The 49363-nt window shown below is 65.4% G+C and carries 51 protein-coding genes and 1 pseudogene; 16 read left to right on the forward strand and 36 right to left on the reverse strand.

Going from position 1 to position 49363, the window contains the following annotated elements; translation table 11 throughout:
• Positions 1 to 297 precede the first annotated feature (297 nt).
• Entirely contained in the window at positions 298 to 687 is a 390-nt protein-coding gene (locus ABS761_RS13205; RefSeq protein ID WP_350408801.1) for a type II toxin-antitoxin system HicB family antitoxin, read from the forward strand.
• A gap of 59 nt (positions 688 to 746) precedes the next feature.
• On the opposite strand, the gene ABS761_RS13210 is transcribed toward ABS761_RS13205, so the two are convergent.
• Both ABS761_RS13210 and ABS761_RS13215 read right to left on the reverse strand, forming a co-directional pair.
• Positions 747 to 1082: a type II toxin-antitoxin system HicB family antitoxin gene (locus ABS761_RS13210; protein ID WP_350408802.1), complete on the reverse strand. Its 336-nt coding sequence runs from the start codon at positions 1080 to 1082 to the stop codon at positions 747 to 749.
• On the reverse strand, positions 1079 to 1333 hold the full coding sequence (locus ABS761_RS13215) for a type II toxin-antitoxin system HicA family toxin (RefSeq protein ID WP_350408803.1): 255 nt from the start codon (positions 1331 to 1333) through the stop codon (positions 1079 to 1081). The genes ABS761_RS13210 and ABS761_RS13215 overlap by 4 nt, the downstream gene beginning before the upstream one ends.
• Positions 1334 to 1576: 243 nt before the next feature.
• On the opposite strand from ABS761_RS13215, the gene ABS761_RS13220 reads away from it, so the two are divergent.
• From ABS761_RS13220 to ABS761_RS13240, 5 genes are all read left to right on the forward strand, one after another.
• Positions 1577 to 1867: a hypothetical protein gene (locus ABS761_RS13220; protein WP_350408804.1), complete on the forward strand. Its 291-nt coding sequence runs from the start codon at positions 1577 to 1579 to the stop codon at positions 1865 to 1867.
• 124 nt (positions 1868 to 1991) lie between these two features.
• Positions 1992 to 2180 carry a hypothetical protein gene (locus ABS761_RS13225; protein ID WP_350408805.1) on the forward strand — a complete coding sequence of 63 codons (189 nt, stop codon included), beginning with the start codon at positions 1992 to 1994 and terminating at the stop codon, positions 2178 to 2180.
• Positions 2181 to 2349: 169 nt separating this feature from the next.
• On the forward strand, positions 2350 to 2721 hold the full coding sequence (locus tag ABS761_RS13230) for a pyrimidine dimer DNA glycosylase/endonuclease V (RefSeq protein ID WP_350408806.1): 372 nt from the start codon (positions 2350 to 2352) through the stop codon (positions 2719 to 2721).
• 115 nt (positions 2722 to 2836) lie between these two features.
• Positions 2837 to 3493, forward strand: coding sequence for a DUF2254 family protein (locus tag ABS761_RS13235; RefSeq protein WP_350408807.1), 657 nt, complete (start codon positions 2837 to 2839; stop codon positions 3491 to 3493).
• A gap of 58 nt (positions 3494 to 3551) precedes the next feature.
• Positions 3552 to 3770, forward strand: a complete 219-nt coding sequence (locus ABS761_RS13240; protein WP_350408808.1) for a hypothetical protein — start codon at positions 3552 to 3554, stop codon at positions 3768 to 3770.
• A 42-nt stretch (positions 3771 to 3812) separates the two neighbouring features.
• On the opposite strand, the gene ABS761_RS13245 is transcribed toward ABS761_RS13240, so the two are convergent.
• Positions 3813 to 4010: a hypothetical protein gene (locus ABS761_RS13245; RefSeq protein ID WP_350408809.1), complete on the reverse strand. Its 198-nt coding sequence runs from the start codon at positions 4008 to 4010 to the stop codon at positions 3813 to 3815.
• A 48-nt stretch (positions 4011 to 4058) separates the two neighbouring features.
• Positions 4059 to 4211, reverse strand: coding sequence for a hypothetical protein (locus ABS761_RS13250; RefSeq protein ID WP_350408852.1), 153 nt, complete (start codon positions 4209 to 4211; stop codon positions 4059 to 4061).
• Between the two features lie 158 nt (positions 4212 to 4369).
• Here ABS761_RS13250 and ABS761_RS13255 point away from each other — a divergent pair, with 158 nt between their 5' ends.
• Positions 4370 to 5101 carry a DUF2946 family protein gene (locus ABS761_RS13255; RefSeq protein ID WP_350408810.1) on the forward strand — a complete coding sequence of 244 codons (732 nt, stop codon included), beginning with the start codon at positions 4370 to 4372 and terminating at the stop codon, positions 5099 to 5101.
• A gap of 46 nt (positions 5102 to 5147) precedes the next feature.
• Complete coding sequence (locus ABS761_RS13260) at positions 5148 to 5558, forward strand: VanZ family protein (RefSeq protein WP_350408811.1); 411 nt, start codon at positions 5148 to 5150, stop codon at positions 5556 to 5558.
• Here ABS761_RS13260 and ABS761_RS13265 read toward each other — a convergent pair.
• Complete coding sequence (locus ABS761_RS13265) at positions 5555 to 6265, reverse strand: GntR family transcriptional regulator (RefSeq protein WP_350408812.1); 711 nt, start codon at positions 6263 to 6265, stop codon at positions 5555 to 5557. The genes ABS761_RS13260 and ABS761_RS13265 overlap by 4 nt on opposite strands.
• Positions 6266 to 6571: 306 nt before the next feature.
• Here ABS761_RS13265 and ABS761_RS13270 point away from each other — a divergent pair, with 306 nt between their 5' ends.
• Positions 6572 to 7759, forward strand: coding sequence for an acetyl-CoA C-acyltransferase (locus ABS761_RS13270; RefSeq protein ID WP_350408813.1), 1188 nt, complete (start codon positions 6572 to 6574; stop codon positions 7757 to 7759).
• Positions 7760 to 7776: 17 nt separating this feature from the next.
• On the forward strand, positions 7777 to 9843 hold the full coding sequence (locus ABS761_RS13275) for a 3-hydroxyacyl-CoA dehydrogenase NAD-binding domain-containing protein (RefSeq protein ID WP_350408814.1): 2067 nt from the start codon (positions 7777 to 7779) through the stop codon (positions 9841 to 9843).
• A 29-nt stretch (positions 9844 to 9872) separates the two neighbouring features.
• On the opposite strand, the gene ABS761_RS13280 is transcribed toward ABS761_RS13275, so the two are convergent.
• From ABS761_RS13280 to ABS761_RS13325, 10 genes are all read right to left on the reverse strand, one after another.
• A complete protein-coding gene (locus ABS761_RS13280; protein WP_350408815.1) occupies positions 9873 to 10439 on the reverse strand; it encodes a UbiX family flavin prenyltransferase in 567 nt (188 codons plus the stop codon).
• Positions 10440 to 10525: 86 nt separating this feature from the next.
• Positions 10526 to 11011: a hypothetical protein gene (locus ABS761_RS13285; RefSeq protein WP_350408816.1), complete on the reverse strand. Its 486-nt coding sequence runs from the start codon at positions 11009 to 11011 to the stop codon at positions 10526 to 10528.
• 42 nt (positions 11012 to 11053) lie between these two features.
• On the reverse strand, positions 11054 to 12514 hold the full coding sequence (locus ABS761_RS13290; RefSeq protein WP_350408817.1) for a UbiD family decarboxylase domain-containing protein: 1461 nt from the start codon (positions 12512 to 12514) through the stop codon (positions 11054 to 11056).
• Between the two features lie 81 nt (positions 12515 to 12595).
• Positions 12596 to 14749 (reverse strand): acetate--CoA ligase family protein, encoded by a 2154-nt coding sequence (locus tag ABS761_RS13295; protein ID WP_350408818.1) that lies wholly within the window; start codon positions 14747 to 14749, stop codon positions 12596 to 12598.
• The gene (locus ABS761_RS13300) at positions 14746 to 15864 is read right to left on the reverse strand and encodes an MBL fold metallo-hydrolase (RefSeq protein WP_350408819.1); all 1119 of its coding nucleotides are present in this window, start codon (positions 15862 to 15864) and stop codon (positions 14746 to 14748) included. The genes ABS761_RS13295 and ABS761_RS13300 overlap by 4 nt, the downstream gene beginning before the upstream one ends.
• On the reverse strand, positions 15864 to 17009 hold the full coding sequence (locus tag ABS761_RS13305) for an acyl-CoA dehydrogenase family protein (RefSeq protein ID WP_350408820.1): 1146 nt from the start codon (positions 17007 to 17009) through the stop codon (positions 15864 to 15866). Before ABS761_RS13305 ends, ABS761_RS13300 begins: the two co-directional genes overlap by 1 nt.
• Before the next feature lie 54 nt (positions 17010 to 17063).
• Complete coding sequence (locus ABS761_RS13310) at positions 17064 to 17864, reverse strand: enoyl-CoA hydratase/isomerase family protein (protein WP_350408821.1); 801 nt, start codon at positions 17862 to 17864, stop codon at positions 17064 to 17066.
• A gap of 57 nt (positions 17865 to 17921) precedes the next feature.
• Positions 17922 to 19235: a TRAP transporter large permease gene (locus ABS761_RS13315; RefSeq protein ID WP_350408822.1), complete on the reverse strand. Its 1314-nt coding sequence runs from the start codon at positions 19233 to 19235 to the stop codon at positions 17922 to 17924.
• Positions 19236 to 19296: 61 nt separating this feature from the next.
• Complete coding sequence (locus tag ABS761_RS13320; protein WP_350408823.1) at positions 19297 to 19803, reverse strand: TRAP transporter small permease; 507 nt, start codon at positions 19801 to 19803, stop codon at positions 19297 to 19299.
• Between the two features lie 45 nt (positions 19804 to 19848).
• On the reverse strand, positions 19849 to 20880 hold the full coding sequence (locus ABS761_RS13325; protein ID WP_350408824.1) for a TRAP transporter substrate-binding protein: 1032 nt from the start codon (positions 20878 to 20880) through the stop codon (positions 19849 to 19851).
• 130 nt (positions 20881 to 21010) lie between these two features.
• On the opposite strand from ABS761_RS13325, the gene ABS761_RS13330 reads away from it, so the two are divergent.
• The 4 genes from ABS761_RS13330 to ABS761_RS13345 are packed head-to-tail and all read left to right on the forward strand — an operon-like array spanning position 21011 to position 25369.
• A complete protein-coding gene (locus ABS761_RS13330) occupies positions 21011 to 21823 on the forward strand; it encodes a DUF169 domain-containing protein (protein WP_502881437.1) in 813 nt (270 codons plus the stop codon).
• Between the two features lie 56 nt (positions 21824 to 21879).
• Positions 21880 to 23070 (forward strand): acyl-CoA dehydrogenase family protein, encoded by a 1191-nt coding sequence (locus ABS761_RS13335; protein ID WP_350408825.1) that lies wholly within the window; start codon positions 21880 to 21882, stop codon positions 23068 to 23070.
• A gap of 38 nt (positions 23071 to 23108) precedes the next feature.
• The gene (locus tag ABS761_RS13340) at positions 23109 to 23876 is read left to right on the forward strand and encodes an SDR family NAD(P)-dependent oxidoreductase (RefSeq protein ID WP_350408826.1); all 768 of its coding nucleotides are present in this window, start codon (positions 23109 to 23111) and stop codon (positions 23874 to 23876) included.
• Positions 23876 to 25369 carry a phosphotransferase gene (locus ABS761_RS13345; protein WP_350408827.1) on the forward strand — a complete coding sequence of 498 codons (1494 nt, stop codon included), beginning with the start codon at positions 23876 to 23878 and terminating at the stop codon, positions 25367 to 25369. The genes ABS761_RS13340 and ABS761_RS13345 overlap by 1 nt, the downstream gene beginning before the upstream one ends.
• Before the next feature lie 70 nt (positions 25370 to 25439).
• On the opposite strand, the gene ABS761_RS13350 is transcribed toward ABS761_RS13345, so the two are convergent.
• From ABS761_RS13350 to ABS761_RS13400, 11 genes are all read right to left on the reverse strand, one after another.
• Complete coding sequence (locus tag ABS761_RS13350; protein ID WP_350408828.1) at positions 25440 to 26177, reverse strand: aspartate/glutamate racemase family protein; 738 nt, start codon at positions 26175 to 26177, stop codon at positions 25440 to 25442.
• Between the two features lies 1 nt (position 26178).
• A complete protein-coding gene (locus ABS761_RS13355) occupies positions 26179 to 26952 on the reverse strand; it encodes a GntR family transcriptional regulator (RefSeq protein WP_350408829.1) in 774 nt (257 codons plus the stop codon).
• A gap of 12 nt (positions 26953 to 26964) precedes the next feature.
• Complete coding sequence (locus ABS761_RS13360; protein ID WP_350408830.1) at positions 26965 to 27840, reverse strand: polysaccharide deacetylase family protein; 876 nt, start codon at positions 27838 to 27840, stop codon at positions 26965 to 26967.
• An 11-nt stretch (positions 27841 to 27851) separates the two neighbouring features.
• On the reverse strand, positions 27852 to 29144 hold the full coding sequence (locus ABS761_RS13365) for a TRAP transporter large permease (protein WP_350408831.1): 1293 nt from the start codon (positions 29142 to 29144) through the stop codon (positions 27852 to 27854).
• The gene (locus tag ABS761_RS13370) at positions 29141 to 29671 is read right to left on the reverse strand and encodes a TRAP transporter small permease (protein ID WP_350408832.1); all 531 of its coding nucleotides are present in this window, start codon (positions 29669 to 29671) and stop codon (positions 29141 to 29143) included. The genes ABS761_RS13365 and ABS761_RS13370 overlap by 4 nt, the downstream gene beginning before the upstream one ends.
• 10 nt (positions 29672 to 29681) lie before the next feature.
• Positions 29682 to 30689, reverse strand: coding sequence for a TRAP transporter substrate-binding protein (locus ABS761_RS13375; protein ID WP_350408833.1), 1008 nt, complete (start codon positions 30687 to 30689; stop codon positions 29682 to 29684).
• A gap of 217 nt (positions 30690 to 30906) precedes the next feature.
• The gene (locus ABS761_RS13380; protein ID WP_350408834.1) at positions 30907 to 32262 is read right to left on the reverse strand and encodes an MmgE/PrpD family protein; all 1356 of its coding nucleotides are present in this window, start codon (positions 32260 to 32262) and stop codon (positions 30907 to 30909) included.
• Positions 32241 to 33602, reverse strand: coding sequence for an allantoinase AllB (gene allB / locus ABS761_RS13385; protein WP_350408835.1), 1362 nt, complete (start codon positions 33600 to 33602; stop codon positions 32241 to 32243). Before allB ends, ABS761_RS13380 begins: the two co-directional genes overlap by 22 nt.
• 19 nt (positions 33603 to 33621) lie before the next feature.
• Positions 33622 to 34932 carry a TRAP transporter large permease gene (locus ABS761_RS13390; RefSeq protein ID WP_350408836.1) on the reverse strand — a complete coding sequence of 437 codons (1311 nt, stop codon included), beginning with the start codon at positions 34930 to 34932 and terminating at the stop codon, positions 33622 to 33624.
• A gap of 12 nt (positions 34933 to 34944) precedes the next feature.
• The gene (locus ABS761_RS13395) at positions 34945 to 35532 is read right to left on the reverse strand and encodes a TRAP transporter small permease (RefSeq protein WP_350408837.1); all 588 of its coding nucleotides are present in this window, start codon (positions 35530 to 35532) and stop codon (positions 34945 to 34947) included.
• 13 nt (positions 35533 to 35545) lie between these two features.
• Positions 35546 to 36610 carry a TRAP transporter substrate-binding protein gene (locus tag ABS761_RS13400; RefSeq protein ID WP_350408838.1) on the reverse strand — a complete coding sequence of 355 codons (1065 nt, stop codon included), beginning with the start codon at positions 36608 to 36610 and terminating at the stop codon, positions 35546 to 35548.
• Between the two features lie 224 nt (positions 36611 to 36834).
• Here ABS761_RS13400 and ABS761_RS13405 point away from each other — a divergent pair, with 224 nt between their 5' ends.
• The gene (locus ABS761_RS13405) at positions 36835 to 37707 is read left to right on the forward strand and encodes a helix-turn-helix domain-containing protein (protein WP_350408839.1); all 873 of its coding nucleotides are present in this window, start codon (positions 36835 to 36837) and stop codon (positions 37705 to 37707) included.
• Between the two features lie 11 nt (positions 37708 to 37718).
• Here ABS761_RS13405 and ABS761_RS13410 read toward each other — a convergent pair whose 3' ends face one another.
• The 6 genes from ABS761_RS13410 to ABS761_RS13435 all read right to left on the reverse strand — a co-directional run bounded on the left by ABS761_RS13410 (position 37719) and on the right by ABS761_RS13435 (position 45091).
• Positions 37719 to 39965, reverse strand: a complete 2247-nt coding sequence (locus ABS761_RS13410; protein ID WP_350408840.1) for a polysaccharide biosynthesis tyrosine autokinase — start codon at positions 39963 to 39965, stop codon at positions 37719 to 37721.
• A 33-nt stretch (positions 39966 to 39998) separates the two neighbouring features.
• Complete coding sequence (locus ABS761_RS13415) at positions 39999 to 41153, reverse strand: polysaccharide biosynthesis/export family protein (RefSeq protein WP_350408841.1); 1155 nt, start codon at positions 41151 to 41153, stop codon at positions 39999 to 40001.
• 59 nt (positions 41154 to 41212) lie between these two features.
• Complete coding sequence (locus ABS761_RS13420) at positions 41213 to 41695, reverse strand: arsenate reductase/protein-tyrosine-phosphatase family protein (RefSeq protein WP_350408842.1); 483 nt, start codon at positions 41693 to 41695, stop codon at positions 41213 to 41215.
• Complete coding sequence (locus ABS761_RS13425) at positions 41686 to 42444, reverse strand: MORN repeat-containing protein (protein WP_350408843.1); 759 nt, start codon at positions 42442 to 42444, stop codon at positions 41686 to 41688. Before ABS761_RS13425 ends, ABS761_RS13420 begins: the two co-directional genes overlap by 10 nt.
• A complete protein-coding gene (locus tag ABS761_RS13430) occupies positions 42441 to 44645 on the reverse strand; it encodes a YjbH domain-containing protein (RefSeq protein ID WP_350408844.1) in 2205 nt (734 codons plus the stop codon). The genes ABS761_RS13425 and ABS761_RS13430 overlap by 4 nt, the downstream gene beginning before the upstream one ends.
• Before the next feature lie 83 nt (positions 44646 to 44728).
• The gene (locus ABS761_RS13435) at positions 44729 to 45091 is read right to left on the reverse strand and encodes a hypothetical protein (protein WP_350408845.1); all 363 of its coding nucleotides are present in this window, start codon (positions 45089 to 45091) and stop codon (positions 44729 to 44731) included.
• Between the two features lie 309 nt (positions 45092 to 45400).
• Between ABS761_RS13435 and ABS761_RS13440 the strand changes: the two genes are divergently transcribed.
• Complete coding sequence (locus tag ABS761_RS13440) at positions 45401 to 46813, forward strand: undecaprenyl-phosphate glucose phosphotransferase (protein ID WP_350408846.1); 1413 nt, start codon at positions 45401 to 45403, stop codon at positions 46811 to 46813.
• Between the two features lie 100 nt (positions 46814 to 46913).
• On the opposite strand, the gene ABS761_RS13445 is transcribed toward ABS761_RS13440, so the two are convergent.
• The 4 genes and pseudogenes from ABS761_RS13445 to istB form a co-directional block, all read right to left on the reverse strand.
• The gene (locus ABS761_RS13445) at positions 46914 to 47483 is read right to left on the reverse strand and encodes a HipA domain-containing protein (protein ID WP_502881438.1); all 570 of its coding nucleotides are present in this window, start codon (positions 47481 to 47483) and stop codon (positions 46914 to 46916) included.
• Between the two features lie 42 nt (positions 47484 to 47525).
• Positions 47526 to 47783, reverse strand: a complete 258-nt coding sequence (locus ABS761_RS13450) for a helix-turn-helix domain-containing protein (RefSeq protein WP_269499587.1) — start codon at positions 47781 to 47783, stop codon at positions 47526 to 47528.
• A gap of 92 nt (positions 47784 to 47875) precedes the next feature.
• Positions 47876 to 48772: pseudogene (locus ABS761_RS13455) on the reverse strand (mannose-1-phosphate guanylyltransferase/mannose-6-phosphate isomerase); the annotation flags it as partial.
• Positions 48773 to 48838: 66 nt separating this feature from the next.
• A partial coding sequence (gene istB, locus ABS761_RS13460; protein ID WP_350408847.1) for an IS21-like element helper ATPase IstB occupies positions 48839 to 49363 on the reverse strand: 525 nt, incomplete at its 5' end.

Consider the following 49363-nt stretch of genomic DNA (forward strand, 5'->3'; position numbering starts at 1 on the left):
CGCGAAAAGCAGCGGTGGCTGCGGAGGAGACAACTGGTTGCGGCAACCTGGCGCCACCAGATCAAAGGCTTTTTGTTTACAGGCCCCAGGATCTAATCTGACCAGCCTGCCAGTACTGCGTAATCTATCGCCCGGCGATCAATCCGGTCGCCTGCCGTAGCAGGACGTCAGCCGCACCATCAAGGGGCCGGAATAAATATGTTGTGTATTATTGTGTAGTGCGTATAGTTACACACATGGACAGCGCAGTATCCTCAAACAAGCCGGCCTGCGGTGAGCAGGCCAGGAGAGAACCAAATGCTCTATCCCATCCACGTACACAAGGACCGCGACAGCGCCTATGGCGCATCCTTTCCAGACTTTCCCGGCTGCTTTGCCGGTGCCGATGAGCTGCAAGACCTTCCCCGCGCTGCCCAGGAGGCAGTAGAGGCGCACTTTCACGGTGAAACCGAAGCGATCCCCGGCCCCAGCGCACCTGAGGCTTGGGAAGGTCATGATGACTTCGAGGGTGGCTTCTGGATGATGGTGGATATTGACCTGTCCAAGGTCAGCACTAAAGCCGTACGTCTGAACATCAGCCTGCCGGAAAACCTCGTGCATCGCATTGATGCAGTGGCCAAGGCTCAACGCCTATCACGCTCTGCGTTCCTGGCAAAAGCCGCAGAAAGGGAAATGGCCGAGGCCTAAAATCAACGGACCTTCACCCAGCCAACGAGAGAGGAAGCGCCGCCTACGGGCGGCTGTTTTTAAGCGTGCGCGGCTTCCCGAATGACATCGGCAACCCATTGGTTTAGGCTCTCGCCGCTCGCAGCGGCAGCAATAGCGGCAGCCTCGTGAACTTCAGGGGCGACTCGTAAAACGAACTTTCCTGAGAAGTTCTTGCGGGGCTCAACCCCGCGCTTCGCACACTCGTCAAAAAATACGCTGAGCGAGATTCCCCCTTCACGGCGTAGCCCCGCAACGTCTGCAGCATAGAAGTCTGCGCCGCCGTTCAGCCCAACAAACTCACCCCGGAACATTTCAATATCCGGGTCGTAGGTAATGACGGCCTGCTGACCGCCGATCGTCATAGTGTTCTTCATGGTTTCACTCCGTTTTCTTCAAGCCATTTCCGAACGGAAGCTACAGCGCCTTTGTCCATATCAGGGGATGGGTGAGGGCGGTGCATAACTTTCACTTGTCCAAAAAGGAACACAGCAACGCGGGAGCCTTCTCGTTCGGAAATCTCAGCGCCAAGCTCGGCGAATAGCGATGCGGCATCGCTGCATTTCACCCCTGCCGGGGTTGGCCGGGAAAAGATCAGCTCCAGGGCTCTACGCTGTTTAGCTTCCATGAATTAAATGATACTGAAAAATAGTATCAAACACGAGATAATTTTCTACTTCTGGGGTGCAGTTCATTCAGCGGACTTTTTCTTGAGCACTCGAAATGAGCGAATCCCGCCTCTCAACCGTCATCGACTCGCGCAGTGCCGAGCAGAAGGCGAAGGGCCTCGAAAAGGCCCTGGACGCGATGGATACTCCCATTCGCGCTTGATGCGCTCTACACGCGCTAATTGGCCGCCTTGATCGTGCGCATGATGCAGATCGGGCCGCAGCGGAAAGCACAGGGAGTCACAGACTTTCATGCCCATGCCTTTGCCGAAATTGACGTGGCAGGCCTAGGCCCGCTGACCCATAATCAAACAGCGGAGCCAGCCGCCTTTGCAGCGGTATCTATCGGATGTTTCATGGGTGAAGCACAGATTTTCTGTACCAAAAAATCAAGTATTTCTTTACCTTTGTGGTCAAGATACTCTTTACCAAGTTTTAACTATCGCGGAAGTGGCTGGATGGAAGCTTCTTCCTCCAGGCCTGCCGCCAGATAGTCGACGGCCAACTGCATGTCATCTGGTGTGGCTTCGGCCTATAGCCCACTGGTGTGGGGGTAGGATTAGCGTGTCGGCTGGTTGCGGCCAAAGCTTGGCCGGACATTAAGAGGAAGTGGCAGATATGATGCATGGCTCAGGGATGTTCTTTCCACTCATCGGATCTCTCGTGCTGATCGGGATCCCGGCAGCGATAATTCTCGGAAAAGCTGGATACAGCAAGCTCTGGGTGATTGTGGCGTTCATCCCAATGGTGAACCTGATCGCGCTCTGGATATTTGCGTTCGCCAAGTGGCCGGCGCTGCGTAGATAGCGGCTAGGCGCAGTTCGGTCATTCCCACCCCCGCATACTTCCTCTTCCAGGCATAGAACGTGGCCTGCGCATCCTCAATGGCTCTGCAGGCATCTCAGCGGATATGGCCCTACGGCTTGGCGACGCCCTGGGAGCTGGTATAAAACGGTTTTGCTTTCGGATCAATCACATGACCCGCATCAACTGCGTCCCCGTCGAAGAACTCAGCGGCCCTCACCTCGTGGCTGAGTACCGCGAGCTACCCCGGGTATTTGCGCTGGCTCAGAAGGCCTCGACGCGCGGGACGTTTTCACAGCCCGAGGCCTACACGCTGGGCAAGGGTCATGTGCTGTTTTTCTACACGCGGCTGGGCTATCTTGCCAGGCGCCACGCCGAGCTGATCACCGAAATGAAGAAGCGTGAGTACAAACCCATGTTCCCAGGTGTTTGCAGGGAGGATTTCCCGAAGATCCCGGACGCGTACTGGAACGATTGGGAGCCAACCATCGAAGCGTTGGCGCTGAACCGGGCCCGAATCAAAGCGCGCCGCGAGAGAAAGTAAAGGCCCAGCGCCTGTCGCGCTCCGCATTCCCGGCAAAAGCTGTAGGCCGGGAAATGGCGGAAGCCTCACCTCACTCGCGATAAAATTCCATCACCATAGAACAGGAATGCCGACCATGCCACGCTGGCGCTGGATATTCACCCAACTAACCCGCCGCCTTTGGGTGCGGGCATCCATCATCGGCCTCATGGGCATTGCGGCCGCGGCGCTCGCCGCAGTGATCGAACGCTTCATTCCCTGGCCGCTACCAACGACGATAGGCGCGGACTCCGTCGATGGCATTCTCAACATCATTGCTTCCAGTATGTTGGCAGTGACCACCTTCTCCCTCAGCGTCATGACGGCGGCCTACGGGTCTGCCACCAGCAACGTGACCCCCCGTGCGACCACGCTATTAATCGAGGATCAGCTGACGCAAACGGTACTGTCCACCTTCATCGGCTCATTTCTTTTCAGCATTGTTGGTATCGTGGTGCTCAAGACGGGCGCCTATGGAGACCGGGGCCGCTTTGTGCTTTTCGTCGTCACCATCGCCGTCATCGCCCTGGTTGTCATATCACTCTTGCGCTGGATAGACCATCTGACGCGCCTGGGCCGCGTCGGCGAAACAACCGAGCGTGTCGAGCGTGCTGCTCGACAAGCGATCAACGACCGCATGAGCAAGCCCTTTTTGGGTGGAAAGCCTCTGACCGACATGAAAGGGCAAATTCCCGAAGACGCCATCGCGGTCCGAGGGCAGGAAATAGGCTACATCCTGCATATCGACGGTTGATTACCCTCGTGTATTCGTCACTCCCCTCGATACTGAAGACTTGTTTGAGGATGCCTATATGCTGCTGGCCCGCGATGGTGCGGGGATGATAGAAATACAGCTGCGGCTCCAAAAATCGCTGCTGGCATTGGCGAGAGTGGGCGACAACGCGTATCGCCGTGCGGCGCTGCGCCAAGCGCAAAGCGCGCAGGAGCGCGCTGAAGCAGCATTGACTCACCCCGCTGACCTAGAGCGCCTGCAATCCGCCATCGCCCGCAACCAGCCCCCTATCGGATGAGCCCACCCAGACCGCGCCAGCTCAAGCCTATCCTGCTGGACCCTATGGCCTCTTGGTGAGCGATTCCTGCCAGTTTCCGGTATATCCGAAATCCGGGGCATCAAAGTCTTCCTGAACCCACGAGAGCGTGAAATCATCGACTCTCGGCTCACAGTACCAAGATGCGTAGCCTTCACCATCAACGGCCCACCAGCGGGCACTCTCCGGCGCCTCAGACCAATCCACCTTGTCATAGCTCATAAGCATTTCCTTGTCATTGCGCTAACCCGGCGCATCACTCACCCACGCTCAGCAATTGCCCTTCTTGGCTTGCCCAGGGGGGCAGAATCCGCCGTGGCCGTATCCGGGATCTGGATCAACGACCACCGCCCCATGCGGCGTATAGACCGCACATGCGGAGAGCACAGCCAGCATCGCAAATACCAACAGCAGATTTTTCACATCACCCCCTTATCCATGGCGTAACGATTTTGCCCCAACGGTCCGGCGAGAACGCTACGGAGCGTAACCAAACCTTAACCACGCCCCGCGCCTGATCATGGGACCAATATCGTGCGGGGCAAGACGCGATCCACGGCGCAACGGTAGAATCCAGAATTATGGATCCGCAAGTCATCGCTGCCATGGCCCGCTGGCCGGATGTGCCGGACGTCTACGGCTGGTTGTCGCTGTCGCGCCACGGCGCATGGCGCCTGCATCCGCAGGGGCGCGGATGGGGGTCGGACGGCGCCGATGCCCAGAGCGTCGAGGCTGAGGTCCCTCTCCACGCCGGCGAGGCGATTACCAATCGGCAGATCATCGACTTCATCGGTCGCAACTATGCGGCCGACGAGCAGGGGCGCTGGTATTTCCAGAACGGGCCGCAGCGCGTCTATGTGCGGCTGGACGGGGCACCGTGGATTCTGCGCACGGACCGCGATGCGCAAGGCGAGCCGCTGCTGAGGACTCATACGGGCCTGCACTATGGCCCAGTCACGCACTGGTGGCTGGACCAGGACGGCCATCTATACGCCCAGGCCGACGCGGGCGCCGGCCTGGTGTCGGGCCGGGACATGGCCGAGGTGATCGATGCGCTGCGCACGCCCGAGGGCCGCCCACTGGCCGAGCTGCTGCAAACCGGCGCCACGGCCTTTCCCGCCTTGCGGCTCGGAGCCGCCGGCCCGGCGGAGCCCGGCGCACCGCCGGCGGATGCGGCCGGCCCCTCCGCCACGACATCCGCGCCATTGGGAACGATACCGCCCCAGCGGCTGGAGGCGACACTGGGTTTCATCCGCCAGCCGATCTCGAATCGACGGGCTTCCGGTATCATCGGGAAAGCGGCCCACGCGTAGCCCGCGCGCCCAAAGACACGCATCGAATCCGGACCATCACCAGGCCATGCAACACGCTCCCTCCCGCAGCATTCTCTGCAACACCTTGCCGTCGCTGGTCTGGCGCTACCGGCTGGCGTTGTTTTTCGCCTGCCTGGCGGTGTTCTGCTATGGGGTGTTTCGGCCCGAGTCGCCGCCCGAGCTATTCCAAGAATCCGACAAGGCAATGCATGTACTGGCCTTCCTGGGTCTGGGCCTGTGCGGCGCGCTGGCCGTCCACGGACGCCGGGGCGCCTGGGCGGTGTGGCCCGCGCTGGTGGCCGCCGCGCCGCTGGTGGAATGGCTGCAACACGTGCTGCAGCCCGCGACGCGGGACTTCAGCCTGGGCGACATTCTGGGCAATCTGGCCGGGGCCATGCTGGCGGCCATGGTCTGGCGGCTGGCACTCGGATGGTACCGGGCGCGCCCGAAACCTTAATCCGGCATGGGCCAGAGGTCGCCGCGATCCACGCTTGCCTCGAGTTCCTGCAAGGCCTTGCGGACATTCTGAACGTGCAGCCTGCCGGCCTCGTCGGCGGCCTCTTCGTCCCCGGACAACACGGCGGCGACGATCCGCTGATAGTCTGCGAGGCGAATCTGCTGCAAGGCGGGAATCCGCTGCTGGGCATACAGGATCGGCAGATGGATCGTCGTGAACAGCCGGTTCAGATCGCGGTTGCCGCCCATGTTCAGCAGAATGCGGTAGAACGTGCGTCGGGCCGCCGCGAACGCCTTCGAGTCGCGCTGGTCGTAGGCCTCGCTCAGCACCCCGAGCACGGATTCGAGTTCCTCGGCGTGACCCGGGTCCTGGCAGGCTCGCGTCGCGGTGCGGGTCAGCAAGCCCAGGATGCGCTCCACGATATCGAGCAGATCGAAAGCCTCGCGGCGCGACAGTATGCGCACGGACACGCTTTTATGCCGCGACAGATCGACCAGGCCTTCGGCGGCCAGGCGCTGCATGGCCTCGCGCACGACGTTCCGGCCCACATGGAAACGCGCGGCCAGGTCCGCCTCGACCAGGCGCTGTCCAGGCACGAACTGCTGGGTTTCGAGCCCTCGCACGATGCCCCAGAACACCTTGTCCGAGGCGCTGAGCTGGGTCTGCGGTCGGGACGTGCTGCTGGCAATCTCTGTCGTTGCGGTCATGGCGGGTCGTTCTCCGGAGCATTGATGAGTGAAGACGGGGCGGCCTCCTGACCCATCGGTCGAGGCCCCTAATTTTCTCAGACTATTCTCTTATGTACGACAAGCCCCTTGCATCAGGCAAGGCGCTCCACCGCATCTGGCAACAGCGGCGCCCGGCGCATACCGCAACAGCGGCACACCCAAAGCCCCCATCCCCTGTCCTTGATCGATTCGATCTCATTTTGTATGATCTTATCATCCTACAATTATATAGCGTCAAATACGAGCCGCGCCAGGGATAGGCTCGCCTTCCGGACAAAAATACCCATGAAAGAAGCAGTTATCGTATCGACGGCCCGCACGCCCATCGGCAGGGCCTTTCGCGGCACGCTGAGCCGCACGAAATCCCCGACCCTGGCCGCCCACGCGATCCGCCATGCCGTGGCGCGCGCCGGCCTCGATCCCGCCGAGATCGACGACGTGGTGATGGGCACGGTGCTGTCGGCCGGGACGGCGGGCGGAAACCTCGCCCGGCATGCGGCGCTGGCCGCCGGCCTGCCGGTCGCCGTGGCGGGCCAGACACTGGATCGTCAATGCGCCTCGGGCCTGATGGCCATCACACACGCGGCGCACGAAATCATGACCGAGAGCATGCGCATAGTCGTGGCCGGCGGTCAGGACAGCGTGTCCCTGGTGCAAAACGACTATCTGCCCTGGATCGCCCGCGAGGCCGATCCCGCCGTCACGGCGAGGGTGCCGCACGCCTATATGCCCATGCTGCAGACCGCGGAGTTCGTGGCGACGAAATACGGCATCGGCAGGGACGAGCAGGACGCCTACGCCGTCGTGTCCCAGCAAAGAACCGATGCCGCGCAGCGCGATGGGCGCTTCGAGGCCGAAATCGTCCCGATCCAGGCCACGCCCATGGACACCGGCGCGGACGGCGGGCACGCCGCGCCGCACGAGCCGCCGCTGTCGCGGGACGAGGGCAACCGGCCCGGCACCACGCTCCAGAGCCTCGCCGCGCTCAAGCCCGTGGTCGAAGGCGGCACTATCACCGCCGGCAACGCCAGCCAATTGTCGGACGGCGCATCGGCCTGCGTCGTCATGGACGGCGCCTTGGCCCAGAGCCGGGGCCTGAACCCGCTGGGCGCCTACCGCGGCTCGGTCGTGGTGGGCTGCGCGCCCGAGGAGATGGGCCTCGGGCCGATCTACGCAATCCCCAAGCTGCTGCAGCGCCATGGCCTGACGGTCGATGACATCGATCTCTGGGAAATCAACGAAGCCTTTGCCTGCCAGGTCCTGTACTGCCGCAACGTCCTGGGCATCGACCCGGACCTCTGCAACGTGGACGGCGGGGCGATCTCGATCGGACACCCCTACGGCATGACGGGCGCCCGGCTGGTGGGCCATCTCCTCATCGAGGGGCGCCGGCGCGGCGCGAAGCACGTCGTCGCCAGCATGTGCGTCGGCGGCGGCATGGGGGCCGCGGCACTTTTTGAGGTGTACCCATGACCACCGGAAACACAAGCATGCCCACCGTCGTTCACCACACGCTCGTCGAGGGCGTCGCCGTGGTCGCCATCGACCATCCCCCCGTCAACGCGTCGTCGCAGGCGGTGCGCCGGGGCCTCATGGACGCCTTGGCCGAGCTCGTGCGGAATCCCGCGGTGACGGCCGTTCTGCTGACCTGCAAGGGACGCACTTTCATGGCGGGCGCGGACATCCGCGAATTCACCAACGAGACGATTCCCGAGCCCGACCCGAACACGGTGCACGCCCTGCTGGAATCTTTCCAGGTGCCGGTCGTGGCGGCGCTCTTTGGGACCGTCCTCGGGGGCGGGCTCGAGCTCGCCCTGGCCTGCCACTACCGCGTCGCCCTGCGCTCGACCTCGCTGGGGCTGCCCGAGGTGACCCTGGGGTTGGTTCCAGGATCGGGGGGCACGCAGCGCCTGCCGCGCCTGATCGGCGTGGCGCCGGCCCTGCGGATGATCGTCACCGGCAAACCGATCTCCGCGCCGGCCGCGCTCGACATGGGCCTGGTGGATGCCGTGTTCGACGAGGATCTCGACCGGCACGCCCTGGCATACGCCGCGGCGCTCGGGCGCGCCGGGCTCGAGGCGCGCGTCCTCGCACAACGCGCGCGGCGCCTCGATGCGCAGGACCAGCAGGCGATCCAGGCCTGCCTGGACGGGCTGCCACCAGCCGATCGGGGCGGATACGCCGCGCGCGCCTGCGCCCAACTGCTGCGCCTCGTCGACCAGCCCTTCGCACAAGGCTTGCGCGAGGAACGCGAGGCGTTCATGAGGTGCCGCGACACGACCGAATCCCAGGCGCTGAGGCACGCCTTCTTCGCGGAACGCGAGGCTGGGCGCATCCCCGGCCCGGCCAAGGATGCCACGCCGCGGACAATCGCCTGCGTGGGCGTCGTGGGCGCGGGCACGATGGGCGTGGGCATCGCGATGAGCTTCGCCAATGCCGGCATCCCCGTCATCCTGCACGACCTGGACGCCGGCAGCCTGTCCCGGGCCAGCGCCACGATCACCGCCTCATACCGGCGCCTGGTCGACAAGCATCGCCTCGCGGCGAGCGAGGCGGAGCGGCGCGGCGGCCTGATCCGGGTGGCGCTGGACGATGCGGCGCTCGCGCAGGCCGACCTGATCGTCGAGGCCGCCTTCGAGCAGATCGACATCAAGGAAACGATCTTCCGCCGCCTGGGGGAAATCGCCAAGCCGACCGCCATCCTGGCGAGCAACACCTCATCGCTGGACATCGACCACCTGGCCCGATGCTCCGGGCGCCCCGCCGATGTCCTGGGCATGCATTTCTTCAGCCCCGCCCACATCATGCGCCTGGTCGAAGTCGTGCGCGGAGCGCGCACGGCGCCGGACGCCCTGGCAACGGCGATGATCCTGGCCAAGCGGATGGGCAAGGTTCCGGTCGTCTCGGGGGTGTGCTACGGCTTTATCGGCAATCGCATGCTCGAGGGCTATTTGCGCGAAACCGAGAGCCTGCTGCTCGAGGGCGCGACCCCCGCGCGCATCGACGGCGCCCTGGAGGCCTTCGGTCTTGCCATGGGGCCTTGCCGGATGCTGGACCTGGCCGGCGTCGACGTGGCCGCCAAGGTCGTGCTCGCGCGCCAGGCCTCCGGCCACCTGCCCCCCGATCCCGCTTATCGGGTCGTGGTCCAGACACTGCACGACCTGGGGCGCCATGGCCAAAAGACGGGGACGGGATTCTATCGCTATGAGGACGGACGGCGCACAGACGCCCCCGAGCTGCCCGCGATCATGGCCCAGCTGGCGCACGCGCACGGCATCCGGCAACGCCCCGACATCGGCGCCGAGGAAATCGTGGACCGCTGCCTGCTGCCGCTCATGATGGAGGGCTACCGCATCCTGGAGGAAGGCATCGCCGCCCGTTCGGGCGACATCGACACGGTCTGGCTCAATGGCTACGGCTTTCCCGCCTGGCGCGGCGGGCCGATGTTCTACGCCCGCACGCTGGGCCGCGACGAACTGATCAGGCGCATGGAGACCTATGCCCGCACCCTGGGCAATGCCTTTGCTTACTGGGACGTCCCCCGGATCCCCGAGTGAGCGGCCGGGCCGGCGGCCCGGCGCGCGCCTCATTCCTTCCAGCGATCGACCAGCTCGTTTTCCAGGCCCATGACGTCGAACGCCCGACCCACGGTGTGATCGACCAGATCGTCGATCGAGGCGGGGCGATTGTAGAAAGCGGGCACGGGCGGCGCGATGATCGCGCCATAGCTGGCGACCTTGGCCATGGTTTCCAGGTGTCCGAGGTGCAGCGGCGTCTCGCGCACCAGCAAGACGAGCGGCCGCCGTTCCTTGAGGCAGACATCGGCGGCGCGGGTGATCAGGTTCGCGTCGTAGCCGTTCGCGATGGCCGACAGCGATCGGATCGAACACGGCGCAACCAGCATGCCGGCGGTGCGAAACGAGCCGCTGGACAGGGGCGCGCCAATATCCTGGGGATTATGGACGACGTGCGCAAGCGCCTCGACGTCCTTGACGCTGTAATCGGTTTCCTCCAGCAGGGTGCGTTTTCCCGCCGCGGTAAAAATCAAATGAACCTCGATGTCGGGCTGTTTTGATAATACACTGATGGCGCGCACGCCATATATTACGCCCGACGCCCCGGTAATACCGACGATAATACGCTTTCGCCCCACTGGATGAATTCCTGTAAATCAATAAATAAAATCAGATAATCAATTTCATCGATCGAATATACCCGCGAAAGCCGCGGATATATTCGTCAGACGACCTCGATCTTGAACGACACCTGGCCCCAGCCGCCCGCACAGAATCCGCTGTCCTGGCAACTGAAGGCATTCCACCACATTTCGCCGGGGTCGCGGCCATCGGCGATCCGGTCGTGGGCCATCACGGCATGCAAGGTCATGGGCGCCACAGCGTATATACAATTGTGCGGCCGCGAACCGCCCTTGATGAGCCCGGCCGCACTGACCTCTATGGTGTCGCCGATCTGGTAGCCGGCCGCACAGCCGTGGCTTGCCACGACCCGCGCCACGACCGTGCGGCGGTTGGCCTCGCCCAGGACCTCGGCGGCCTTGCGGCGATGCGGGTCCGCCCTGAACTCGGCCATTTCCGCGTCCGTATAGCCCATGTTCTTTTGGAACTTGTCCCAAGGGAAGGGTTTCTTTGCAGGCTGCTGCGCCGGCGCGGGCGCCCCATCGGCCGAATCATTATCCGGCGATTTTGCCTCGATATCCTTTTCCATTATGGTCTCCTTGACAAAAAGGACACATCAAAAAACTATAGATCAGAAGCCTCTGGAAAGCAACGACTTGATATAATCACTTTGTTGCGCGCGAACGCGCTCGGCCTGATCCGCGGAAACCCAATCATTCAAATCGACGGATTCGAAAACACCACGAACATATCGGTCCCGATCACTAAAGGGCGCGGTGGCATCGATATATATTTTATGCCCCAGCCCGGCGGCGCTGCCCTCGGCCAACATGCCGCTGACCTTGGCGAACGGGGATATCATCATGCGGTCGGTCAGGCTGCCGCGTGAAATCATCGCCCACAACACATCGTCGGCATTCCCAATATCGATATCCTTGTCGACCGCGACCACCCAGCCCAAATCAGAGTGCGCCGACAAGGCGCCGAACGCCAGGTTGTTCTGCAGGCCCTCGTCCCGATAGCTTTTCCGATTGATGCGGATGACGGCGCCCAGGCAGCCGCGCATCCCCTGCAGCACTTGGCAGGTATCGAACACGCGCGGGCTGATGCGCCGGCAGGCGTCGTAGATCGACGCCTCGGCGGGCAGCCCCATCAAATCAGTGGTTTCGGCGTTGATCGCCAGGGGGTACCAGTAATGGTAGCCGGTGCGATGGGTGATGGCCGTCACCGTGAACGTCCAGACCTTCCAGGCCCGGCCCATATAGCCGCCGGCCTCGGGCATCATGCCCTTGACGCCGTCCAGGCCCGAGTCCTCTTCCGAGACCAGTTGGCTGGTGTCGATATAGCCCTCGAGCACGAGCTCGGCGTCGGCGATCGACCACGCGCCGTCTTGGGTCTTGCTCGGGACCACGCCGACCGCCTCGCCCTGCAGCGCGCCCGCGAAGGCGAGCTCGTCGTAGCCCATCGGCGTCAGTGTCTGCTGCGTGCTGCCCGAGGTCGCCAGCAGCACCGCGGGGCTTGCGCCGACGTTCACCGTGATGGGCACGTGGGCGAGTCCCTTTTGCTTGTACTTCCGCGCAATCTCCAGCAGATGGCGTCCCGCCTGAATCGTCAGGCAGGTGGAATTCTTTGAGAGCACGCGCATCCGGTGATACGAGCCGTTGAACGCGCCGGTGTCGGGGTCCTTGGCCAGGGCGATACCGCCGGTGATGACATAGCCCGCGTCATCGTGCGTCTGCTGGCCAACAGGAATCGCCTGGAAGATATCTACGTCCGTCAGCACGTTTTCCTGGCAGCGCGCCGTCCGGGTCTCGACCGACGGGATCGGCCGCAGCGCCGCATCCGCCAGAAACCGCGGGAGATAATCCGGCTCGACGCCGAACATCCGGGCGGTGCGTTTCCGGTTGCCAAAGACATTGGCGACGATGGACCTCCCGGGATGGCCCTTGACATTCTTGAACAGGACCGCCGGCCCGCCGTCGGTCGCCCGGATGATCGACGCCGCCTCGAGATAGGGATTCACCTCGCGGTCGATCTCAAGCAGATCCCCGGCCTCGCGGGCGAAATCCACATAAGCGCTCAGATCAGTCATGCCTTTCATACTCTTCACCCTCGCATTGGTCCGGGAGCCGATCACGGCCCCCAAAAAATAAACAGGAACGTCGGCACGCCATCAGCCCTGGGCCGGCGTCGCGACATCCCGCAGGATCATGGCATCGAGGGCGATGACGCCCTCGCCCTTGGGCAACACCAACAGCGGATTGATGTCCATCTCGCGGATCTCGGACGCATGTCCGGCCGCGAAGCGCGACACCCGGACCATCGCGTCCACCAAGGCGTCCTCATCGGCCACGGGCTCTCCGCGAAACCCTCGCAGACGAATCGCGGCCTTGGTCTTGTCGATCAAGGCGCGCGCGCGCTGCGGGCTCATCGGGCAGGCGCCGAAGGCCACATCCTTGAAAATCTCGACGAATATACCCCCCAAGCCGAACATGAGAATCGGGCCGAACGACTCGTCGCGCTTGATGCCCAGAACGACCTCGAGACCCTTTGGCGCCATGCGCTCGACCAGGAACCCGCTGAAGCGCGTCTCGGGATTGCGCGCCTGCATGGCCTGCGCGGCCGCCACCACGGCGTCGGCCGAGCCGAGGTTCAAGGCGACCAGGCCCAGCTCGCTCTTGTGCATGACCCCCTCCACCAGGCCCTTGAGCACCAGGGGATAGCCCAGCGTATCGGCGTGCCGCGCCAGCTCGTCGAGCGTGCTCGCGATCCTGGATTCGGGCACCCGGATGCCCAGCGCCTCCAGCAGGCGCTTGGACTGGACCTCGTCGATGAAGCCGCCGTCCGTGGCCGCCGGCAGTGCCGGCAGATCGAACCCCTCCAGGCTGCCTTGCGGCAGCGGCGCCTCATTCGCCTGGCGCGCGCGCGCCACGAGGGCGACCGCCGAGCGGATGCTGCGCGCCACCGGCACGCCCATCTCGCGGGCGCGCTCAAAGCCCGGCTCCTGCAGGTATCCCGAGACCGGCACCAGAATCCCCGGCTTGTCGCTATCGGACAGGACGTCCAGGGCCTGGGCGAGCCAGAGCCTGGAACGATCATCGCGCGGCGCGCCCACGCCCACCCACAGGATCGAATCGACGTTCTCGTCAGCCAACGCGATCGCCATCGCCGCGCGCGGCAGCTCGGGGTCGCTGAAGACCGCGCCGCCCACGTCGAAAGGATTGCCGACCTTGACATAGAACGGCAGCAGGGCCTCGAGCTTGGCATGCGTTTCCGGCGAGAACTCGGCCAGGGGCAGGCCCGCGGCTGCGCAGTCGTCGGCCACGATGGAGGCCGCGCCCCCGGACAACGTGAACACCACGAGTCCCTTGCGCCCCACGGGCTGCTTGTCCCGCCAGCGGGCCAGCAGAGCGGCGCTGCTCAGCAAATCCTCGGCCTCGTCGACCCGGATGATGGAGGTTTCCTCACAGATCGCGGAAAACACCTCGTCCGAGCCCGCGAGCGCGCCCGTATGCGACATGACCGCCTCGCGGCCGAGTTCGGAGCGGCCGGCCTTGAAGGCCACGATCGGCTTGCCGATACTCTGCGCCCGGCGGGCGACCGCCAGAAAACGCGCGGGATCCCTGAGGCCCTCGATCATCAGGGCGACCGCGCCGATGCCGGGCTGGTCCAGCAGGTAATCAGCGATTTCCTCCATGCCGATGTCCATGCCGTTGCCGATGTGCGCATAGAGCGCGACATCGGCGCCCGCATCCTCGGCATTGAGCAAGAGCCCGCCCAGCATGGCGCCGCTTTGCGTCACCAGCCCGATCCGTCCCCGCCGCTCGTGCCGCAGGGACTCGAACGAGCTGTTGTACCCGAGGGACATCCCGATGGCGGGATGGCCGGCGCCCAGGCAATTGGGTCCGAGCACGCGCAGGCGGCCGCGCTGGATGACTTTTTCCAGCTCGCGCGCCCGGGCGCGACCCTCCTCGCCCTGCTCTTCCCAGCCCGCGCTGCAGATGATGACCGTCCCGACGCCCATCGCCTCGCAATCCGCCACGGCATCGAGCGTCTTTTCAGCGCCCAGGCCGATCATCACGAGCTCGGGGACCTCGGGCAGATCCGCCAGAGCCCCATGGCAGGGCACGCCGAACAGCGTCTCGTACTTGGGGTTCACCGGATACAGGGCGCCCTTGAAGCCCAGGCGCAGGCAATTGCGCAGGCCCCGCGAGGCCGGCGTATTGGGACGATCCGACGCGCCGAGAAACGCGATCGAGGACGGATTGAAAAGCGCATCGATGCCGTGCACCTGCGCGGCCGCGCGCTGCGAGACAGCAGACTTCATGAGGGACTTCCTTGATCGATCGTAGATATCGCGCAGCGCCTGAAGACGCGCACGCCGTTCCCATCCAGGTCCGAGACCAGGCAGCCCCGGCCCTCGAGGTAATTCAAATGGGCGATGGCCTCGCCCAGCCCGAAGCCCATCTCGGCATCGCGCAAGGGGCGCCCGAACAGGGCCGGCAGCAGCTCGCAGGCATTCGTCCAGTCCGCGCACGCCTCCCAGAGGGCGCGCAGACGGTCGTCGTGATGCGCGAGGATCTGCCGCGCGCGGGCCGCCACGCCGTACAGCGGCTGGCGGTGCGATGGCAGCAGCAGCGTATCCGCCGGCATTCCGAGAAACCGGTCCAGAGAGCGGAAATAGGATTCCAGCGGATTCTGGTCGCCGCCGGGCCACACCGCGATATTCGGGGTGATTGTCGGCAGCACCTGGTCGCCGCCGATCAACAGCGCGCCGGACTCGTCCAGCAGGCTGAGATGGTCGGGCGCATGGCCCTGCCCGATGATCGGCTGCCAGAGCCGCTGCCCGATGCGCACCGGCTGCTGTGGGTCGATGAACCCGACCCTGTCGGCGGACAGATGCGAGACCTGCTCGTCATAGCGCGGCATGTGCGCGAGCAGCGCAGTGGACCTTTCCTTGGACAGGCCGTGCTCCAGCCACAAGGGAAACCGCTCGGCGATGATATCGCGGTCCGGGTCGGAATAGCGGCCCGCCACGGCGTATTCGCCCGCCGTCATCGAGACCGGGGCATCGAAGCGCTCGGCCAGCCAGCCCGCCAGCCCGATGTGGTCCGGATGGTGGTGCGTGACGATGATGCGATTCAAGGGCGATATCCGCGAGGCGATCCGCTCCCAGATTGCACGCGACTCGGCCGTATCGACCCCGCAATCGACGAGCACCCAGCCCTCGTCCTCGCGGATCAGATAGACGTTGATGTGGTTCAAGGCGAACGGCAGGGGCAGGCGCAGCAGGAACACGTCCTCGGCCATTTCGACCGGGACACCGACCTCGATGCGCACCGGGCTGTCGCGGGTATCCCCCAGCGCGCGAGGCCACGGCCAGAACTGCGCGGGAATGAAGCTGCGGCCCTGCGCGGCCACCGGCGGCTGCACGGCCCCCATCACAGGCCCATCTGCTTGGCGATGATCGTCTTCTGGATCTCGGAGGCGCCGGCGCCGATCATCCCGATGCGCGAGTCCCTGAAGTACATTTCCATATCGTAATCCTTGAGCACGCCATAGCCGCCCATGATCTGGACGCCGTTGTTGGCGATGTCAAAGAGCGCCTCCGACGCCCAGAGCTTGGCCATGGACATTTCCTTGAAGCACGGCTTGTCCTCGGCCAGATGCCAGGCGACGTGATAGCCCATCAAGCGCGCGATGTGGGCCTGCATCTGCATGTCGGCGAACTTGTGCTGCACCGCCTGGAACTTGGAGATCGACTGGCCGAACTGCCGGCGCTCTTTGGCATACTGCATGACATAGTCGATGATGGCCTGGGAGGTCCCCGCGTACATCATCGCCACGCTCAGGCGCTCGACCCCCAGGCCCTGCGTCAGGGTGTTCCAGCCATCGTGCAAGGTCCCCATCATCTGTTCGCGCGGCACCACGACATCGCGAAAGAAGACCTCATTGGTGTGGGTGGCGGTGCGTCCAAGCTGCTTCAGCGGGCGGATCTCGATCCCCGGGCTGCGCGCATCCACCAGGAACAGCGTGATGCCGTGGTGTTTTTTCTCGGGCCTGCGGATCGTGCGGGTGACCGTCACGATGTAATCGGCCACGTGGGCGTTGGTCGTGAACATCTTTTGGCCGTTCAGGACGAAATGATCGCCGTGGTCCTCGGCAAAGAGCTCGACCGAGGCCGCGTCCGAGCCCACGTTCGGCTCGCTGAGTCCGAAGGCGACCTTCAGCTCGCCGGCCGCAATCCCCGGGATGTATTTTTTCTTTTGATCCTCGGTGCCCGACAGCAGGATGTTGTAGCCGCCCAGGACCACGCTGGTGAAATAAGAGCTGCCCGCGCCATACCAGCCATAGCCGGCCTCCTCGAGAAAGATCGCCAGCTCGATCGGACCCAGGCCCAGGCCGCCGTATTCCTCCGGAAAGGGGATCGCCATCCAGCCTTGCCGGGCCATCTTTTGGTAGAGCTCCTCGGGAAAGCGGTCATGATCGCTGCACTGCCGCACATACTCTCGCGTGCATTCGGCCTTCATGAACCGGCGCACCGATTCCCTGAGCAAATCCTGTTCCGTCGTAAAACTGAAATCCATGACATCGACACCTTAAAAGAAGAATGGCCCGCAAAGCCGGGCCCACGCCCAGCCTTATTTCCCGGCGGGGCCGCGCTCGCGCGACAGGAAAGCTTGCACCGCCTGGCGGTGATCGGGACTGACGAATGCATCGCCCAGCGCCAGCGCCTCGCGCTCGAGCGCCGAGGCCATGTCCGACGACATGGCGTGATAGAGCAACTGCTTGATCGCGCGCAAGGCCGCGGGCGGCCGTTGCGCCAGCCGCGCGGCGAGGGCTTCGGCCTCGTCGTCGAGCCGCTCGCGCGGCACCACCCGATGCACCAGGCCCAGCCGATGCGCCTCGCGCGCGTCGATGAAATCGCCCAGCAGCAACAGTTCGAGCGACGCGCCAAGCCCCACCACCCGGGGCAGCAGATACGAACAGCCGAATTCCGGCGTCAGGCCGATCTTTGAAAACGGAAACGCGAACCGCGCCGACTCGGACGCAATCCGCAGATCGCACGCCAGGGCGATGGTCGCCCCGCCGCCCACCGCCACCCCATCGATGGCGGCGACGACCGGCTTGGACAGGGACCGCAACTGCTCGGCCAGGCGATTCGGACCCTGGCGGATGCGCTCGGCCCATTGTGGCGCCGAGCGCTCTTCGCCACGCGCGAACGTATCCTTGAAATCCCCGCCAGCCGAAAAATCCCCACCCTTGCCGGCCAGGATCACGACCTTGGCCTCGGGATCGGCCTCGATGGCCGCCAGGACCTCGATCAGGTGCCGCGTCGTCCGATCGCCCAGGGCGTTCTTGCGCTCGGGCCGCGCGATCCAGACGCGGGCGATACCGTCCCGCAGCGCGAACTCGAGGTCATCATACTCATCAACCCGCATATCGCCGTGCCCCCCGCGCACCCGCGACGCCGCGAACGGCCCGGGCGGCGCATGCCCTCAATACGCCATCTTGCTGGGCAGCCACGTCACCACCTCCGGATAGAAAATCAAAATCAGCAGCAGGATCCAGATGACACCGATGAAGGGCGCCGCCCCACGGGCCACGGTCATCAGCGAGGTGCCGCGCGGGGCGATCCCCTGGATCACGAACAGATTGACCCCCACCGGCGGCGTGCACAGCGCCATTTCAGAGGCGATCACCATCATCACGCCGAACCACACGCCGTCATAGCCCGCGTGGATGGCGATCGGCAGGAAAATCGGCACGGCGATCATGATCAGCGCGATGACGTCCAGGAACATGCCCAGCACCGTCAGGATGAGCAGGATCATGATCATCGTCGCCCAGCCGGGCAGTTCCAGCCCGGTGATGAGGCCCGCGACGAAATCGCTGAACCCGGTGAGGAAGAACACGTGGCTGAGGACCGAGGCGCCGATGATGATCATATAGATCATCCCCGCGACCTTGATGGTCGAGCGAGCGGCCTCCGCGACCCGGGGGATGCTCAGGCGGCGATAGAAAACCAGCAGCAGCAGCGTCGCGAACACGCTGGCCGCGCTCGCCTCGATGGCGGTGAACAACCCGACGAACATGCCGCCGATGATCACGATGAACAGCACGGCCGCCGGGGCGAGCTCCTTGAGGCCGATGATCTTTTCATACAGGGAGCTCTTGGTGCCCCTGGGCGCCAAGGTCGGATTGAGGCGCGCGTAGATCAGGATGTAGATCGACATCAGCACGGTCAGGAGCAGGCCGGGCACGATGCCGCCCACGAAGACCTTGCCGATGGAGACGTTCGAGGCGGCGCCGCCGTAGATCAGCATGATCGTGCTGGGCGGAATCAGCGCGGCCAGCGTTCCGGCCACCGCCAGGGTTCCCAGGCTGAGGGTCCTGGCGTACTTGCGCTGCTCCATCGCGGGGATGGCGACCGAGCCGATCGTGGCCGCGGCCGCCGTGTTCGAGCCGCTCATGAAGCCGAAGATCGCGCAGACCACCGTCGACGCGATGGCCAGGCCCCCGGGCAGCGCCCCGAACCATTTATATAAACCGTTGAACAGCTCGTCGCCCATCTTATGGGTCGTCAGCAAATTCCCCATAAAGATGAACATCGGCACCGCCAGGAGCGGATAGCCCAAAAGCTGGTTGAAGGCGAGCTTGCCGACGATATTGGCCATACCGTCGAAACCGATCAGGTATTGCATCCCGCCGATGCCCGCCAGCAGCAAGGCCATGAAAATCGGCATGCCGATGATCAGGAAGGAAATCATCAAACCCAGGCAGATCATCAGCCCAATCGAGTCGGGTGTCATGGGGTTTCCTCTGGAATTCTAGAGCGATACACGAAAGCGCAGGCGGGTCCAGGCGCGCCGATCAGGCGCTCCTGGCCCTTACATTGCCGACGAAGGATCTGAAGAACTGCAACGCCAGAAGGAAAAAGCTCAGCACGATGAACAATTTCCACGGAGACAAGGGAATCGCCACCGCATAGGCGAGCTCGGACATCTCGTAGCTGCGCACGAACGTCCGCCAGGAGATGACCACCATGTACAGACAGCCCAAGGTGCAGATGCCGTTGCTGAGCATATCGAGCCCGTGCCGGGTGTGTGCGCTGAGCAAGGCCGGCAGGGCTTCCATATTGATGTGCCCGCCGATCCGCAGGACCGGAGCGGCGGCGGCGAACGCCAGTGTCACCTGGACGAGCTGGACCACATCGAGCGACCAATCCGACGAACGATCAAGGACATAGCGCAGGATGATGTCGTACATCAACAAGCACGCCATTGCCCACAGCGCCAGCAAAGCCAGGGTTTCGAACAAGGAAACGACCTTGTCGATCCACCTGAAGAAAACGTGCTCTTTCGAAGGTTCCGATTGCATGGTCGTCTCCATGTGCCGTGCCCCGCCGGCGCCATCCGTCTTGTCTTATGGGTTGTACTTGTGAACGTACGACAGGCCTTCCTTGATCAGGGGATCTTTGTCCGCCTGGGCCTCGAACTCGAGACGGGTCTTGTCCGCCGCGTGGAGCCACAGCTTGCGCTCGGCCTCGTTCGGCTGATAGACGGTGACCTTGTATTTGCCCGGGGCCTCGGCCACGGACTTGTCGGAACGCGCCTGCAAGCCGTTACGCACATGCTCGGCGACCTTTTTCATGCCGGCCTCGACGATCCCGCGATCCTTGGAGTCGAGCTTTTCCAGCATTTTCTGATTGTAGATCACGTGCATCAGCACCCAGGTCAGGTCCGTATTGGTGACGTACTTGATCATCTCGAGGTCGCGGCGCTCGTCCATGACGTTGAACGCATTCGTCATGCCGTCGACGATGCCGCGCGACAATGCCTCGTAGACCTGGTCATTGGTCATGTTCACGGGATTGGCGCCGATGCTGCTGAACATCTCGGCCTCGGCGGCCACGCTGCGGATGCGCATGCCCTTGACGTCGTCGGGCACCTTGACCTGCTTGTTCGTCATCCCCAGGACCCGGGGCAGGCACATCGAAACGCCCGCGACCCTGATGTTGGGCATTTTCTGACGCTCGAGCGCCTTGCTGTACAGATCGTTCAAACCATTTTCATAGGTATTGACGATGGCCTCGCAGGTGCCCGCCGTCCAGACGGGGACGGTCTCGATGTTGAACAGCGGGATGGTCTTGGACATGTAGGGCATGTACCAGATCGCCATGAAGGCGGTCCCCTCGTCCACCGCGGTCCCCATTTCCTTGGTCGGCACGAGCGTGGAGCTGGGGAACACCTTGAAGGACACGCGGCCTTCGGTTTCCTTTTCGATGTTGTTCAAGGCGTCGCGGGCCAGCTCGACGATCGGGTTGCCGGCGGGCTGATAGAAGGCGGCATTGAATACGGTCTTACTGTGCGCGGGCATGGTGACCAGCGAGGACGCCGCCACCAGCGCCAAGCCCGACCAGAACGTCCGCGGAACCACTTTACCTAGAGTAATCATGTCTGTCTCCTGGGTACTTTGTTTATGACAACAGAACAATCGTGGCGATGGCACTTCACATCTGCCAGAATTATCCGTAAACTTTATACTACAAAATTGTAGTACAAATCAAGACATTGAGGCCTAGACCATGACAGACAAAAAACCCGGCGTCGTCCCCGTCGAAACCCGGACGCTGGCCGAGCTTGCCAGCGAGCTGGAAGGGATGCTCAAGCTCAAAGTGCCCCCCATCGGCATGAAACTGCTCGAGTCCGTCGAGGACATGGAGGCCATCCCGCGCGTGCGGCGACCCAAGAGCATCCACACCATGGACCAGATCGTGGCGCAGGCCACCCGCCTGGGATGGACGGTCGGCATCACGGCCGACGACCTCATCGGCGATCAATGCCGCTTCGTGGTCGGCCTGGGCAAGGATGACCCGGCCTGGCACACCGGCGAGCACATGAAGGGCGTGTGGTTCGAAACCGTCGAGGACGCCACCCGCCACCAGTCGGCGATGCACCGCGTCCCGCTCGGGACCTACCGGGCGCTGGTCGCCGCCCCCTTGCGCAAGTGGTCGGGCAAGCCCGAGGACACGCTGGGCACGCCGGACATCGCCCTGTTCTACGCGACCCCGGGCGCGATGATCTATTTCATCAACGGACTGCAATGGCGCAACTACCGCAACTTTGAATGGGGCGTCGTGGGCGAATCGTCGTGCGCGGATTCCTGGGGCCGGGCGCTCAAGACCCGCGAGCCCAGCCTGTCCATCCCCTGTTTCGCGGAACGGCGCTACGGCGGGGTGCTCGATGAGGAAATGCTGATGGCGCTCACGACCGAGGATATCGCCAAGGCCCTGAATGGAATGCATGCGCTGTCCATGAACGGCCTGCGCTATCCGTTCGCCAACTACGGTATCCAGATGGACGTCCGGGCGGGCATGGCGGCCAGCTACAAAAGCTGAGAGACCGCCGGCCCCGCCGCCCGCGCCCCGCGCGGGCTTTTTATAAGGAAGCAAGCATGTTTACTCCCTACCCCTCCGAACGCAGCCGAGACCTGGGCGAGCGCGTCGAGGCCTTTGTCCGCGAGATCGTGATTCCCTACGAGAAGGACGAGCGCCGCACCAGCCACGGCCCCGACCACAGCCTCACCACCGAGCTCAGGGGCAAGGCCCGCGCGGCGGGACTGATGACGCCGCACATCCTGCCGGACGGCTCGCACATGACCCAGCTCGAGACCGCCGCCATCCTCAAGCGCTCGGGCCTGTCGCCCCTGGGGCCCGTGGCCCTGAACACCATGGCGCCGGACGAGGGCAATATGTACCTGCTGGGCAAGGTGGCCAATGCCGGGCAGAAACGGCGCTTCCTCGAAAAGCTCGTATCCGGCGAGGCCCGCTCCGCGTTCTTCATGACCGAGCCGGCCGCCGAAGGCGGCGCCGGCTCGGACCCGTCGATGCTGCAAACCACGGCGCATCGAGAGGGCGGCGAATGGGTGATCAACGGCCGCAAAGCCTTCATCACCGGGGCGCAGGGCGCCGAGGTCGGCATCGTCATGGCCCGCACCGGCACGGGCGACACCGTGCAGGCCACCATGTTCCTGGTGGACCTGCCCCACCCCGCGATCCGCATCGAATGCCTGATCGACACCATCGACAACTCGATGCCGGGCGGCCACGCATCGGTTACGATCGACAACCTGCGGGTGCCCGACGACAGCGTGCTGGGCGAGGTCGATCAGGGCTTTCGCTATGCACAGGTGCGGCTTTCGCCGGCGCGGCTGTCGCACTGCATGCGGTGGTTCGGATCGGCCGTCAGGGCCCATGAAATCGCCTGCCGCTATGCGGTGACGCGCCAGGCTTTCGGCAAGGCGCTGATCGACCACGAAGGGGTCGGCTTCATGCTGGCGGACAACCAGATCGACCTGCAGCAGGCGGCCCTGATGATTGACTGGTGCGCACGGGAGCTGGATACGGGCAGCATGGCCACCACCGAGAGCTCGATGACCAAGGCGTCCGTCGCCGATGCGCTGTTCCGGGTGGCCGACCGCTGCGTCCAGACCATGGGCGGCATGGGCTTATCCCGAGATTCCATCGTCGAACAGGTTTTTCGCGAAACCCGGGCCTTCCGCATCTACGACGGCCCGACCGAGGTCCACAAATGGTCCTTGGCGAAAAAGATCAAGCGCGCCGTCCAGGCGGCCGCACAGCATTGAATACGCCCGCGGATTCGAAGGCGGGCATCGGAGGCGCCATGCAAAGCACATACGACTTAAACGGTAAAACCGCCCTGGTGACGGGCGCCTCGGGCGGCCTGGGCGCCGAGTTCGCCCGCATGCTGGCCGACAGCGGCGCATCCGTCATCCTCGCGGGCCGGCGCCGCGAGGCCCTGGACGCCGTCGTCCGCGGCATCCAGGACGCGGGCGGCACCGCACACGCCGTGACCATGGACGTGACCGACGAGGACGGCGTGCGCGCCGGCTTCGAGGCCATCGAGCGCCTGGGCGCCGTGGCCGACGTGATCGTCTGCAACGCCGGGGTGGCGATCACCCGCGCGGCCCTGGACGTGTCGCCCGAGGACTGGCGCCAGATCATCGGCACCAACCTCACCGGCTGCTGGTTCGTTGCGCGCGAGGCCGCCCGGCGCCTGATCGAGGCGAGCAAGCCCGGCGCCATCATCAACATCACCTCGATCCTCGGGCATCGGGTGTCGGGCGCGGTCATGCCCTACGCCGTGGCCAAGGCGGGGCTCGAGCAGATGACGCGCTGCCTGGCGCTCGAGTGGGCGCGGCACGGCATCCGCGTGAACGCGCTCGCCCCCGGGTACGTCAATACGCCGCTGAATGCCGCATTCTTCGAGACGGATCCCGGCAAGGCCCTCCTGCGCAGGGTCCCCATGCGCAGGCTCGGCCTGGTGCAGGACCTGCGCGCGCCGCTGCTGCTGCTCGCGAGCGACGACAGCGCCTTCATGACAGGCAGCTCTATCGTCGTCGATGGCGGCCATTTGCAATCGGCGCTGTGATGCAGACCGGAACGGAGGGGACGGTGCCGGATTCGCCGAAACTCGCATACCTGCTGGAATTCATCCAGGCCCAGACCGGCGCCGACGCCATCGAGGCGCTGGACTTCCAGCAGCTCTCGGGCGGCGCGGTACAGGAAAACCATGGCCTGCACGTGCGCATGGCCGGCGGCTCGATGCCTGGCGAGCACCACTGGGTGGTGCGCTGCAATGCGCCCGCCGCGCTGTCCACGAGCCTCGGCCGCTCGCAGGAATTCGAGGTGTTGCAAACGGCGCACCGCGCCGGCGTCCGCGCCCCCCGCCCCCTGTGGCTGTGCGCCGGCCCCAACCCGCTGGGCGGCGAGTTCTACATCATGGAACGCGCCGCCGGCGACGCCGGGGCGCGCGGGCTGGTCAAGGACCAGGCGCTCACCGCCGCGCAGCGCCAATCCCTGATGTTCGAACTGGGCCGCAACCTCGCCTTGCTGCACCGCATCGAGTGGTCGACTGAAACGCTGCCCTTTCTGGCCCGGCCAGAGCCCAACGCCGCCCAACGGCGCCTCGACGAATGCCGGCGGACCTTGCGGCGGCTCGGCGAGTGCCACCCGGCCATCGAGCTGGGCCTGTGGCACCTCGGCCGACACATCCCCGAGGACCAGGCGTGCGTCCTGAGCCACGGCGATTTCCGCTCGGGCAACTATCTGGTGAGCCAGGGCGAGCTGACCGCCATCCTGGACTGGGAGTTCGCCTCGTGGAGCGACCCCTATGAGGACCTGGGCTGGATGTGCGCGGCCTGCTGGCGCTTCGGCCGTCCCGAGCGCGAGGCGGGCGGCGTGGGCGACAAGGCGGACCTGTTCGCCGGCTACGAGAGCGTCTCGGTCCGGCGCATCGATCCACAACGGGTCGTCTACTGGGAACTGATGGCCTGCGTGCGCTGGGCCGCCGTGGCGCTGGAGCAATCGCACCGCCACCGCTCGGGCCAGCAGGAATCGCTGGAACTTGCCTTGACGGGACGCATCCTGCCGGAAATCCAGCAAGACCTCATGGGCCACCTGCGACTGTTCCTCGCGTCGATCGGCACCACGATTCCCGAGACGGCCCCGGAATCCATCCCCACGCCCGCCGCGCGCCCGGCCGGCCCGCCGGCCGATCAGCCCGACGGGGCCGCCCTGCTGCGCACGGCCCGACAGGTGCTGCTGCGCGAGATCCTGCCGCTCCTGCCATCCAACCGGACGTACGACACCCGCATGATCGCCCATGCCATGGACATCGCCGCGCGTGAACTGGACATCGGCAGCCCCACCCTCGAGGCGCAGCAACAGGCGATCGACGCGTTCTACCGGGCCTTGGGGTTGACCCCCCCCGACTCCGGCCTGCCCGGCCTCGTCCGCGACATCCGGCAAGGGATCTTTTCCGATGCGCAACAATCCGCATTGTGCGCCCTCGTCGACACCCTGCTGGGCCTGAAACTCAGGCTGAGCAACCCAAAACGCCTGGGGCGCGCGACGACGCCATGACGAACCCGCCTGAGGGCGGGGCCGCCCCGGACCACGGGCCGGCCCCGCGCACAGCCGTCGAGCCCACCGATCAGGCGGTCGCGGGCGGCCGCAGCAGCTCGGCCAGCTCCGGGCCCAGGCCCTCGTAGGCGATCGGCGGTGCCTCGGGCCTCGCCGCCACCGCGCCAGCCAGCCGCCGCGCCTCGGCCATCGCCGCCTCGAGCGGGTCGATCAGGCGGGCGGGCGTGGACAGGCGCGGCCCGAATCCCGCCAGGGCGGATCCGCCCAGGATCACGGCGCCGGCCCCCGCCGCCACCGCCGCATCGACAGCCTCTTGCAAGACACCGGCAAAGCGGCCGGGATCGCGGGTGACATCCAGGCCCGTCGTCTGGATGGCGAACACACCCCGCAGCAGCCCCGCATGCGGCGTCGCGCGCACGCGCTCCTCGAGCATCGGCACCCAGGCGGGTCCGGCGGTGACGATCCCGAAGGGGCCCGCAACGCGGGCCGCCTCGGCGACGGCCGACTCCAACAGGCCGATCACCGGGACCGCGGCAAGCTCGCGCAGCGCCTCCAGCCCGGGATCGCCGAAGCAGGCGATCACGACGGCGTCGGCGCGCCCGGCATGGGCGGCGATGTGGCGCGCGTAGGTATCCAGGACCGCATGGGCGGCGATCGCATAGGAGGCGCGCGACGCCACGACCGCGCCGCCGAATCGGGCGGTGGCGGGCACCAGCGCGATACCGTCCCCGCTGTGCCGGCCGGCCTCGCGGACGATGTGCGCGGTCATGTCGGCCGAGGTGTTCGGGTTCAGCAGCAGGACGTCCATGTCAGGCGGGCTCCCGCGCGCCCAGGCTCGAGGGCTCATGGCCGCCGCGCGCAGCGGCATCCGCGCCCCGCCCTCCCGTCCGGGCGACATAGGCGTCGATGGCCGCCTTCAGCGCGGGCAACAAGTCGGCCTTGCCGTGCGGCACGGCGCGCGGATGCAGCCGCGTCTCGATCAAGGCGAGGTGCACCATCATGGCATGCGCCGCCGCCGCCGGATTGCGGCCCTCCAGGGCGACGAGAATTTCCTCGTGCTCCTCGACCGCGCACTCCGACGCATTGCTGTCCTCAAAGAGCGCGACCAGCATGGAGGTGCGGGCGACGAGCTCCTGCATGGTGCGCATCACGAATTCGTTCCCCGCCATGCGCGCCAGCAGGGTGTGGAACTCGCCGGACAGGCGCACCGAATCGGCGCGGCTATTGTGCTGGTGCGCCTGCCGCTCGCTGGTGAAATGAGCGCGCAGCAGGGTTTTCTGCTCGTCGTTCAGGCATTCGGCCAGCCGCCAGGCGATGCCGCCCTCGACGATCCGCCGCGCCTCGTAGATCTCGCGCGCATCCTCGATGCTGGGATTGACGACATAGGCCCCGCGATTGGGAAAAGTCTCGATCAGGCGCTCGTGGCCCAGGCGCAGCAGCACCTTGCGGATCCGCTCGCGCGTCACGCCGAACACCGCCGCCAGCCGCTGCTCGCCGAGCTTGGCGCCGGCCATCAGCCGCCCGGACAGCAGGGCCTCGGAAAGAATGGCGTAGATTTCCTGATCGTCGAACCGTCCCATCATCGGCCTGTCACCCTAGGAGGCGTTGTCGATCCAGTGCCGCGCGATCTGCTCGCGCGTCGCGATCCATGCGCCCTTGTGCCCCGCAAGGTGCTGGAATATGCGTTCGAGGGCGCCCATGCGCGCCGGCCTGCCGATCATCCGCAGGTGCAGCCCGATCGACAGCATGCGGGGAAAGCGATCGCCCTCGCGCGCCAGCCAGTCGAATCCGTCGCAGACGTACGTCGCGAATGAGGCGCCTGTATCGAAACGATTGGTGTGCTGGAACTGCATGTCGTTGGTGTCGAATGAATACGGCAAGACCAGATGTCGCGCGCCATCCACGTCCACGAAGTACGGCGTGTCGTCATTATAGGCATCGCTATCGTAGAGGAAACCCTGCTCGCGCAACAGCGAGCGGGTGTTCTCGGTGCGCACCGAGCGTGTGTGCCAGCCCACCGGCGCCTTGCCGACCGCCGCGCGGATGGCCTCGACGGTGGCGGCGATCGCCCGGCGTTCTGCATCGAGGGGCATGCCGGCGTGCGTTTCCCAGCGAAAACCGTGGGCCGAGATCTCATGCCCGCGGCGGGCCGCATCCCGCACCAGCCAGGGCGAGCGCTCGACCGCGCGACCACAGGCGCTGACGGTCATGGGCACGCCGTACTGCTCGGCCAGGTCCACGATCCGCCAGTACGCGACCCGCGTGCCATACTCGAAATGCGTGTCGATACAAGGGTCCAGCACCGTTTGCTGGTCGATGACCTCGTAGACGGACTCATTGAACGCATCCCCGTCGGCGATGCTGAATTCCGCCCCCTCTTCGAAGTTCAGCACGAACGAGACAGCAACCCGCGCGCCCCCCGGCCAAGCCACCGCCGGCGGCTGGTTTCCATAACCCACCAAATCACGCATATTGTTTATCCTCAACGGCCAATCATGGTCCTGGGTAGATACAACACGATCTCGGGAAACGCCGCGAGCAGGATGATCGCGACGATCAGCAGCAAAAAGAACGGGATGGAGGCGCGCGCCACGGTGAGCAGGCTGCGCCCGGTCAGGGCCTGGAGGATGAATAGATTGAAGCCGACTGGCGGTGTGATCTGCGCCAGCTCCACCATCACCACCAGATAAATGCCCAGCCAGACCGGATCGATGCCCACCGCCTGCGTCATCGGCAGCACGATCGAGGCGGTCAGCACGATCATCGACACCCCTTCCAGAAAGCAGCCCAGGACGAGGTAGAGGACGGTCAAGGCGGCAAGCAGCTCGTACTGCCCGAGGTTCATGGCCAGCACGGCCTGGGCGGCGTACTTGGGAATGCCGGAATAGTCCAGGGCCGTCGTCAGCACCGAGGCGCCGGCGATGATCAACAGGATCAGGGTCGAGGTCTTGACCGTGCCGGTGAGCGCGTTTCCAAGCATGGCGCGGGACAGCGAGCCGCCCATTCCGGCCAGTACAATCGCGCCCGCCACGCCGATGACGGCCGATTCGGTGGGCGTCGCCCAGCCGCCGTAGATGCTGCCGATCACAAAAAACACCAACACGATCGGCGGCACAATGCGCCCCACGTCGCGCCAACGCACCTGGTCATCGCTGGCCTGTGTGGGCACGCCCTCGCGATTGAGCATCGCCCAGACGGCGATATAACCCATGAACAGCGCCATCAGCAACAGGCCGGGCAGCACCCCCGCCAGAAATAGGCGCGCGATGGAGGTCTGGCTGACGATGCCATAGACGATCATCATGATGGACGGCGGGATCAGCAGCCCGAGCGTGCCCGATCCGGTCAGGGTGCCGATGATCATGCTCTCGCGGTAGCCGCGCCGCGTCAGCTCGGGCACCGACATCCGGCCGATCGTCGCGCAGCACACGCCGCTGGAGCCGACAATGGCCGCCAGCACGCCGCAGCCCAGCACATTCACGTGCAGCAGGCGGCCCGGCAACCAGCGCACCAGCGGCGCAAACCCCTTGAACATGTTCTCCGAGAGCTTGGAATGAAACAACAGCTCGCCCATCAACAGGAACAGCGGCAACGCCGTCAGGGGCCAACTGTCCAGAGACGAGAACACCGAGGACGCGACCAGTCCGCCGGCATTGCTCGCGTCCAGCATCACCAAGCCGGCAATGCCCACCACCAGCAGCGCCAGCCCGACCCAGAACCCGAGCGCGAGCAGCACGGCCAGGAGGCCGACAAGAATGAGAAAGGTCCCGGTCATGATCCATCCTCCCGCGCCGAGGACGCCATCGCGACCGCGCCATCCATTTCACTGACCCCGAAACGCACCTCGCGACCGCGCACGAGCCGCCAGCCATCGCGCAGCAGCGCAAGCCCTAGCAGCCCAAAGCCCAGCGGAATCGTGCTCAGCGGAATCCACATCGGAATGGCGACCAGGCCATCGCTCAGGTCATTGAAACGGAACGCCATCCACGCCAGCGCGCCCGCGTGAAAGGTCAGGGCCGCGCACAGCAGCGCGCCGCCGACATGGTTGAGGATGCCCACCCCGCGGCGCACGGACGCCGGCATCCGCTGGTACAGCGCATCCACCCGGACGTGCACGCCCTCGGCATAGGCATAGACAAAGCCGAACAGGGCCATGCCCACCATCAGGAAGGTGACGATGATTTCCGACGAGGGCACGAGAATTCCGACCGGACGCAAGGCCAGGGTCGCGGCCAGGATCAGGACCATGCCGCACAGACACAGCACGGACAAGGCCCCGGCCCACCGGATCAAGCGGTCCATGGGCGCCACCCTACTTCATGCCCAGGTATGCGTCGAGAACCGCCCGCTGCCCGGCCGATGCCTTGGCCTTCCAGTCGTCCTCCATTTGCACGCCCACGGCCTTGAGCTGCCCGATAAAGGCCGGCGAGGCCTGCGCAACCTCCACCCCCTTGCGGGTCATGAGGGCGAGCTGCTCGGTCGTCAGCGCCTTCATGCGCTCGAAGCCGGCCTGCTCGGCCGCCTTGCCCGCCTCGACCAGCGCGTCCTGCTCGGCCTTGGAGAGCTTGCCGAACACCTCGCTATTGATGACCACGACCTGCTTGGTGAACAGCGCGCCCACCATGGTGAGATGCTTGACGAAATCCCACGCCTGCGTGTCGATGCCGGTCTGCGGCGAGGTGAACATGGCATTGATCAGGCCCGTGGAAAACGCCTGCGGAATCTCGCCGAACTGGACGATCAAGGGCTCGGCCTTCAGCAAGTCGCCCATGCGGCGCGTCTCGGTGCTGTAGACCCGCATCTTCAGGCCCGCCAGATCCTCGGCCTTGGACACGGGCTTGAGGGTATAGAAACCCTGCGGCGGGTTCCACATGGCGAACAGCACCTTCATCCCGCGCTGGGCAAAGGAATCCGTGAGGTACTGCCTGGAGGCCTGCCACAGCTTCTGGGCGCCGTCATAGTCGCCCGCCAGGAATGGGATGGCGTCCAGGATGTACACCGGATCCTGGTTGCCGTAATTGCCCAGCCGCACATCGCTCAGGGCCACCTGGTTGGTCTGGACCGCCCGCATCATGTCGGGCAGCTTGACCAGCGTCTGGTTGTTGTGCAGCTCGATGCTCAGGGAGCCGCCGCTGCGCTTGCCGGCGTCGGCGATGAAGTCCCTGACGGTCACCGTCAGGTAATTGGCGTCCGGATAGCCGGACGCCATCTTGAGATCCGCGGCCGACGCGGGGGCGGCGGCGGTGAACAACAAGGTACTCACAAACGCAACGATGCCCAGCGGTGCCCTGAAAGCAAGGCTTGTCTTGAAAGTCTGCATGATCGGTCTCGCAAAGTCGTGGAGGTTCGGGTGAAATTTGTTCTCAATCCATATTGGATTGTGCACAAATTACATCCGATCGACGACAAGGAGCAAGCACTAATCGTGCTCGATCTCGAAAATCAGGGTAAACGTGGAGACTGTGGGTTCAGTGCGAAAAACACATCCCGCCACAGCAGGACGCCGCGCCGGCACAGGAGGCCGGCGCGGCGACGCGCTAGAGCGGGATCGGCGCCAGGGGATCGTCGTCGCCATTGGATTCCAACAGCGCAGCGAACAAGGGCGCCAGGGCGCCCCCTGACAGGGTCTTGCATTTGAGCATGAGGTCGGCCGTGGTGAAAGGCAGCTCCGGACCGCCGGAAACCCGGTCGCAGCGTTGGGAAAAGGACGTTCCGTCCTCGAAGACAAGTTCTGCCAAGGCGCCATGAGCGCCTCGCGAACCGTCCTCCTCCGCGCATTCCAATGAGACGTTCGCCCGCAGCGCGGCCACCGCGGGGTCGCACAGCGAGGCGGCGCTGAACGCCGACACCCCGGCATCGCCCTGGATCCAGGTCACCGCCGCGACATGGGGCAGAGAGAACCGCGCGCCCAGCACGGTCGATGGCTCGGGGTCGTTCAACAGCAGCGCCAAGGGCGACACTTCGAGCCGTATCGAGCGGACACTCCCGGGCCGAATGCCGGCCTCCAGAACCCGCGCCCGCAGCGCCAGCAGAGCCTCGACCGCCGCATGGGCCTGACGTGCGCAGGCGTGCTGCTTGTGGTATCCGCGCTCGATCAACCAAGAGCGCCCGAGGCCATCGAGCAAGGGCGCGGCATGGAACCTCGCGCCGAGAATCCCGCGGTAGGTCGCGAGCATGCCCGCCGCATCGGCGCCGAACCCCTGGGCCGCGGCATCGGCGCAATCGAAACCCGCCGCCACCCCGACCCCGGCCGACAAATCAATCACCTCATGGCCCTTGCGCGCCAGGTCGAACGGCGCGGCCATGGCCATGGCCGCCGCCGCTCCGAGGCAGCGTTCCCATTCGTCCGGCCCGTACTTGCGCAAGGCCGCGAGCGTCGCGGCGGAGCCATAGGCGCTCCAGGCGGCATGCGGATGCGGGACGCCGGAATCGAACCGCAAGGCCAGGGCTGTCCGGCACGTGATCTCGTACCCCAGCGCAATCGCGGTCAAGGCCGCGTGCAAGCCGAGCCCTTCGGCCTGCGCCTCGGCCAGCGCCGGGGACACGGTATAGAGCCCCGCATGGCACATGACGTCGCTGTGCCCCTCATCGAGCTGCGCCCAGTTCGAGCGAATGGCGTTGATGCGCGCCGCATTCCTGCGATCCGCGCAGAGCGGCTCGGCCGTCCACAGGCGCGATTCGCCCCCGACCGCCGCCACACGCCGGTGCAGCGAATCGGCGACAGGATCAAAGGAGGCGGCAATGGCGCATGCCACATTGTCGGCCGATATCCGAGCCGCCTTGGCCAGTATGCGCGCCGGCAGGTCGGCATCCCTCGCCGCCCGGGACGCCCAGGCGCACAGCGCGCGGATCGCCGAGGCGTCGCCCACGCTCATGCCGGACGGGAGGGGCACACCTCGCGGCCCCAGCCCGGCTCACCCACGAGGCGGCGGTTCTCGACGACGAGGCGGCCGCCCACAATCGTATGCACAGGCCTCGCAGTGATCAGCCGTCCATGCCAGGGGGAGATGCGGTTCAGGGAATGCAGCGTCTCCTGGTCGATGCGCTCCTCGACGCCCAGGTCCACGATCGCGATGTCCGCATCGGCGCCTGCCGTGATCGAGCCTTTGGCGGGATGAAGATTCCAGCGCAGGGCCGGATTGAGGGCGCTCAGGCGCACGTAGGTCTCGATGCTCATCCGGCCGCGCTGCACTTCGGTGAGCATGACCGCCATCTGCGTCTCGATGCCGATGACACCCCGGCAGCAGTCCCAGATGCTGGGCTGCGTTTTTTCCTCCATGGTGTGTGGCGCGTGATCGGTGGCGATCATGTCGATGGTGCCATCGAGCAGGGCCTCCCAGAGGCCCGCATGGTGGGCTTCGCCGCGCACCGGCGGATTGACGCGCAGCATCCCGCCGAAACGCTGGATGTCCTGGCGGTCGAAAAACAGGTAATGCGGACACGTCTCGGCTGACAAATCGACGCCGCGGGCCTTGGCGTCCCGGATGAGCTGAGCGCCCTGCGCCGAGCTCGTATGCGCCATGTGCAGGGGCGCGCCGGCGGACGAGGCCATGGCGATCGCCCGGCTCAGAGCCTCGACCTCGCAAACCTCGGGACGTGACTCGGCGTGCGCCAGGCCATCCGTCCGCCCGGCGCGTATCAACGCGTCACGGCGGCGGATCAGGATGGCCGCGTTTTCCGCATGGACGGCTGTCCTGATCCCGTGCCTGGCGATCACGGACAGCCCCTCGTAGATCAGGCCATCGTCCGGATTCGGCAGGTCACCGGTCGTCTCGCTCATGAAGCACTTGAAGCCAATCACCCCCGCTTGCGCCAAATCATCGAGATGCTCGAAGCTGCTGTCGTCCAGCACGCCGTACAGGCCGTAGTTCACATGCGATAGCGACGCCGCGCGCGCGCGCTTGATCGCCAGATTGTCCACCGAGGACGTGGCCGGATCGGTGTTGGGCATGTCGAACACCGTCGTCACGCCGCCGACCGCCGCCGCCGCCGAGCCGCTTTGCCACGTTTCCTTGTACAGCATCCCCGGGTCGCGGAAATGCACGTGCACGTCGATGGCGCCGGGCAGGACATGCAGTCCCCTGGCGTCCAGCGTGCGGGAGGCCGCACGCATGTAGCGGGGATCGCCGATGGCAACGATCTTTCCATCCTTGACAGCAACACTCGCCTGCACGGTTTCTTCGGGCAGGACGACCGTGCCATGGGCGATCAAGAGATCGGGAACAGGTGTCATGAGGGGACCCTTCAAAGATTCATTGATAAAGCCGATCCGGCAGCCACAGGGCGAGTTGTGGCCAAGCGATCAACAGGCCGGTCAGCAGGAGCATGGTCGCGACAAACGGCGCCGCCCCGACCATGACCTCGGTGATGTCCCGGCCCGGACCCCGGATTCCGTGCACGACATACAGATTCATGCCCACGGGTGGAGTGATCAGCGACAACTCGGCCATCACCACCAGGAACACGCCAAACCACACGGGGTCGAAACCGAGGCTCACCACCAAGGGCGTGACCACGGGAATCGTCGTCACCATCATCGACAAGGTTTCCAGGAAGCAGCCCAGCACCAGATACAGCAGGACCAGGACCAGAATCGTCTGCAAAGGACTGATGCCCATGTCCCGGATCCAGGATGCGATGGCCTGGGGCACACCCAGCAGGCTGATCACGAAATTGAGGAAGAACGCGGCGACCACGATCAGGAGAACGACTCCCGTGGTGCGGATGGTCGAGCGAAACGCAGCGTTGAGCATCCGGATCGACAGCCGCCCGTAGAGCGCCACGATGACCAGCGCGGCCACGACCCCCAGGCCGGCCGCCTCGGTGGCGGTGGCCCATCCGGCATAGATGCTGCCCATCACGATGAGGCCGACGATGATCAACGGCACCAGGTCGACGAGCATGATCAGCCGGGTCGCCCAGTCCACCGGCTTTTCCCCTTTGCCGGCGATCGCCGGCCTCCAGAGCGCAAGCCCGGCAATCGTGAGCATGAACAGCGCGATCAGGACCAGGCCGGGAATCGCGCCCGCGGCGAACAGGCGGCCGATCGAGGTGTCGGTCATCGCGCCGTAGACGATCATATTGATGCTCGGCGGTATCAGGATACCCAGCGTGCCGCCGGCGGCCAGGGAGCCGAGCACGATGCGCTCGTCGTACTCGCGTTCCCTGAACGCTGGCAGGGCGACCGTGCCGATCGTCGCGGCCGTTGCGATGCTGGAGCCCGACGTCGCCGCGAACAGGCCGCAACTGACGATGTTCGTATGCAGCAGGCCCCCGGGGACCTTGCTGGTCCAGGCGGCCAGGGCCGCGTACATCCGCTCGCTCAGGCCGGCGCGCAGCAGCAGCTCGCCCAGCAGGATGAACAGGGGCACGGACACCAGGATGAAATCATTCTGCGTGGCCCAGGCCAGATTGCCGATATTCATCACGATCGCCGGGCCCAGCGTGATCAGTGCGGTCACCCCCGCGATCACGAACATGATGACCGCCACATGAATGCCCGCCGCCCCCAGGATGATCAAGGCGCCCAGGAAACAGATGACGAAGGTCATTGGATCCACCATTTTCCGCTCCTGTCAGCGTCCGTCTTCTTCGACCTGGATGGAGGCCGCCAAGGCCTGGGAGGATGGGCCGAACGCGCCCCTCAGCAGCCGCACGGCGAGCCAGGCGGCAAAGATCGTGAAGATCGCCAGGGCGAGACACCAGATCGACTGCGGGATCACCAGCGGGGTCTTGAGAGGCGTCGGGGCGATGGCCTTGAGATCCCAGGAGTCTCGCAAGACCAGCGCGGCGCGCCACGTCAGCGTGCCCGCAAACACCGCCAGCAGCAGGTGTGCCAGACCCGCCGACAACAACAACCCACGGGCCGGCAGCCGCTTGACCAGAAGGTCGACACAGATATGCCGGTGCATGATCATCGCGTAAGTGAAACCGACCGTCGATGCCGCCGTCAGCACATAGCCGCCCATCTCATCGACGCCCTGCAAAGAGGTGTTGAGGAATTTCCTGAGCAGAATCTCGAGTGCGATGGCCAGCGACAAGGCCAGCAGCGCCCACCCCGCCAACAGCACGATGCTGTCGATGAGCCGGCCGCCGATCACCTCATCCCGGCCGGGCGGCATCCCGGAAGACGCGCCATCCACTGGTGGGGTCCGCGTATCCATCTGGGCCCCGCAATCAATCCACAACCACGGAAAGCCCGACCGCCTTGCCGACGCTGCCGTTCCAGGCCGCCGCGCAACCGGGATGGGTCGCCGCACAGTCCTTGCTCCAGTCCGGCAGGATGACCGTTCGGGCCGCCTCGCGCAGCGCTGCCTTGTCCTCGGGCAGCACCGGCACCCGCGTCATTGCCGCCTTGGTGCCGTATTTGCAATCGGCGGCACCAATATTGCAATTGACGCCGTCGTCGAAGGTCTTGAAGGCCAGGTCCCACATGGCGGCCTCCAGGCCGCGAAACTGCTCGACCAAGACCGCCTGCGCCTTGGGCGACAGTTTGTCGAAATACGCCTTGCTCACCACGTGCGCCTGGATGCCCCAGCCGATGGACAGCGGATAGATGTGATCGGTGACCTCGTACCATTTCGACGTGTTGCCCGACAGGGTGGCCGTGATCCCGCAATCGATGACACCACGCTGCAGGCTCTGGTAGACCTCCGAGAACGCCAGCGATACGGGGGTCCCGCCCAGGTGCTCGATGAGCTTGCCCATCTCGGGCGTGAAGCTGCGAATCTTTTTACCCTTGAGGCCGGCGAGCCCCTTTACGTCGCCCTTGCAAAAGAACACCTGGCCGGGGAAAGGCCAGAGCGCCAGCGTGAGCGCACCGTGCTTGTCCAGCATGCGGCGCGAAAAATCATCCCGGAACGCGTCCACGACCTTGCGCTCGGTCTCGAGATCGGGTGCCACGCCCGGCAGATCCAGCCCCAGGAGGAATGGGTCATCGCCGCTGACATAGCCCACCTGGATCTCCATCACATCGAACACACCGAGCTTGAGCAGCCGCAAGGCATCGAATCCCTTGAGCGCGACCTCGTCGGCGGTCTTGAACTGTGGCTGAAAGAGCCCATCCGTGGCCTTGGACAGCCCCTCGAAGAACGGCCTCTCGACCTCTGAACTCTGCAATTGCCCCTGGAACGTACCCACCGCCCTCAGGGGGTAGGACTCTTGCGCCGCGACGCCGGCGCTGCCCGCGGACCACAGAACCATTGAAACAAGCGCTGCGGCAAAACCCCTATCGATCTTCATCTCCAGCCTCCTTTGTCAGCCCCGGTCTACTGCCGTCTCAATTTCTGAGCATGTTGTCATGTGCCCTGGGGTATCGTTTCGAGCTACTATATGAGCCGATGTGTGACAAGGCAATTTGAATCTGCAAGACTTGTCTCAAAATACGAGACAAGCCGTCCGGGAAGAACCCAAAGGCCTCCGGGGGCGCACCGCCCGCTCGGCGGCCGTCATGAAAGGGCCGATCCATGGCATCGAAACTCGCGGAAATCGGACAGCGCCTGCACGCCTACCGCATCGGCGCGGGGCTCAGCGCCAATGACGTCGCCGACAGGCTCAGCGTATCGCGGGCCACAGTCTACCGGCTCGAGAGCCACGGCATCGACCGGATCGGGCTGCTCGAAAGGGTCGCCTCACTGCTGGGCGTCTCGCTCGAGACCCTCCTCGGCGTCGGCGTGGAATACATCGCATCCGCGGTGACCTACTTCGAGCGCCTGCGCCAGCTCGAGAGCGGATGCGCCCGCATCTTCGTCGCCTTCGCCCCCGTGTTCTCCTTGCTGACATCCGCAGAGTACGACGAGGCGCTGCGCGCATCGCTGATGGAGCAATGCACCGGAGAGATCGCCGGCCGCCCAGGCCCGCAGATCGTGGGCGAGTTGATGGACATCCTGATGCGCCGCAAAGCGGCTTTCCAGCAGGCGGCGCCAAACGTGACCGTCGTGCTCTCAGCGGCCGACATCATGCAATATGCGCGCTTCGGAATGGCGGCCGCCGATTCCTCACAAACGGACCAGCGCGCCAAGCGCAGCGTCGCCGCCCGCGAACTCGAAGTCCTGGCCCGGCACATCGCCCACCCGCCGATCGGCATCCAGATCGGCATTCTGTTCGAGCCCCTGCCCAGCACGGGCTTCGCGCTGATCCGCAGGGACGGCCGGCAAGTCGTGGTGACCAGCCCCTTTCGCCTCGCGCCCCCTCTGAATATCCAGCGCGGCATCGCCATGATTTCCGAGGCGCCCGAGGCCGTCAAACTCTACTCGCGCCTGGCCTCCGACCTGTGGTCCGGCGCCACGACGGGCGCCGATGCCCGGGACTTCGTGCTGAGCCAGGCGCATCGGGCGTGAACTAGCGGATTTTATTTGTACGAGTAATAGTACTTGTACGAGGCCCCGTAGCCGATGCGGCCGCCGCGCACGCCGTTGAAGATCGCGCCCTTGACGGGGTCGCCGACGCCCGAGTGGCGCAGCTTGGCCAGGGCGTCGCGGACCTCGCCGACGGTGCTGTATTCGGCGCGCGCGACGATGAAGGCGGCCGAGGCGTGGCGCATGACGGCCAGCACGTCCGCCACGGGCAGGATGGGCGGGGTATCCAGCACGATGAGGTCGTGCGTGCGGCCCAGGGCGTCCAGCAGTTCCGCGAAACGGGGGCTCAGCAGCAATTCGCCCGGATTGGGCGGCACGACGCCGGCGGGCAGGACGGACAGGCCCTCGACCGGCCCCTTGCGCAGCAGGTCCTCGAGGGGCGCGGTGCCCGCCAGCACCGAGGACAGGCCCGGGGCCTTGCGGTCATAGCCAAAGGACTCGTGCAGGCGCGGGCGGCGCATGTCGGTGTCCAGCAGGGCGACGCGCTGGCCGGCGCCGGCCAGCAGCACGGCAAAGTTCGAGGCGACGAAGCTCTTGCCCACGCCGCTGGTGGCGCCGGTGATGGCCACGACCTTGCCCGGCGCACCCATCATGGCAAAGGTCAGGCCGGTGCGCAGCGACCGCAGGGCCTCGACGGCGGGGTCCTCGGGGTGGGTGACGGCCAGCAGGACGCGCAAGGCGCGGCGGCGGCGCCCGGGGCGACCGCCGCGCTTGACGCCGCCGCGGCCGTCGGATTCCGGCACGGTGACGTAGGTGGACAGGCCGGTGGCCTGCTCGATCTGCTCGGAACGCTGGATTGCCGGCCGCATGAAGTGCGCGAGGAACGCCATCAGCAGGCCCAGCATGGCGCCCAGGGCGGCGGCGATGGCGACCACCAGCATCCGGCGCGGCTCGACCGGCTTGTCGTTGCGCACGGCGTAGTCGATGATGCGCACATTGCCGATGGTGCCGGCCTCGGCCACGCGCAGTTCCTGCGCATTGTTCAGCAGGGAAATGTACAGCGCGGTGTTCACGCGCGCATCGCGCTCGAAGGGCAGCAGCTCGCGCTGGGCCTTGGGCAGGCGATTGATGGTCTTGTCCAGGTCGGCGATGGCCTTGTCGACGGCGGCCAATTGGTTGCCCAGGGCCTTGACCTCGGGATGCTCGGGCTTGAAGCGCTGCAGCAGCTCGTCGCGCTTGAGGCGCAGCTCCAGGCGGCTGTTTTCCAGTTTGATCGCCTGTTCCAGCAGGCCCTCGGCCTCTTTGTCCACGGCGATGGTGCTGCTGCGCGAGCGGTATTGCGACAGGGCGTCCTCGGCCGCATCCACGTTGCGCTTCAGTTCTGGCAGCTGCTGTTCCAGGAATTTCAGGCTGCTGCGCGCCTCGGCGCTGCGCCGCTCTACATTCTGGGCCAGATAGGCGCGCGCAATGGCGTTGACCATCTCCGTGGCAAAGGCCACGTCGCGGTCCTTGAAACTCATGCGGATGATGTTGCTCTGCTTGCCCGCCTCGGACACGCTCAGCGCCTTGCGCAAGTCCTCGACCGCCTGGATGGGGGACTTCTCGATCACCTCAAAGCGCGTGCCGGGGCGCCCGGCCAGGTCCTTGACCGCCACCGAGGCATCCTCGCCGGCGATCTGGAACTGGACGCGCTCGCCGACCACACCGGCAGCCAGTTCCTGACCATCGCCATCCAGCAGCACATAGCCGGCGTCGGTGGCCTCCAGCACGAATGCCTCGCCCCATTGGCGGCGCGGCAGGTCGAGTTCGGCGAACACCAGCCGTTCGCCGCCCCAGGCGTAACCGTCCAGGCCCCACAGGGGCTCGGCCAGACCCTTGGACTCGCGTTCGTGGCGGCGCGCGAACCAGCCGCCGATCAGGGGAAAGCGGCTGTCGACCTCGACCTCGACATTGCCCTGGGTGGCGCGGATGGCCTTCATCAGGACCTCGCGCGAGCGCAGGATTTCCAGTTCGCCGGCGACGGAGCTTTGCTGCATGCCGATGAATTCGGACAACTGCGACAGGCCGCTGAGGGCGGATCCCTTTTGATCCTCGACCTGGATCAGGGCGTCGGCCTGATAGACCGGCCGCGCCAGCAACGCGTAGGCCACCCCGGCGACCAGGACCACGACGAACACGCCCAGGATCAGCCAGACGCGCTGCGCCAGCACATTCAGCAATTCACCGAGGCTGATCTCGTCCTCGTCCGCCAGGCCGCCCGCCTGGATGGCCTGGTTCCCTTGTCCTGATTGTTCCATCATTGTTCGATTGTCTTTTCTGGTTTGAAGCACCGATCAATCGGCGATGGTGCGCACGTTGGCCGCACCGCCCACCGTGGGCAGCAGCTGGTTGATCACCCGCGACCAGCGGGTCACCGAGGCCGCATCCACGAACACCACGTCGCGCGCCTGCAGGTCAAATCGATCGGCCAGGACCAGGGCGTCCGGGGCGTTGGCGTTCAGGTGCCAGACCTGCGGCCGACCGCTGTCGGCGGCGCGCATTACATAGACCTGGCCGCCGTTGGCCGTCACCGGATTCAGGCCGCCCGCGTCGCTCAAGGCCTCGGACAGCGTGTATTCACCATACGGCAATAATACAGACTGCGGCTTGGCGACCTCGCCCAGAACAAAGACCTTGTTGTACCGCTGTTCCGGCACATTGAGGACGTCGCCATCACGCAGCAAGAGGTTTTGCGACAGGTCGCCGTCGTGATACAGGGCGTACAGATCAATGCGGCGCGCCACGCCGTCGCGCGTCAGGATGGCCTCGCGCTGGTCGGCCTTTTCCGTCAGGCCGCCGGCCTTGGTCACCAGGTCGGTCACGCGCAGAGGCACATCGCTGATCGCCTGCGGGCCGGGCTTGTCGAATTCGCCCACGGCAAAGGCCTTGCGGCCGCGATACTGCAGCACCGACACGTCCACCTGGGGCTCGGTCAGGTATTCCGTCAGCCGCGAGGCCAGCTCGCGGCGGATCTCGTCGACCGAACGTCCCGCCGCGCGCACGCGGCCGGCGTAGGGATAAAAGAAATAGCCGTCGTCCTTGACCGTGCGGCCCGCCAGGTCGGTGGACAGCTGGCCCGCCGGATTATTCAATTCCGGGTGGTTCCACACGGTGATGTTCAGCACGTCCTGCGGCGCCACCAGATAACGGTAATGGCCGGTTTGCGGCGCCTGGGCGCGGCGCGCATCGCGGCGGGCGTCCTCCAGTTCGCGCGCGGCGTCGCGCTCGGCCCGCAGGCGGTGCACGGTTTCAGGCGTGATGGTGTGGATGTCGACCCGAGCGGTGACGCTTTCGTCCAGCGCGCCGCTGCTGGTCGGGCGCTCCCCCTGGACCCCCATGTACATGCCCGTGCAGGCCCCCAGCGCCAGCAACACGGGCGCCAGCAGCGCCAGGCGCGCGCCGCGGCGCAATGCGTCCCCGATCCAGGTCTCAGCAAGAACAGCTTTCATATCGGCCTTCGCCTCTTTTTATGGATTTGCAAGCGGGTTTGCAAACATTACGCGCGCCATCAGGCCGGCCTCGCCGCCAGCATGCCGGCACGCAACAAGTGATCGATCCAGTCCTCGCAGGCCTCGGCCATCACCGGCCACTGGGCCAGGAAGACCTCCTCGGGTTCGTGCAGGGGATCGGGGATCTGAAGCTGGTCCCGCCAATGCCCCAGCAGGAAGGTCTTGCCGCCCGCGGCGGGATAGCGCTGCTGGACCTGGTGACGATGGCCCGTGTCCATCACCAACACCACCGACGCCAGGCGCAAGTCTACCTGATTCACCTGGGCGGCGCGCTTGGCCGGGTCGATCGGCACCCCGAAATGCCGCGCCGTCGCCACCGCAAACGCATGCGGTTCGCGCCCCACCGGCGCGGCCAGGCCGCGCGACAGCACCTCGGCCGCCAGGCCGCGCGCCGCCAGGCGATCACGCATCAAGGCCTCGGCCATGGGGCTGCGGCACATATTGCCGGTGCACAGGATGAGGATCACGGGATCTACGGACATGGCAGCCATTCCGTCAGGATCTCCCAGCGCGGATTCAGGCCGGGATCGGGCGAACGCGCCAGAACGTCCGGGGAGTCGATGCGCACCAGCAGGCGGTCCGACACGGCATCCAGCACCTCGCCGCGGGCGATGCGGTCCGGCCCGGCGCCCTGCGTCGTCACGGAGCACACCCGCGCGCCCACGCGGCCGATGACCGGCGCCAGGACCTCCAGGGCCTGCTTGCGCCGCGTCACCGTGGTCGTGCCCACGGTGTCGGTCGCCCCGTCGACCCAATCCGCCTCGAAGCGATCCCCGGAGGGATAAAAAATGTACACGCCGTGGCCGTGCTGCTGATCGGCGCGCCAGCCGCCCTGGTACACGTCGCCGCGCCAGGGGGAGTGCGGGCCGTACTCATAGCGGCCCTCGCCCTCGCGGCGGTCGGCGCGCCAGCCGCCGGCATAGGCATCGCCATTGGGATAGATCTTGACCCCATGGCCGGTTTTCATGCCGGCCTGGAAATCGCCGCGATACCAGGCCCCGTGGGCGCCGCGCGCCACGCCCTGCCCTTGCGCCAGGCCCTCGGCACAGCCGCCGGTGTAGGACAGCTGCAGCTCCGGATCCAGGACCCGGCAGGCCGCATGCTGGTGGCCGGCCCCGCCCCCCGTATGCGCGGCCGCCACGGTGTCCGACGCCACGGCTGCGGACCCCACCGCCGCGCCGGCCAGCAGGCCCGCGGCCAGCGCCGCACGCACCGCGATCATGCACCTCATGGCCCGTCCTCGGTGGGAATGTCGCCGAACCCGCGCAGGCCATCGCCATCCAGGGCATTGTCCAGCCAGCCGTGCTCGGCCATGTCGTACAGATCGGTGGGCGAGGCCACCATCTGGCCCACGTCGCGGTTCCAGGGCGCCAGCGAAAAGAAGGTCGTGCCCCCAGTGTCGCGTGTCAACAATGGCCCCAGCGGGATGCGCACGAACAGCCCCTTGTCGAAATAGGGGTTGCCCGGCGACCCGGGGCTGGTCTCGTCCTTGCCGTTGGTGCGGGTGTACCACAGGCCGAACTCGATGCCGGAACGGAAAGTGCGTTTCAATTCGAAGCGCGCGCCCAAATCGCCCGCCAGGAAACGCCCGGCGCGCACCGTGGCCGTGGCCCCCTCGATCCAGGGCAGGCGGTAATGGGCCGACCCGATGATGGTGTGCGTCTTGTAGTCCAGGAATCCGGTGCCCTTGTAGTCGCGCTGGCGCAGCACGTCCACCGCCGCGTCGAAGGCCCAGCGCCCGCCCGGCGCCAGGTACAGGGCCTGGCCGCCCGCGCCGGCGAACATCTCCTCATACAGGCCGGCGGAGGCGCGCAGGTAGACCCGCTCGGCCGGCTGCCAGAACTTGTTGATCAGCAGGCGATCCAGCTTGACCTTGGCCGCCTTGCGATATTCCGCCAGGTCGGAACGCACGTGCGGCAGTTCCGAATTCGAGGGCTGGGTGATGTCGCTGATGTTCTCCAGCACCGAGGCCTGCACCGCCCCGGCCAGCCACAGGCCGCGCGCCAGGTTCAGGTTGGCCGAGGCCCGCATGCCGATGTCGTACTTGAAGGCGCCGCTGGGGTCGTTCAGGATCGTGCGGAAGGTCGGTGCCACCCCGAACGAGGACTGGCGGTGGGACTCGACACTGAAGCGCGCCATGCCCCAGTTCCATTCCGTGCCGCCGCCCGCGCCTTCCAGCGCGATGGCATCCAGCACGGCATCGATGTCGTTGGCGCGGCTGGCCGCCGTGCGCCCGGCCGGATCCGCATACGACAGCGTCACCGACTGCGCCAGGTCGGACCGCGTGGCCGTCCCGGCGAAATAGCGCTGCAGGGTCGCCACGTCAAAGAACGTCCAGGTCATGCCGGCCACGCCGTTGACCTCCCAGGTGATCTCGAGGGTGTGCGTCTCCAGCGGCGCATAGGCCATGGCCAGGCGCGCCGTGCGCCCCACCGCGCGCGAGGGATAGCGATAGCGGCCGGCCGACACCGACAGCGACATCACCCCGTCCACCCAGGCCATGCGCACACTGCGCAAGCCCTCGGCCTGCAGGGCCGCCAGCAGGGCCTGGCGATAGCCGCGATCGTCGCGCCACATGCGGGCGGTCGGACGCGCCTCGGCGCTGTACCAGGCGCCGCCCGCAAACGGCCCGACCTCGTCGACCTTGGGGATGAATTCGCGCTGCTGCAGGGGGATGGCCAGAGACACATTGACCGAATTGCCGTGCCGCTGGCGCGCCAACTGCAGGTTAAGGGGCCCCCAGGCATATTCCAGGGCCACGTTGAACTGCCCGGGTTTGCGCTGGTCCACGCCGGTCTGGGATGCGCCCTGGTCCTTGCGATAATCCGTGCGGTCGTATTCCGCCACCAGCGCCCAGGACGGCAGCGCGGCGGGCCGGAACCGCAGGCCCCCATACAGGCCATCGATGCGGTGGCGGCCATAGCCGATGGTCGCCTCGGCCTCGCCCAGGGATCCCAGGCCGAAGCGTTTCGACACCGCGATGAATTCACTGCGAAAGATGCGCGTGCCCTGGATGTCGTCCATGCCCACGGCCACGTCCGGCAGCCAGTCCAGGCCAAAGGCGCCCTCGCGCAGAATGCGCAGCTTGAACCCCGCAGCCTTGTCCTTGTAGTCGCCGTAGTCCGTGGTCGGGCTGGAAAACCCCTCGACGCCCGAAATCCGTGTATACCGTCCGCTGATTTCCAGGTCCGGCAGGAACTGCAGGGTGCTGTAGGTGGTGGCGTAGGGTTTGTCGTAGCTGTAGCCGACGAACCAGGTGCCCTCGGCCTCGGCGCGCGCCGTGGGCATGTTGACGAGGCCCGTCAGGCCGATGGAAGTGGGGGTATCCGCCCGCGCGATGCCGGGGACCGCCATCCCGGCACCCAATACCGCCGTCGCACACAAGGACAGCCATCGGGCGGACGCCAATCCGCCCAGGATCACACCCAGCATGCCATCAGTCGGATTTCAGTGAATGGTGAAAAGCCACGCGCGCCATTGCGGCGCGCGGTCGAAAACAGGACGTCAGGACGCGATCAGTGGTGGGACGTCGTCGAATGGCTGGGGGTCGTGCCGCTGCCGTCCGAGGAACCCGAGGAACTGGCCACCGCGGCCGCTACGCCGGCCGCCACCGCGACCCCGGCGGCGACCACGCCGACGGACAAACCCGCAATACCGCCCACGGCGGCGCCCCCCGCGGCGGCACCGGCACCTGCCGCGCCACCGGCGACACCCGCCGCGCTACCGGCACCGGTACCCGCCCCCGCGCCGGCAGCGCCCGCACCGGCGCCACCCGTACCGCCACTACCACCCGCGCCAGCACCGGCCGCGCCCTGGGCCGCCACGCCGGCGGAAAACGCCAGCGCCGCCAGCAGCAAAGAAATCTGTTTGAAATTCATGACTATCCCCTCGAAAACGCACCTCAGCTAAGTGCATTACACCTTGAAACCGGCACCCCAGTCAATCCGCTAGGCCATCCAGCAATCCCCGCAGCCACAGCGCAAGCCAATGTATGCAAAAAATACATCCATAAGGCCTATGAATTCATAATATGGATACTAGCCAAAGCGCGCAGGCCGCGCGTTGCCGCCATCCACATTTCGTAGCATACTGGCCGAAAGAATACTAACAATGGCCTATCTCGGGAAAATCGCTTTGGCTCTAAAGCCCGCCGGCGACTCAACAGCAGGACAAGAACAATCGCGCCCATGGACCGAATCGATCCCTCCCGCATGCAACGCGTGCATACGCAGGACTTTGACGTCCCCTCCGTAGGCCGGTACCCGATCGCCCTGCTGACCGCGGGGGCCGACTTCATCCTGATCCTGCTGGCGGCCCATGCCGCCCACCAGCTGCGCTTCGAGGCCTGGCAAATGCCGGCGCCCTACCTGACCGTCGGCATCCTCATGGCCGTCCTCGTCGCTCTGACCCAGGGCGTCGCCAATCTGTACATCCCCTGGCGGGGACAGCATGTCGGCCGGCGCATCCTGCGCCTGTACGCCGCCTGGCTGCTGGCCATCGGCATCATCACCCTGGTCGGTTTTGGCCTGAAGGTGTCGGACTTCTATTCCCGGCTGTGGTTCACCCAGACAGTCCTGATTGGCGTACTGGGTACGACCCTGCTGCGGGTGGCTGCGGCCCTGGCCCTGCGCAAGCTGCACGCGCAGGGCCTGCACCTGAAAAACATCGTGCTGATCGAATCGGCCGGCACGACGCACGGGGTTCAACAGCGCATCCCGCAATTGGCCCGACAAGGCTATCGGGTACATGCCCGCATCGACGTCGAGGAGGACCCCAGCTGGTTCGACGAACTGGGGCCGCGGATCACCGCCTTGGGCGCCCAGGAAATCTGGCTGTGCCTGCCGATCGCCGACGGCGCCCTGGTCAAGCCCATCGTCCATGCTCTGCGCCACCAGACGGCCGAGATCCGCTACCTGCCCGAGATCGACGACTTTCCCCTGCTGAGCTACCGCACCCGCAACCTGGCGGGCATGTACGCGGTGGACATCAGCTGCAGCCCCATGGAGGGCGCAAACCGCGTGATCAAGCGGCTGGAGGATCTGGTCCTGGGGGGATTGATCGGCCTGCTCATCCTGCCGGTGTGCATTGCGATTGCCCTGGCGATCCGTCTCAGTTCCCGCAGCCCGGTGATCTTTCGACAGGACCGCATGGGCATGAACCGCCAGTCCTTCCAAGTCTATAAATTCCGGACTATGGAAACCCACACCGAGGCCAACGGGCAGGTGACCCAGGCCGCACCGGGCGATCCGCGCGTGACGCGCCTGGGCGCCTTTCTGCGGCGCACCAGCCTGGACGAGCTGCCGCAGTTCTATAACGTGCTGAAGGGGGACATGTCGATCGTCGGCCCCCGGCCCCACGCACTGGCCCACAATGAATACTACAAGGACCTGGTGGAGTTCTATATGAAGCGCCACAAGGTCAAACCCGGCATCACCGGATGGGCGCAGGTCAACGGCTACCGGGGCGCCACCGACACCCTGGACAAGATGCAGAGCCGCGTCGAGCACGACCTGTGGTACATCCGGAACTGGTCGCTGATGCTGGATCTAAAGATCATCGTCTGGACGATATTCAAGGGCTTTCTAAATCGACAGCCTTGAAAGAGCCGGGGACCCTACACAAAAACCGAATCCAATGGCGCCTGTGCAACAGCTCGCCGGAATACATCAGCCAGTTGTGCCATGGCCGCAACCGCAGCCCCTAAGCCGCCAGCTTGTCGGCCGCCCCCTGCAATCCGTCCAGGATGCTGTCGGCCAGGTTCTGCGGGAAGTTTTCTGGCAGCAGGGCCCGTACCGCACGTATGACCTCGGGTGTCCGTGCCAGCAGGTCATCGATGACGAAATCCGCGCCGCGGCCATCAGGGGTGAGGACGCCATGTTCAGCACCGACCGCCAACCAATGCCTGCGCAGGATTTCGTGCATCTTCCAATGCGTGTTCCTGGTCCGCACCGCCATGGCCATTTTTGCCTTGAATGGCGACAGCTTATTCGCGCCGGTGCCCATGATCGGGTAGGCCGAGAGCACATCGTAGAGCGGCGCCAGTTCGTAGGCGCCACCCGGGCGCAGGAAAATACTGAAATTCTTTGCGTGGCCATCAGTCGCACGCAGCATCCAGAACAAGACCTGTGCCTGAAAGAATATGCGCCTATCACGATCAGGCGCCGTGGAGGTGGCCAAGACCTTCATGATGGCGCGCATGCCCGGCCCGCCATCGGCTTCGTACTTCAGGTGGGGCCGCATGCGCCAGGTGCCGACGAAGGCACCGTTCATCCACAGCCCAAGACTCTGCGGGCGGGAGCGCCGGACCATGGCTTACCAGATCGCGCTGGAGGCGGAAGGCGCGGGGGACTCGCCCGCCTGGCGCAGCACCAGTTCCACGCCCAGGATGCTCAGCAGATGCAGCAAGCGGTCGACGCCGACCTTCCCGGCATTACGTTCCATGGCGGAAAGTGTCTGCTGAGTAATCCCAAGACGCAGCGCGGCGGCGGCCTGGGTCAAGCCCGCCTGCTTGCGAAACCCTTTCAACAGGGCCGGCAATTGTTCCGCAGTACGAACGGTGAAATCAGACATACATATTCCATACTGTATTTATGATTTACTCATTATATACAGTAAATTCAAAATACAGGATAAAATTTGTATAAGTGGCTCGCCTCAGACCCCTACACCCGCCCGTATCGATCCTCCAGCCGCACGATATCGTCCTCGCCCAGGTAGGCGCCGGACTGCACCTCGATCAGCTCCAGCGGGATCACGCCGGGGTTTTCCAGGCAATGCACCGTACCGACCGGTATATAGGTCGACTCGTTCTCGGACACCAGATAGGTGCGATCCCCATTGGTGACTCGCGCGGTGCCGCTGACCACCACCCAGTGCTCGGCGCGATGGTGGTGCATCTGCAGGGACAGTTTTGCGCCCGGCTTGACGGTGATCTTTTTCACCTGATAGCGCGGGCCATTGCCGATGGAATCGTAGGCGCCCCAGGGCCGGTAGACCTCGCGGTGCTGAATGTGCTCGCTGCGGCCGTCGTCCTTCAACTGCTGGACGATACGCTTGACGTCCTGGACCTGATCCTTGTGCGCCACGAGGACGGCATCCTTGGTCTCGACGATCACCAGGTCCCGCACCCCCACCGCCGCCACCAGGCGGCTGTCGGCGTGGACCAGGGTGTCGTCCACCTGTTCGACCAGCACGTCGCCGCGCAGACAATTGCCCCGATCGTCGCAATCCAGCACGTCGGCCAGTGCACCCCAGGCGCCCAGGTCGTTCCAACCCGCGTCCAGGGCCACCATGGCCGCGTCCCGGGTATGTTCCATCACCGCATAGTCGATGGAATCGGCCGGGCAGGCCGCAAAGGCCACCGCATCCAGGCGCACGAAATCCATGTCGTAGGCCGCGCCCTGCAGGGCCTGGCGGCAGGCCGCCAGCATATCGGGGCGGCAGGCCTCCAATTCCTGCAGGTAGCGGCCGGCCCTGAACATGAACATGCCGCTGTTCCAATAATGGCTCCCCGAGGCCAAGTACTGGGCCGCGCGTTCGGCGTCGGGCTTTTCGACGAAGCGCTGTCAAGGGTCTTCCAGATTTCCCCAGTTGGGGTCACGCAAATTTCCTCACCCGTGTGGCCGTCATTCGACGGCTGGGGTTTCGGCGGGTCTGACCAGGCCGGCCTTAAGTTTGTCCTTCAGGCGATAGGAGTTGCCTCGTATATTCATGGTGATGGCGTGGTGCAAGACCCGATCCAGGATCGCGGTGGCAATCACCCGATCGCCGAAGACCTCTGACCAGGCGCCGAAGCTCTGGTTGCTGGTCAGGATCATCGGACCCTTCTCGTAGCGTCGGCTGATCAGTTGGAAGAACAGGTTGGCCCCTTGCCGGTCAATGGGCAGATAGCCGATCTCATCGATCACCAGCAGGCGCGGCACCGTATAGACTTTCAGCTTCTCATCGAGCCTGCCCTCGCCAGCGGCCTTGGTCAAAGCTGCGATCATGGCCGCCGCGGTGGTGAACAACACGCGATAGCCAGCCTCGATGGCCTTGATGCCCAGCCCGACAGCCAGGTGCGTCTTGCCCACACCGGGAGGGCCCAATATGACGATGTTCTCGCCGTGCTCGATGTAATGACACGAGGCGAGGCTGGCCACCTGCTTCTT

It is taken from the genome of Castellaniella sp. GW247-6E4, assembly GCF_040276065.1.
Taxonomy (GTDB): Bacteria; Pseudomonadota; Gammaproteobacteria; order Burkholderiales; family Burkholderiaceae_B; genus Castellaniella.

Coding starts and splice junctions, on each gene's coding strand:
- allB (WP_350408835.1), bottom strand. CDS start 33,602: ATGACACCTGTTCCCGATCTCTTGATCGCCCATGGCACGGTCGTCCTG.
- ABS761_RS13350 (WP_350408828.1), bottom strand. CDS start 26,177: ATGGACGTCCTGCTGCTGAACCCGAACACCTCGGCCGACATGACCGCG.
- ABS761_RS13410 (WP_350408840.1), bottom strand. CDS start 39,965: ATGATGGAACAATCAGGACAAGGGAACCAGGCCATCCAGGCGGGCGGC.
- ABS761_RS13240 (WP_350408808.1), top strand. CDS start 3,552: ATGCTGCTGGCCCGCGATGGTGCGGGGATGATAGAAATACAGCTGCGG.
- ABS761_RS13315 (WP_350408822.1), bottom strand. CDS start 19,235: ATGACACCCGACTCGATTGGGCTGATGATCTGCCTGGGTTTGATGATT.
- ABS761_RS13320 (WP_350408823.1), bottom strand. CDS start 19,803: ATGCAATCGGAACCTTCGAAAGAGCACGTTTTCTTCAGGTGGATCGAC.
- ABS761_RS13365 (WP_350408831.1), bottom strand. CDS start 29,144: ATGACCGGGACCTTTCTCATTCTTGTCGGCCTCCTGGCCGTGCTGCTC.
- ABS761_RS13400 (WP_350408838.1), bottom strand. CDS start 36,610: ATGAAGATCGATAGGGGTTTTGCCGCAGCGCTTGTTTCAATGGTTCTG.
- ABS761_RS13420 (WP_350408842.1), bottom strand. CDS start 41,695: ATGTCCGTAGATCCCGTGATCCTCATCCTGTGCACCGGCAATATGTGC.
- ABS761_RS13305 (WP_350408820.1), bottom strand. CDS start 17,009: ATGGATTTCAGTTTTACGACGGAACAGGATTTGCTCAGGGAATCGGTG.
- ABS761_RS13255 (WP_350408810.1), top strand. CDS start 4,370: ATGGATCCGCAAGTCATCGCTGCCATGGCCCGCTGGCCGGATGTGCCG.
- ABS761_RS13395 (WP_350408837.1), bottom strand. CDS start 35,532: ATGGATACGCGGACCCCACCAGTGGATGGCGCGTCTTCCGGGATGCCG.
- ABS761_RS13345 (WP_350408827.1), top strand. CDS start 23,876: ATGCAGACCGGAACGGAGGGGACGGTGCCGGATTCGCCGAAACTCGCA.
- ABS761_RS13440 (WP_350408846.1), top strand. CDS start 45,401: ATGGACCGAATCGATCCCTCCCGCATGCAACGCGTGCATACGCAGGAC.
- ABS761_RS13225 (WP_350408805.1), top strand. CDS start 1,992: ATGATGCATGGCTCAGGGATGTTCTTTCCACTCATCGGATCTCTCGTG.
- ABS761_RS13330 (WP_502881437.1), top strand. CDS start 21,011: ATGACAGACAAAAAACCCGGCGTCGTCCCCGTCGAAACCCGGACGCTG.
- ABS761_RS13450 (WP_269499587.1), bottom strand. CDS start 47,783: ATGTCTGATTTCACCGTTCGTACTGCGGAACAATTGCCGGCCCTGTTG.
- ABS761_RS13370 (WP_350408832.1), bottom strand. CDS start 29,671: ATGGACCGCTTGATCCGGTGGGCCGGGGCCTTGTCCGTGCTGTGTCTG.
- ABS761_RS13295 (WP_350408818.1), bottom strand. CDS start 14,749: ATGAAGTCTGCTGTCTCGCAGCGCGCGGCCGCGCAGGTGCACGGCATC.
- ABS761_RS13215 (WP_350408803.1), bottom strand. CDS start 1,333: ATGGAAGCTAAACAGCGTAGAGCCCTGGAGCTGATCTTTTCCCGGCCA.
- ABS761_RS13210 (WP_350408802.1), bottom strand. CDS start 1,082: ATGAAGAACACTATGACGATCGGCGGTCAGCAGGCCGTCATTACCTAC.
- ABS761_RS13355 (WP_350408829.1), bottom strand. CDS start 26,952: ATGATGGGACGGTTCGACGATCAGGAAATCTACGCCATTCTTTCCGAG.
- ABS761_RS13260 (WP_350408811.1), top strand. CDS start 5,148: ATGCAACACGCTCCCTCCCGCAGCATTCTCTGCAACACCTTGCCGTCG.
- ABS761_RS13430 (WP_350408844.1), bottom strand. CDS start 44,645: ATGCTGGGTGTGATCCTGGGCGGATTGGCGTCCGCCCGATGGCTGTCC.
- ABS761_RS13415 (WP_350408841.1), bottom strand. CDS start 41,153: ATGAAAGCTGTTCTTGCTGAGACCTGGATCGGGGACGCATTGCGCCGC.
- ABS761_RS13390 (WP_350408836.1), bottom strand. CDS start 34,932: ATGGTGGATCCAATGACCTTCGTCATCTGTTTCCTGGGCGCCTTGATC.
- ABS761_RS13270 (WP_350408813.1), top strand. CDS start 6,572: ATGAAAGAAGCAGTTATCGTATCGACGGCCCGCACGCCCATCGGCAGG.
- ABS761_RS13405 (WP_350408839.1), top strand. CDS start 36,835: ATGGCATCGAAACTCGCGGAAATCGGACAGCGCCTGCACGCCTACCGC.
- ABS761_RS13360 (WP_350408830.1), bottom strand. CDS start 27,840: ATGCGTGATTTGGTGGGTTATGGAAACCAGCCGCCGGCGGTGGCTTGG.
- ABS761_RS13340 (WP_350408826.1), top strand. CDS start 23,109: ATGCAAAGCACATACGACTTAAACGGTAAAACCGCCCTGGTGACGGGC.
- ABS761_RS13245 (WP_350408809.1), bottom strand. CDS start 4,010: ATGAGCTATGACAAGGTGGATTGGTCTGAGGCGCCGGAGAGTGCCCGC.
- ABS761_RS13300 (WP_350408819.1), bottom strand. CDS start 15,864: ATGGGGGCCGTGCAGCCGCCGGTGGCCGCGCAGGGCCGCAGCTTCATT.
- ABS761_RS13285 (WP_350408816.1), bottom strand. CDS start 11,011: ATGGAAAAGGATATCGAGGCAAAATCGCCGGATAATGATTCGGCCGAT.
- ABS761_RS13265 (WP_350408812.1), bottom strand. CDS start 6,265: ATGACCGCAACGACAGAGATTGCCAGCAGCACGTCCCGACCGCAGACC.
- ABS761_RS13325 (WP_350408824.1), bottom strand. CDS start 20,880: ATGATTACTCTAGGTAAAGTGGTTCCGCGGACGTTCTGGTCGGGCTTG.
- ABS761_RS13220 (WP_350408804.1), top strand. CDS start 1,577: ATGATGCAGATCGGGCCGCAGCGGAAAGCACAGGGAGTCACAGACTTT.
- ABS761_RS13435 (WP_350408845.1), bottom strand. CDS start 45,091: ATGAATTTCAAACAGATTTCTTTGCTGCTGGCGGCGCTGGCGTTTTCC.
- ABS761_RS13290 (WP_350408817.1), bottom strand. CDS start 12,514: ATGACTGATCTGAGCGCTTATGTGGATTTCGCCCGCGAGGCCGGGGAT.
- ABS761_RS13230 (WP_350408806.1), top strand. CDS start 2,350: ATGACCCGCATCAACTGCGTCCCCGTCGAAGAACTCAGCGGCCCTCAC.
- ABS761_RS13335 (WP_350408825.1), top strand. CDS start 21,880: ATGTTTACTCCCTACCCCTCCGAACGCAGCCGAGACCTGGGCGAGCGC.
- ABS761_RS13205 (WP_350408801.1), top strand. CDS start 298: ATGCTCTATCCCATCCACGTACACAAGGACCGCGACAGCGCCTATGGC.
- ABS761_RS13425 (WP_350408843.1), bottom strand. CDS start 42,444: ATGAGGTGCATGATCGCGGTGCGTGCGGCGCTGGCCGCGGGCCTGCTG.
- ABS761_RS13310 (WP_350408821.1), bottom strand. CDS start 17,864: ATGCGGGTTGATGAGTATGATGACCTCGAGTTCGCGCTGCGGGACGGT.
- ABS761_RS13275 (WP_350408814.1), top strand. CDS start 7,777: ATGCCCACCGTCGTTCACCACACGCTCGTCGAGGGCGTCGCCGTGGTC.
- ABS761_RS13375 (WP_350408833.1), bottom strand. CDS start 30,689: ATGCAGACTTTCAAGACAAGCCTTGCTTTCAGGGCACCGCTGGGCATC.
- ABS761_RS13235 (WP_350408807.1), top strand. CDS start 2,837: ATGCCACGCTGGCGCTGGATATTCACCCAACTAACCCGCCGCCTTTGG.
- ABS761_RS13445 (WP_502881438.1), bottom strand. CDS start 47,483: ATGAACGGTGCCTTCGTCGGCACCTGGCGCATGCGGCCCCACCTGAAG.